The sequence below is a fragment of the Proteus sp. CD3 genome, from assembly GCF_008808075.1.
Classification (GTDB): Bacteria; Pseudomonadota; Gammaproteobacteria; order Enterobacterales; family Enterobacteriaceae; genus Proteus; species Proteus appendicitidis.
On sequence record NZ_CP019686.1, the window covers coordinates 2652890 to 2710560 of the forward strand.

Annotated in this window: 45 protein-coding genes and 1 pseudogene (2 of these 46 running past the window's edge); 25 read left to right on the forward strand and 21 right to left on the reverse strand. The window is 37.7% G+C overall.

The genetic code is table 11. The annotated features are described in order from the left end of the window. Both hcr and hcp read right to left on the reverse strand, forming a co-directional pair. On the reverse strand, window positions 1-129 hold the beginning of the coding sequence (gene hcr / locus BTA34_RS12005; protein ID WP_151435780.1) for an NADH oxidoreductase. It extends 876 nt beyond the left edge of the window; 129 of the gene's 1005 nt are visible here — the first part of the coding sequence; its start codon is at window positions 127-129; its stop codon lies beyond the left edge, outside the window. Between the two features lie 58 nt (window positions 130-187). Beyond that, the gene (gene hcp / locus BTA34_RS12010; RefSeq protein ID WP_151435781.1) at window positions 188-1840 is read right to left on the reverse strand and encodes a hydroxylamine reductase; all 1653 of its coding nucleotides are present in this window, start codon (window positions 1838-1840) and stop codon (window positions 188-190) included. A 494-nt stretch (window positions 1841-2334) separates the two neighbouring features. Between hcp and BTA34_RS12015 the strand changes: the two genes are divergently transcribed. Then, a complete protein-coding gene (locus BTA34_RS12015; RefSeq protein WP_098942157.1) occupies window positions 2335-3816 on the forward strand; it encodes an aldehyde dehydrogenase family protein in 1482 nt (493 codons plus the stop codon). Window positions 3817-4003: 187 nt separating this feature from the next. Here the strand turns inward: BTA34_RS12015 and BTA34_RS12020 are convergent. Continuing rightward, window positions 4004-5403: pseudogene (locus BTA34_RS12020) on the reverse strand (alanine/glycine:cation symporter family protein). A 194-nt stretch (window positions 5404-5597) separates the two neighbouring features. On the opposite strand from BTA34_RS12020, the gene clcA reads away from it, so the two are divergent. Beyond that, window positions 5598-7019: a H(+)/Cl(-) exchange transporter ClcA gene (clcA, locus tag BTA34_RS12025; protein WP_151435782.1), complete on the forward strand. Its 1422-nt coding sequence runs from the start codon at window positions 5598-5600 to the stop codon at window positions 7017-7019. 69 nt (window positions 7020-7088) lie between these two features. Here clcA and tehB read toward each other — a convergent pair whose 3' ends face one another. From tehB to BTA34_RS12050, 5 genes are all read right to left on the reverse strand, one after another. Further along, window positions 7089-7943, reverse strand: coding sequence for an SAM-dependent methyltransferase TehB (tehB, locus tag BTA34_RS12030; RefSeq protein WP_151435783.1), 855 nt, complete (start codon window positions 7941-7943; stop codon window positions 7089-7091). A gap of 78 nt (window positions 7944-8021) precedes the next feature. Next, window positions 8022-9137, reverse strand: a complete 1116-nt coding sequence (locus BTA34_RS12035) for an NAD-binding protein (RefSeq protein WP_265576080.1) — start codon at window positions 9135-9137, stop codon at window positions 8022-8024. Window positions 9138-9216: 79 nt separating this feature from the next. After that, a complete protein-coding gene (locus BTA34_RS12040; RefSeq protein WP_151435785.1) occupies window positions 9217-10302 on the reverse strand; it encodes a linear amide C-N hydrolase in 1086 nt (361 codons plus the stop codon). Window positions 10303-10532: 230 nt separating this feature from the next. Further along, window positions 10533-11111 (reverse strand): YceI family protein, encoded by a 579-nt coding sequence (locus tag BTA34_RS12045; RefSeq protein ID WP_088494888.1) that lies wholly within the window; start codon window positions 11109-11111, stop codon window positions 10533-10535. Between the two features lie 33 nt (window positions 11112-11144). After that, window positions 11145-11699 (reverse strand): cytochrome b, encoded by a 555-nt coding sequence (locus BTA34_RS12050; RefSeq protein WP_151435786.1) that lies wholly within the window; start codon window positions 11697-11699, stop codon window positions 11145-11147. A 1019-nt stretch (window positions 11700-12718) separates the two neighbouring features. Here BTA34_RS12050 and BTA34_RS12060 point away from each other — a divergent pair. From BTA34_RS12060 to BTA34_RS12095, 8 genes are all read left to right on the forward strand, one after another. Further along, the gene (locus BTA34_RS12060; RefSeq protein ID WP_069367652.1) at window positions 12719-13546 is read left to right on the forward strand and encodes a MurR/RpiR family transcriptional regulator; all 828 of its coding nucleotides are present in this window, start codon (window positions 12719-12721) and stop codon (window positions 13544-13546) included. Window positions 13547-13771: 225 nt separating this feature from the next. Further along, window positions 13772-14521 (forward strand): YadA-like family protein, encoded by a 750-nt coding sequence (locus BTA34_RS12065; RefSeq protein WP_151435788.1) that lies wholly within the window; start codon window positions 13772-13774, stop codon window positions 14519-14521. 234 nt (window positions 14522-14755) lie between these two features. Then, complete coding sequence (locus tag BTA34_RS12070) at window positions 14756-15244, forward strand: N-acetyltransferase (protein ID WP_151435789.1); 489 nt, start codon at window positions 14756-14758, stop codon at window positions 15242-15244. 329 nt (window positions 15245-15573) lie between these two features. Next, on the forward strand, window positions 15574-17133 hold the full coding sequence (locus tag BTA34_RS12075) for a sulfatase-like hydrolase/transferase (RefSeq protein ID WP_151435790.1): 1560 nt from the start codon (window positions 15574-15576) through the stop codon (window positions 17131-17133). Between the two features lie 146 nt (window positions 17134-17279). Next, a complete protein-coding gene (locus tag BTA34_RS12080) occupies window positions 17280-18164 on the forward strand; it encodes an OmpG porin family protein (protein ID WP_151435791.1) in 885 nt (294 codons plus the stop codon). 36 nt (window positions 18165-18200) lie between these two features. Next, complete coding sequence (locus BTA34_RS12085) at window positions 18201-20366, forward strand: autotransporter outer membrane beta-barrel domain-containing protein (RefSeq protein WP_151435792.1); 2166 nt, start codon at window positions 18201-18203, stop codon at window positions 20364-20366. Window positions 20367-20378: 12 nt separating this feature from the next. Beyond that, complete coding sequence (locus BTA34_RS12090; RefSeq protein WP_151435793.1) at window positions 20379-23444, forward strand: chondroitinase family polysaccharide lyase; 3066 nt, start codon at window positions 20379-20381, stop codon at window positions 23442-23444. 56 nt (window positions 23445-23500) lie between these two features. Further along, window positions 23501-26542 carry a chondroitinase family polysaccharide lyase gene (locus BTA34_RS12095; protein WP_151435794.1) on the forward strand — a complete coding sequence of 1014 codons (3042 nt, stop codon included), beginning with the start codon at window positions 23501-23503 and terminating at the stop codon, window positions 26540-26542. A 1995-nt stretch (window positions 26543-28537) separates the two neighbouring features. Here the strand turns inward: BTA34_RS12095 and BTA34_RS12110 are convergent. The 11 genes from BTA34_RS12110 to agaR form a co-directional block, all read right to left on the reverse strand. Next, window positions 28538-29599, reverse strand: a complete 1062-nt coding sequence (locus BTA34_RS12110; RefSeq protein ID WP_151435796.1) for a glycoside hydrolase family 88/105 protein — start codon at window positions 29597-29599, stop codon at window positions 28538-28540. A 17-nt stretch (window positions 29600-29616) separates the two neighbouring features. Beyond that, window positions 29617-30372: a 2-dehydro-3-deoxy-D-gluconate 5-dehydrogenase KduD gene (kduD, locus tag BTA34_RS12115; RefSeq protein ID WP_151435797.1), complete on the reverse strand. Its 756-nt coding sequence runs from the start codon at window positions 30370-30372 to the stop codon at window positions 29617-29619. A gap of 108 nt (window positions 30373-30480) precedes the next feature. After that, window positions 30481-31311 (reverse strand): 5-dehydro-4-deoxy-D-glucuronate isomerase, encoded by an 831-nt coding sequence (gene kduI, locus BTA34_RS12120; RefSeq protein ID WP_151435798.1) that lies wholly within the window; start codon window positions 31309-31311, stop codon window positions 30481-30483. Window positions 31312-31354: 43 nt separating this feature from the next. Further along, window positions 31355-32524, reverse strand: coding sequence for an N-acetylglucosamine-6-phosphate deacetylase (gene nagA / locus BTA34_RS12125; protein ID WP_151435799.1), 1170 nt, complete (start codon window positions 32522-32524; stop codon window positions 31355-31357). Continuing rightward, a complete protein-coding gene (agaF, locus tag BTA34_RS12130) occupies window positions 32521-32955 on the reverse strand; it encodes a PTS galactosamine/N-acetylgalactosamine transporter subunit IIA (RefSeq protein WP_151435800.1) in 435 nt (144 codons plus the stop codon). The genes nagA and agaF overlap by 4 nt, the downstream gene beginning before the upstream one ends. Window positions 32956-33054: 99 nt before the next feature. Then, on the reverse strand, window positions 33055-33945 hold the full coding sequence (locus BTA34_RS12135; RefSeq protein WP_109371240.1) for a PTS system mannose/fructose/sorbose family transporter subunit IID: 891 nt from the start codon (window positions 33943-33945) through the stop codon (window positions 33055-33057). Further along, complete coding sequence (gene agaW / locus BTA34_RS12140) at window positions 33935-34702, reverse strand: PTS N-acetylgalactosamine transporter subunit IIC (RefSeq protein ID WP_023581441.1); 768 nt, start codon at window positions 34700-34702, stop codon at window positions 33935-33937. The genes BTA34_RS12135 and agaW overlap by 11 nt, the downstream gene beginning before the upstream one ends. Before the next feature lie 47 nt (window positions 34703-34749). After that, complete coding sequence (gene agaV, locus BTA34_RS12145) at window positions 34750-35244, reverse strand: PTS N-acetylgalactosamine transporter subunit IIB (RefSeq protein WP_151435801.1); 495 nt, start codon at window positions 35242-35244, stop codon at window positions 34750-34752. A gap of 24 nt (window positions 35245-35268) precedes the next feature. Next, window positions 35269-36459 (reverse strand): SIS domain-containing protein, encoded by a 1191-nt coding sequence (locus tag BTA34_RS12150; RefSeq protein WP_151435802.1) that lies wholly within the window; start codon window positions 36457-36459, stop codon window positions 35269-35271. A 12-nt stretch (window positions 36460-36471) separates the two neighbouring features. Then, complete coding sequence (gene kbaZ, locus BTA34_RS12155; protein WP_151435803.1) at window positions 36472-37752, reverse strand: tagatose-bisphosphate aldolase subunit KbaZ; 1281 nt, start codon at window positions 37750-37752, stop codon at window positions 36472-36474. 53 nt (window positions 37753-37805) lie between these two features. After that, complete coding sequence (gene agaR / locus BTA34_RS12160; RefSeq protein WP_075673686.1) at window positions 37806-38585, reverse strand: transcriptional repressor AgaR; 780 nt, start codon at window positions 38583-38585, stop codon at window positions 37806-37808. A gap of 535 nt (window positions 38586-39120) precedes the next feature. On the opposite strand from agaR, the gene BTA34_RS12165 reads away from it, so the two are divergent. The 7 genes from BTA34_RS12165 (at window position 39121) to BTA34_RS12195 (ending at window position 46685) form a co-directional block, all read left to right on the forward strand. Then, on the forward strand, window positions 39121-40356 hold the full coding sequence (locus BTA34_RS12165) for an anaerobic sulfatase maturase (protein WP_151435804.1): 1236 nt from the start codon (window positions 39121-39123) through the stop codon (window positions 40354-40356). A 41-nt stretch (window positions 40357-40397) separates the two neighbouring features. Beyond that, a complete protein-coding gene (locus BTA34_RS12170; protein ID WP_151435805.1) occupies window positions 40398-42008 on the forward strand; it encodes a sulfatase in 1611 nt (536 codons plus the stop codon). Window positions 42009-42063: 55 nt separating this feature from the next. Beyond that, window positions 42064-43539 carry a DUF2264 domain-containing protein gene (locus BTA34_RS12175; protein WP_151435806.1) on the forward strand — a complete coding sequence of 492 codons (1476 nt, stop codon included), beginning with the start codon at window positions 42064-42066 and terminating at the stop codon, window positions 43537-43539. Window positions 43540-43653: 114 nt separating this feature from the next. Next, on the forward strand, window positions 43654-44508 hold the full coding sequence (locus tag BTA34_RS12180) for a tagatose bisphosphate family class II aldolase (protein WP_109371254.1): 855 nt from the start codon (window positions 43654-43656) through the stop codon (window positions 44506-44508). Continuing rightward, window positions 44505-45476 (forward strand): sugar kinase, encoded by a 972-nt coding sequence (locus BTA34_RS12185; RefSeq protein ID WP_151435807.1) that lies wholly within the window; start codon window positions 44505-44507, stop codon window positions 45474-45476. The genes BTA34_RS12180 and BTA34_RS12185 overlap by 4 nt, the downstream gene beginning before the upstream one ends. Next, entirely contained in the window at window positions 45457-46098 is a 642-nt protein-coding gene (locus BTA34_RS12190; protein ID WP_151435808.1) for a bifunctional 4-hydroxy-2-oxoglutarate aldolase/2-dehydro-3-deoxy-phosphogluconate aldolase, read from the forward strand. The genes BTA34_RS12185 and BTA34_RS12190 overlap by 20 nt, the downstream gene beginning before the upstream one ends. A 5-nt stretch (window positions 46099-46103) precedes the next feature. After that, window positions 46104-46685: a DJ-1/PfpI family protein gene (locus tag BTA34_RS12195; protein WP_151435809.1), complete on the forward strand. Its 582-nt coding sequence runs from the start codon at window positions 46104-46106 to the stop codon at window positions 46683-46685. Between the two features lie 86 nt (window positions 46686-46771). On the opposite strand, the gene BTA34_RS18415 is transcribed toward BTA34_RS12195, so the two are convergent. Then, window positions 46772-47533, reverse strand: coding sequence for a hypothetical protein (locus BTA34_RS18415; protein ID WP_265576081.1), 762 nt, complete (start codon window positions 47531-47533; stop codon window positions 46772-46774). 125 nt (window positions 47534-47658) lie between these two features. Further along, complete coding sequence (locus BTA34_RS18420; protein WP_265576082.1) at window positions 47659-48477, reverse strand: hypothetical protein; 819 nt, start codon at window positions 48475-48477, stop codon at window positions 47659-47661. A gap of 541 nt (window positions 48478-49018) precedes the next feature. Between BTA34_RS18420 and BTA34_RS12205 the strand changes: the two genes are divergently transcribed. From BTA34_RS12205 to tssH, 8 genes are all read left to right on the forward strand, one after another. Next, the gene (locus tag BTA34_RS12205) at window positions 49019-49156 is read left to right on the forward strand and encodes a hypothetical protein (RefSeq protein ID WP_322618348.1); all 138 of its coding nucleotides are present in this window, start codon (window positions 49019-49021) and stop codon (window positions 49154-49156) included. Window positions 49157-49777: 621 nt separating this feature from the next. Beyond that, complete coding sequence (gene tssB / locus BTA34_RS12210; protein ID WP_151435810.1) at window positions 49778-50275, forward strand: type VI secretion system contractile sheath small subunit; 498 nt, start codon at window positions 49778-49780, stop codon at window positions 50273-50275. A gap of 23 nt (window positions 50276-50298) precedes the next feature. Next, window positions 50299-51846: a type VI secretion system contractile sheath large subunit gene (gene tssC, locus BTA34_RS12215; RefSeq protein WP_151435811.1), complete on the forward strand. Its 1548-nt coding sequence runs from the start codon at window positions 50299-50301 to the stop codon at window positions 51844-51846. 12 nt (window positions 51847-51858) lie between these two features. Further along, the gene (tssK, locus tag BTA34_RS12220; RefSeq protein WP_151435812.1) at window positions 51859-53196 is read left to right on the forward strand and encodes a type VI secretion system baseplate subunit TssK; all 1338 of its coding nucleotides are present in this window, start codon (window positions 51859-51861) and stop codon (window positions 53194-53196) included. Next, on the forward strand, window positions 53193-53861 hold the full coding sequence (gene tssL, locus BTA34_RS12225; protein WP_151435813.1) for a type VI secretion system protein TssL, short form: 669 nt from the start codon (window positions 53193-53195) through the stop codon (window positions 53859-53861). The genes tssK and tssL overlap by 4 nt, the downstream gene beginning before the upstream one ends. Beyond that, window positions 53861-55579, forward strand: a complete 1719-nt coding sequence (locus BTA34_RS12230) for an OmpA family protein (RefSeq protein WP_265576083.1) — start codon at window positions 53861-53863, stop codon at window positions 55577-55579. Before tssL ends, BTA34_RS12230 begins: the two co-directional genes overlap by 1 nt. Before the next feature lie 22 nt (window positions 55580-55601). Beyond that, complete coding sequence (locus tag BTA34_RS12235) at window positions 55602-56093, forward strand: Hcp family type VI secretion system effector (RefSeq protein WP_023583757.1); 492 nt, start codon at window positions 55602-55604, stop codon at window positions 56091-56093. 649 nt (window positions 56094-56742) lie between these two features. Further along, window positions 56743-57671, forward strand: partial view of a type VI secretion system ATPase TssH gene (gene tssH / locus BTA34_RS12240; protein ID WP_151435815.1) — the start only. 1786 nt of this gene lie beyond the right edge of the window; the window shows 929 of its 2715 coding nt (coding positions 1-929); the start codon lies at window positions 56743-56745; its stop codon lies beyond the right edge, outside the window.

The window sequence follows — 57671 nt, forward strand, 5'->3', positions numbered from 1 at the left end:
TGCAAACTGACCTGGTTTATAAGAATAAAAATCATGATTAATTAAATTTAGCGTCCACACTTCAGGCGTTTCCTGATTAATAGAGTGAACTTGCATACGATTAGGACAAAGAGAAGTAGGCATCGTCATGGATATTGATCCTTCACCGAAGCCCGCAGGCTTCGGTAATGATAATGAATTTAAAACATTAAGCAGAAAGAATATCTTTAAGATCTTGTTCTGGTGTAGTAATAGAGCGCATACCAAATTTCTCATTTAGTACCGCCAGCAGATTGTCAGTTAAGAACGCAGGTGCTGTAGGGCCGGTATAAATGTTTTTCACGCCTAATGAAAGCAGAGTCAATAAGATAACAATCGCTTTTTGCTCAAACCAAGAGAGAATTAAAGACAGTGGTAAGTCATTCACACCACAACCTAATTTTTCAGCAAGGTTAACGGCTAGCATAATCGCTGAGTAAGCATCGTTACACTGACCCACATCAAGTAAGCGTGGTAAGCCTTCTAAAGTACCGAAATCCAGTTTATTGAAACGGTATTTACCACACGCCAAGGTCATAATTAAACAGTCTTGTGGAATTTCTCTTGCAAGATCGGTGTAGTAACTGCGTTCACCACGGCTACCATCACAACCACCCACTAAGAAAACATGACGTAATTTTTTCTGTGAAACTAAATCAATCACAGTATCAGCGGCATTTAATAGTGTTTCTCGACCGAAACCAACTGTAATTAAATGCTCAATTTCATTGTATGGGAAACCTTCTAATGATTGTGCTTGTTCAATCATTTCAGAGAAGTCATCACCAGTAATATGTTTTACACCCGGCCAGCCGACAATACTGCGAGTCCAAATACGGTCACCGTAATTACCAACATTAGGATCGATAATACAGTTTGACGTCATTAATACAGGTCCTGGGAATTTTGCAAACTCAATTTGCTGATTCTGCCAACCGCTTCCGTAGTTACCCACTAAATGTTTATATTTTTTAAGTTCTGGATAACCATGAGCAGGTAACATTTCACCATGAGTATAAATGTTAATTCCTTTGCCTTCAGTTTGTTCAAGTAGCATTTGCAGATCTTTTAGGTCATGACCTGAAATTAAAATCGCTTTACCTGCAACAGGACGCACATTAACAGTAACCGGTGTGGGGTTGCCGTAAGCTTGAGTTTCGCCTTTATCAAGAATAGCCATAATGCGGAAGTTCATTTGACCAATGCCCATCGCATTTTCTAACAACTCATTCATATCAGAAGGATCAGTACCTAACCACGCCATATAATGGTGATATTCTGCATAAATTTCATTGTCATACTGACCTAAAACATGCGCGTGCTCCATATAAGCCGCCGCCCCTTTTAAGCCATACAGGCACAGCATACGTAATCCATGAAGATCATCACCGATTTGCGCTTTATCTGCATTTAAAGCAAAAAGCTGAGCTTGTTTTTGTAAGCTGTCTAAATCGTTACCCGCTAATTGAATTTCAGCTCTTGGATTAGTGACTTGAATTGCTGCATTTTTCGCTAAAGTACGAGATTTCAAACTTTCGCGGAAATAGATAGCTTCTTTCGCATAACCAACAATGCGGTCAGAATCAAAGTTGACATTAGTTAACGTAGAGAAAAAAGCACGAGGAGCAAAGCTATCTACATCATGATCAATAATACCAACGCTACGCGCGGCTAAAGCCCACGCGGAAAGCCCTTCTAATACCGCAACGAGTAAATCTTGAAGATCAGAAGTTTCTGCTGTTTTACCACACATACCTTGCGCATAGGCACAACCATTACCTACAGGCGTTTTCATTGTTTGTTCACATTGCACACAATACATATTGTATTCCTTCTAATAAAAGATAACGCTTTATTTTTATAAGTTGCATTCCAGATGCAACATAAGAATACGCCATTTTTATAAGAGCGAAAGTGCAACATTGAACAATTTAAATGTTGTTTGATCTAACGCAATTTCTAGCAAATCTTTTAATATCCCTTTTTTTATCCTTTGATTTCGCTTAAGCCGCAAAAAAAATTTTCTAAAAAAGAGAGTTTTATTGCATTACATCGATGATGACTAAATAAGAAGGAATATTTAAGGATTATTGATGGTTGTTTTTTGTTTAATCATATAAAGACTGAGAGATGAAACGATTAAGTTCATCAATTTTTGTTAAGTCAGTAATATTCATTACTATTTTTTATAGTTAATATCACCTATTGCATCAATAGCTAATCAAATTATTTCAATTGATATATGTTATTAGCACGAGTATTACGAAATGAAACTATACATTTGAAAGGTGCTCCCCCCTACATTGGAGATTAAAAATGATTAAACTAAATAATGTTCCATCAGAATTTCGCCCTCTAGAAAGCTACAAAATGTTAATTGGAGGAGAATGGGTATCTAGCACATCACAAAAAACGACCAAAACCTATAGCCCAGCTACTGGTGAATTATTAAGTGAATACCAATCGGGTAGTGCGGAAGATGTTGAACGCGCAGTGAGCGCTGCACGTAATGCATTCAAAACATGGAGTAAAACGTCACCAGCTGAGCGTCAAGCCCTCTTATTAAAAATCGCAGATCGCTTAGAGCAAGAACAAGAACGCTTTGCTTGGATTGAATCACTCGATAACGGTAAACCACTCAATGAGTCGAAAAACATAGATTTACCTGCCTCTATTGACCATTTTCGATATTTTGCAGGCGTGATACGCTCTCATACCGATGAAAGTGCCGTCCTAGACGAAAATACCATTAGCCTTGTTATTCGCGAACCTATTGGTGTTGTGGGCCAAATTATTCCATGGAACTTCCCATTGTTAATGGCAGCATGGAAATTAGCACCCGCGATTGCGGCTGGTGATACCGTGGTTATTAATCCAGCAACACTGACTTCCCTTTCATTATTAGAGCTAGGTCGTATTTTAAATGAAATATTACCAGCGGGTGTGATTAATATTGTTACGGGACGCGGATCTGTTGTAGGACAAGCTATTTTAGAGCACGAAGATATTGATAAACTTGCTTTTACAGGTTCAACCAATGTGGGTTATACCGTAGCAGAAGCAGCCGCGAAAAAAATGGTTCCAGCAACATTGGAATTAGGCGGTAAATCAGCCAATATCGTGTTCCCTGATGCAAATATGAAAAAAGCAGTCAAATATTCAGCATTAGCAATTTTGATGAACCAAGGACAAGCTTGTGAATCAGGTTCACGTTTGTTCTTACATAAAGATATTCATGATGAATTTTTGAAAGCATTAAAAACTGAATTTGAGAGTATTCGTGTCGGTGACCCACTTGATCCGAATACGCAAATGGGTACACAAGTTAGTCAAGATCAAATGGATACCATCTTAGGCTATGTTGAACTCGCTAAAAAAGAAGGTGCAACAGTATTAACAGGTGGTGAACGTATCACGGGTGAAGGTTATGATGATGGTTTCTTTGTTCGCCCTACTATCATTATCAATGCCACAAACCAAATGCGTGTTGCGCGTGAAGAAATTTTTGGACCTGTATTGTGTGTTATTCCATTCGATAATGAAGATGAAGTGATCGAAATGGCGAATGACTCTGAATATGGTCTTGGTGGTGGTGTTTGGACTCAAGATATTAACCGTGCCTTACGTGTTGCAAAAGCAGTAAGAACCGGTCGTATGTGGGTTAACACTTATCACGAACTCCCAGCTCACGCTCCATTTGGGGGTTACAAGAAATCAGGTTTAGGACGTGAAACACATAAAATGATGTTAGATGCTTATAGCCAAGTAAAAAATATCTTCATCAGCATGAAAGAATAAGATTTTCTCTCTTTTCTAAATTCTTATAAATATAATATCTATACTCATCTCTTCGCCTTCTCCCCAGAAGGCTTTTTATTATCTATCATTTCTCACACCTCAATTTATTGCCATAAAAAAACCGCATCCTTATCACGATAAAGCATGCGGTTTTATGTTGTGTTATTAGCCAATAAGTAAGAACGAGTTACTCTGCTTCGGCTTCTTTTTTGCTCACTGAGTGAGTTTCTTTATCTAATTCAATATCATCAGCGTTAACATCTTTTATATGATCTCGTGTTAAGCGATAAACAACAGGGCTTAATAAAGCTAGTGCAATTAAGTTAGGGATCGCCATCATTGCATTGAGTGTATCGGCCAATAACCACACAAATTCTAATGATTGTGTTGCCCCAACCGGTAACGCAATCAGCCAAGCAATACGAAATGGCATAATAGCTTTAGGTCCAAACAGGTATTGCACACATTTTTCTCCGTAAAAACTCCAACCTAAAATCGTGGTAAATGCAAAAATAGCTAATGCAATTGCCACAATATAGTTACCCCGGGAATAGCGACAGAGAATGATGCAGCGGTTAATGTTGCGCCACTTTGCCCAGTTAACCATTGCCCTGTGATAACAATAGTTAATCCTGTAACAGAGCAGACAATGATGGTATCAATAAAAGTTCCCAACATCGCAATTAAACCTTGGCGAACAGGATTTTGTGTTTTTGCCGTCGCATGGGCTATAGGCGCACTACCCAATCCCGCTTCATTGGAGAAAACACCTCGCGCAACACCAAAGCGGATTGCAGCCCAAACAGCGGCACCAGCAAAACCACCTTGCGCAGCAACGGGTGTAAATGCAGATTTAACAATAAGGATAATCGCATCAGGGATCGCCGTTACATTCAGCGCTAAAACAACAACACCTGCACCAAAATAGCCAACGGTCATAATAGGAACTAATTTACCGGCAACATCAGCAATACGCTTAATGCCGCCAATGAGTACAGCACCGACTAAAACAACCAGAACAATAGCGGTTATTGTCGTCGAAACACCAAAGTTACTTTCTAGTACATCAGCTACAGAGTTTGCTTGTACTGTATTACCAATACCAAAACCCGCGAAACTACCAAAAATAGCAAAAACAGTACCTAACCAAACCCAATTTTTACCTAAGCCATTTTTGATGTAATACATGGGTCCACCGACATAGTTTCCATATTTATCAACTTCACGGAAACGTACAGCAAGCACCGCTTCTGAATATTTGGTTGCCATTCCCACTAATGCGGTCATCCACATCCAGAACAATGCACCGGGTCCTCCTAAGACGACAGCCGTTGCAACACCCGCAATATTACCGGTTCCGATAGTGGCAGATAGTGCAGTCATTAACGCATTGAAGGGTGATATCTGACCTTCGCCTCTTTGATCATTTTTTTCAAATAAAAGCTTAAACCCTGTACCTAATTTCCTAATAGGTAAAAAACCAAGTCGAAACTGCATAAAAAGACCGATACCGAGAATACCGACAAGCATCGGAACTCCCCATACCACGCCATTTATAGCGCTTAATATATTTGTGATGAAATCCATAATTTACCCTTTCTTGTCCCAATGTTATTCAAATGTGTATTTTTTGTTATCAATTACACTAAAGATGAAAAAGGGAAAATATGCTAGAAAAAAAACGACGAATTTTAAAATTGACTGAGTTATGTGAGAAATATCACTTCATTATTAAATTAAGCTATCATTAGGTTCATCGTTACAATACTTCAATCAAAGTTATGCATAATCATAAATCAGCACAAAACATCCAAAATGAACGACGTTTTAATCTGTTCAGAAAAGCGCAAGAAACCAACCTTGCACCACTAAAAATCCTACTACTATCCGCTATAGTCGGCTCTCTAGCTGGATTAGTGGGTGTTTTATTTGAAAAAAGTGTTAGTTGGGTGATTCATTTTCGACAAGAAGAACTTATTAAAATCTTTACTAACCCTTATATTCTAGCGATCACCACATTACTTTTTTCCTCTATTCTGGCAATGCTGGGATATTATTTAGTCAAAAAATTCTCACCCGAGTCGGGGGGATCTGGAATACCTGAAATTGAAGGTGCCATGATAGATATTCGCCCTGTTCGTTGGTGGCGAGTATTACCCGTAAAATTTATTGCCAGTATTGGCACTTTAGGCTCTGGTATGGTGTTAGGGCGAGAAGGCCCCACGGTTCAATTGGGCGCCAATATAGGTCAGCTCGTAAATGATATTTCTCGGGTAAAAGATAAAGAGTCACGCCATACTCTATTAGCTACAGGAGCCGCAGCAGGCTTAACCGCTGCTTTTAATGCACCTCTGGCGGGTATTTTATTTATTATTGAGGAGATGCGACCTCAATTTAAATACAGTCTTATTTCAATTAAAGCCGTCTTTATTGGCGTTATTATGTCTTGCATTGTTTTTCGCCTATTTAATGGTGAAAGCGGTATTATTCATATTGGTAAATTTTCATCCGCACCGCTCAATACGCTCTGGTTATATTTAGTGTTGGGTATGTTATTTGGTATTATTGGCGTTATATTCAGTAAATTACTGTTCTATGTCCAAATTCAATTTCAGCATTTCTATCAAGATAAAACATCACGCTTTGTTTTAACTGGTGGCATCATCGGTGGGCTTTGTGGCTTATTAGCATTAATTATTCCTGAAATAACTGGCGGTGGATTTAGTATTATTCCTGCGCTTAGCACAGGACAATATTCTCTGATTGCGCTACTACTTTTCTTTGTTTTACGAACCATCACATCCATTATCAGTTTTGCCTCTGGTGCTCCTGGCGGTATATTTGCCCCCACTCTAGCACTAGGTACTCTATTTGGTAGTGCATTCGGATTAACTGCAACATTACTTTTCCCTGATTATCAAATTCAAATTGGTACATTTGCTATTGCGGGAATGGGCGCTTTATTTGCGGCAACGGTAAGAGCGCCTCTAACAGGGATCGTCCTCGTATTAGAAATGACCGATAATTATCAACTTATCCTGCCGATGATTATTACCTGTTTAGGTGCAACGATGTTGGCACAGCTATTAGGTGGTCGCCCAATTTATACAGTTTTATTAGAACGCATATTACAAAAGTCTGAAGAAAAGGAACCAACAGACCATGCCCTCGATATTAAGGGTGATAAATCACCACAACAATAAAACTCACTTAAACAGATAAAAAAATACCCCAATTATTTGGGGTATTTAAAAAGAGAGGATAGTTCTTAACTATTTTTTGCGTGCGATTAAAGTAGCAAAATTTAAGGCGATACGATTGCCATTTGCATCTGTTTTATGTAGATGCCCTGGGTTCTCATTATATTTAATAATTTCCCAGTCTTTATAATAATCAGCTAATTCGTTTGGATGTAAAAAAGTTTTAAATGGAATTTCAGCAGGATCACTATTTGGCGTTTCAACAGGGCAAACAATCACATTAATACCGTTAGGGTTGGTACATTCCTGCATATTTTTAATAATACTTTCAATACGTTCCCGTTGGCAGAACATCAATACAACGGTTGAAAGAATGATATCGTATTTCTCAGTAAGTGAAGCTTTATTAATATCATATAAGCCACTTTTTACCGCTAATCCTGTTTTGGCTTTAACTGTTTCAATGGCATCAATATGTGAAGCATTTATATCTAACGCTGTCACATCATAACCTTGAGACGCTAAATAGAAACTATTTCGACCACGACCAGCACCTAAATCTAACACCTTACAAGGCTGAGTAAACGTTGCCATATAGCGTACTTCAGAATGCGGTAATGATAAGTCGTTTTCTTTAAATAACTTATCTTCTGGGGCGCATAAAAAAGAGAGCTGACAACGTACATCATCACTTGCTTTATCTATTTTATGCCACTGTTGAGGTTGAATTAAAGGTGGCTGCTCCTCTGTATTACACTCAACTGAAATTTGTGAGCCATCATCATTAAAAACAACAAATGTCATATTACCTTGTAGTATCCGCATTTGGGCATAAGTGCCTTCCTTTGTATTGTGGCGTTCTAAGAACGCCAAAGGAATGGATGTACGAGTCCACTCTGGCATTTTTTTATAACTTACAAGTTCCATAATTCAACCTCGCTTAAGATGCATTTTAAATACATCTTATGGCAATCATTATCATTCGTAAAGAAGGTTTTATCAAAACTATGATTTTAAATATTTGTTTAAAAGCAAATCAGTCACATCTGAAGAGGAAATAGATTCACCACATAAAACTTTCATCATAATTTCTTTGCCTAACGATGCTAAAGAAAGCAACATATCTGGACGTAACCGACTTATTTTATCTCTGTTTTCATCTTGATTAATGATAGTGATCAGCTTGGCATCAACATCAGAGCATTCTTGGATAGTCAGCAAAATAAAGGTATTTTCTGCATCACTTTCAGATAAAGTCACAACCCAACTCGCTTTCGCAATATTGGCAGATAGCAATGTTTTAAGATTAGTTGGATCACCTTCAATAATATTGGCTTGCGTATCATAAGAGGCTTTACTTTTATCGGCACAAATCGCAATAACGGCTTTACCTTGTTCTCTTAATCCTTTTTCTAATTGAGAAGCTAATGCCGATGAACCAATAATAATAAAATGATTATGCATTTTAGCGATCCTTTTCTTAACAATATCGCGAGTACCGCGCGCAAGAAATCCCATGACATACACAATGGAAGTAGTAAAAACGGTTATTCCCAAGATAACAACAGTGAGAGTAAAAATACGTGCATTCGTGCTAATTGGTACAATATCGCCAAATCCTAGTGTCGTCATGCAGACAATAGAAAAATAGAATGCATCCATCAATGTTGTAATATGTGGCTTAAATTCATCACCAATATACAGACTTCCCAGCATTGAGAATAACAGCAAAGAAAGGATACAGATAAAAGCCACAAAGCCAGCACTAGTTAAACTATGATGTGGAAATGCACGCCAACTGATCAACAATCCAATAGCTAAAATAAAAGAAAAATAGGATTGAAAGTCCATTTGCTGATAAACAGCGATATCAAGAAAAACAATGGTGGCTAATAAAATCAAAGAGACACACCACGCAATTCTAGCGCCAAGATACATAAATATTGAAAGCAAAATTAATGCACAAGCTAACATCACTTTAGGTATATCGAGGAGCTTTAATACACCCAATGATTTAAGCCATGCAGAAAAGCCATGAATTTCCCAATCCAGATAAACACCGCGGGACAACAAAATGGAGTAAATGATAAAAATACCATTTAAGATAAGTAATAAAGACATCATTTTTCTTGTCACTTTAGATGTCTCTATCACATTTAGTATTGCGGATAATTTCATATTAGATATTGTAAATACTCAGTTAGTTATTTAAAGGAATATTATCTAATCCTTGAAATTTAAAAGGTTCTGCAGGTTTAAAATGACTAGTAGCATTAGCTGAATAGATTATCGACTGCTCTTCACCTAATGGTAATGTCATCACTTTTCCACTCTCTTTTGAAAAATCAATTTCCTTTAAATTAACCCAAAAAGTATTCGGCGATAATGCTGATTCGAAAAAATATAATTGGTTTTTATGATCAGCTACAGTTCTCCAGCGTGTGGATGAAATTTCGGGTGATTCCACCGTACTTAACCCATAAGGTACAGATACATTTCTGATCACGCCAAATACGCTAGCGAGAGATTTTTGACTTGATTGAGCTTTAGGAATGGCATTCACATAAAAAGAAGCTCGGGCAAAACGATCTGAAGCACGATTCGTCCCCGGTAACATCACGGTTCCGCCGATTTGTTGCCAATAACTATTCAGCGCTAATTGTTCTGAAAAAATAGGCGAATTCGTCATCACTTGATACTCTTTGCTGTGATGAATCACTTGCTTACCATTTATATATTCAATAATGGCGCTATCTCCCGTTGCATCTGAAAGTGAAAGATGCAATGTTGCCATTCTATCTTGTCCGGGCACTTTATCCGTCAATACAATAAAAGGCTCACTGTCTAATGCATTCACAGCTTCTTCGACTGAAGCAAAATTATCTAACACATACTGCGCCCATGCAGAAATTGAAATCGCCGGTTTTTCCTTGGTATATGCGGGATAATCAGATTCTGCCAGCCACAATAAATTAGCCACTAAACCTTTTTCATTCATACCGTCTGTCGTAGAAATATCATAACCAGATGCAATCACACTTCCATATTTAGATGTCCATTTTATCGAGTTATCACCAGCTTCTCCTGAACGTTGCATCCCTTGTGGAAATATCCATAAATTTGTTCCTATGTCATATTTCCAGTCCATTGAACGAGCCGTAATAATTTGTTTATTGTCGCCTAAATAAACAAGCCGAGTACATGCATCAACACTTGTAATACCTACTGTAAAAAAGCCAGCTATAAGTAGAGTACCCAAAAAAGTATGACGTAGTTTTTTCATTATTAACTCTTTCCTGTTAAATAAATGGATGGCTTCTTTATTATGAGCTTGCTTTTCTCTTACTTAAAATCGATAAAGCCTCAAATAAACATTAGCCCTATTAAAAATAGAATTAGTGTTTAAGTATAGGATCATTCAGCATAATTGTGCATAAAAAAACCGATACGCTAAGGTATCGGTTTATAAATCATCTAGGTAATAAGAGGCTTTATTGCCTTATAAAAAGCATTTAATTACGCTTTTTTTACGCCTTCAACAGAGATAATTAACTCTGCTTCTTGTGATTTTGGCCCTAAGTCTGATTTAAAATTAAACTCTTTCAGATTCACTTTACCTGTTGCTTCAAAACCAGCACGGTAACCTTTCCAAGGATCAGTACCTTCACCAATTAATTTTGCATTTAATGAAACAGGTTTAGTCACACCATTTAATGTTAAATCACCTGTAACTACATAGTTTTCGCCATCACGAGTCACTTGGGTTGAGACAAATCGAGCTTCAGGATATTTGCTTGCATTAAAGAAATCAGCGCTACGTAAATGCTTATCACGTTCTGCGTGATTAGTGTCTAAGCTACCTGTTTTAATCACGACATCAACTTTATCTTTTGATGGATCTTCTTTATCGTAACTAAATGTACCATCAAAATCTTTAAAAGTGCCGTATAACCAGCTATAGCCTAAATGTTGGATACGAAACTGTACAAATGCGTGCTGACCTTGTTTATCAATAGCATAATCTGCTGCTAAAGCAGTACTTGCATTAAATAACAACGCACCTGCTGTTAAACCTAATAAAGCTTTCTTAAACATTGTTATCTCCATAATTTCATTTTATAAGTTTAATTATTTAGTCCGCATTCCTAGCATGCGTTTTAACGTGACATCTTTATCAATAAAGTGATGTTTTAAAGCACCAGCAGCATGTAATAGCGATAACAAAACTACTGTCCAAGCTAAATAAAGATGAATATCACCAGCTAAATCCGCTTGTTCGGCTTCCCCTGTAAAAATGGCAGGCACAGAAAACCAATCAAATACAGATATAGCTTGTCCATCAGCGGTCGAAATTAAATAACCACTAATCAGAATAGAAAATAAGATTAAATATAAAAGCATATGTGCAATATGAGCACTAATACGTGTCAGTTTACTGTAACTTGATAAAGCTTTAGGAGGTGGAGAAATCCAACGCCATATCACACGCACTATCAAAATAATAAATAAAAGAATACCAATACTCTTATGTATTTCAGGTGCAGAATGATACCAGCTATCATAATACCCTAGCGTCACCATCCACAGCCCTAAAGCAAACATACCATAGACAGTAAGCGCCACCCCCCAGTGTAAAAGGAGTGACAAGTGCCCATAGCGAGACGCATTATTTCGCCATTGCATAATAAAAACCCAATAGTTTCTAATTCATTAAAATAATGTTATCTAGTTTAGTGTATTGAGAATAAATTGTTAGCCCATAGTTCAACAAATAATTTGCTTATCATTATCAATAATAATCAATAAGTCATAAGCTCTTATTAGTCACTCTGTTGATTGTCTAATCAATGACATTGTTGGATCAGTTTTTTTCAAAATAAGGTCAAAATAAGATAGGTATATTGGCAGGTGTTTATATACATAATAAAAAGCATAAAAAAGGAAATAATAAGCAAAATAAGATCAATACAACAATTGTCTAACTATAAAAACAATTGTATCCTTTACTTATCCTAAATTAGAACTGATTAAGCAAAATACAATAATAATTAGAGGAACCGTAAAAAAAACGGATAACCAGCGCATTTCGCGAACAACACCAAAAATAATTCCAATAATACAAACAAAAAATATAACAGGCATCATTTCTGAGTAATGATCATGACAATAGTGCATTAATAAATTAATCCACGAGTGATCGTTTTGCATATAAAAATTTCAACCAATAAAAATAAATTTTAATTAAGATAGTGATAAATTACTATCATTAACAAATAAAACAAGCATCGTATTATAAATATCAAGCATCGCGCACAAAGATATTAAAATACTTAACATTTCAAATAGAGACAATATTGATAATTAAAAATAACAATCTAAGTTAAATTTTCAACAATATAAGTCAGTTAAGGTCAAATAAAATAAAAGAATCAAAATGAATTTAGTATTATTATTAATATCACCTTAGCCAAATGAAATAATAATTTCATTTAACTTTAAATAAAGAAAATTAATTTCGCAAGGTTATAATAAAATTAATAAAGAATAAATAAAATAGAGTTTTAAACATCGAATAATTACCTTTAGGTCATTCATTTACTTGGAATTAACTCTATATTTCATTTTAATTACTATTAGCTAAAAACATTCAAATGCCACGCAAAAAACACTACAATTACAATAGTATTTTTATTGAGGGCACTATGTCTACTGCAACAAATCTGAATGAACTACAGGAACAAGTTCGCTCCCGCTATAATGGATTAAGTAAAAGGCTACAGCAGGTTGCACATTATCTACTTGATAATAAAAACAGTGTGGCATTTGATACAATTGCGATCCTTGCAGATAAAGCAAATGTTCCTCCATCGACATTAATTCGTTTTGCCAACGCATTTCATTTCAATGGTTTCAATGAAATGAAACAATTATTTCAAAATCACTTGATGAATGAAATGGTAAATGAAAATGAAAATTTAACTTATAAACAAAAATATAAAGAGGAGCCTCCTAATCTGAATGAGCCGGCCTATATTTTGCAAGAATTTGCACAAGCAAATAGCCATTCATTGCAACAATTGGCAAATCAGACTCACAGAGAAATGTTAAATAAAACATTACAATTACTCGAACACGCTGACACAATTTATATTTGTGGCTTTCATCACTCATTCAGTGCTGCAAGTTACTTTTTTCATGCTCTCTCGCATATCCCTTGTGAGACTGTTTTTGTCAACAGCCTAGGAGGAATGTACAAAGAGCAATTAAGAAATATCACACATCGTGATGTGCTTTTTGGTATTCATTTCCATCCATATTCAGATGAAATGCAAAAAATGTGTGAAATGGCAACTTACAAAGAAGCAAAACAGATTATTGTTACTGATAGTCCAATTAGCCCATTAGCGAGTTTAAGCGATGTTTGTTTAACTGTTAAAGAAGCTCAAATAAAAACCTTTCGTTCTCAAACTTCAACAATGTGTTTGCTACAAGCAATCTCAGTCGCTTTTGCTTTTAGAAAAAAACATTAATCACTTTTTTATCCTAAACTGCATCTTAAGTAAGATGCAGTTTTTTATAAAATAATTATTTAGATACTATTTAATAATTTATAACCGGTGACAAAATATTAAATAGCTTAGTATTTTATTTAAAACTATTTTTAAGAGTAAATACAGAATATTTTATTTGTGATAAGAAAAGTAATCATTTAGCATTAATTTACACCACTAAAGATCATTAAGGGATTAAATTAAATGTTATTTAAAAAATTATTTTTAATTGTTTTCTTATTTCCAAGTTTCTCCTATTCAAATACAAATTTAATAAAAGAAAATAAAGAAGATCCAATAATCGTTAATATTCCTAGTATTTCATTAGGTGATCAAAGTAATGCATCAGGTAACGGTTCAATTGCAATAGGAACAAATAGCCAAGCTAAAAATACATACTCAGTTGCTATTGGTACTAATTCATTAGCAACGGAAGAAAATACAGTATCATTTGGTAATATTGAAAATAAACACACTTCTAGATTAGTTAATGTTAGTGAAGGAAAAAATAATACTGATGCCGTTAACTTTGCTCAAGCTAAAAAGCTGGTTGATAAAAGTAAAATAGTCACAAATAATACCATCAATCAGCTAAAGAGAAGCCTTAGTACAGATATCAATAATCTAAAAACCAATATGAATGATTTTGATAATTATTATAAAAAAAGACAGTCCGAAATCACAGACTCAATTGCAAATTTAGATAAAGAAATTATCGCGTTAGAAAAAAAAGTATTTGCTGGCATAGCTTCATCAGTTGCAATGACAAGCATTCCTTACCTTTCTCATCACACTTTAAGTGGCGGAATTGGCATCAGTAATTATCGAACAGGCACAGCATTTGCTGGAGGTGTTCAATATAAACCCAATAACGATATTGCATTTCGATTAAATTCATCCATTAATAGTGAAAAAGAAATCATTATTGGTGGTGGATTAGCTTATGGTTGGTAAACAATTCTCTTTTCTAGAATCAAATTATTAATAAATAACTTTATAATTAAAGCAGTAATAATTTGATTAATATTACTGCTTCTTTATAAGAAATAATTTTAATTGGCAATAAATAGAAATAAATTACCTAAAGAAAATTGATAAATTTAACTTTAGTATTTTTAATATTTTTTTGTAAAACACATTCTTTTTTATATACTAAGATTATAAACTAGAGCAAAAAGGAATAAGAAAATGAATTATATATTTCAAAAAATGACCGCTAAAGATATAAGTGCAGTAGCACTATTATTACAGGCAAATTCTGAATCTCAACAAGGTGGATTACATGGTGAATATCCTCTAAATAAAGTTGAGGCGATGTATCAAAATAGTACTAACGCCATTGTTGCACTTTACCAAGAAAATATTATCGCGGTTGTTTTTAGCTTTCCTGTTACCTCTTTTTCGATCCCTCCAATTGCTCAAGCTATTCATCAACGCTTTCCTGAAATAACACAAGATAATTGGCTTTACGGTCCTGTTTGTATTGATAAATCGCACCGAGGAAAGTCACTATTAAAAGATCTCTACCAAAAGATCTGTTCTTTACATGGTGGACACCCTATCGCATTTATTAATTGCGAAAATATTCGATCATTAAAAGCACATCAAAAATTAGGCATGGAGGTCGTTAAAAATTTTGAGTTTGATGGCACATCTTGGTGGATAGTTAAAGGATAATGAAAACAAACGAAAGAAAAATACTTACACTTTCTGTTATCCGACTTTCTAGCTAAAAATAGAGGCTTTTAGATATTTTTGCCACCGCCATCACAAAACAAACAATATACATACAAATCAATACTATACATAAAACAATAAAAAGTTAATCTATTCTTAACAATATTCCAACTCCTATTTTAGCTGTCAAATTGCTTACAATTTGACACCATTCTGTGATCTCCCTTTCAATTCTTGATCTTTCGTTAACTTACTTTTTGATCTTATACAAAAGTATAAATAAGATAAAAGACACCAATTCGAAAGTAAACGTAAAATAGGAGGAAGCAATGACTGTTTCCCGCAGAACTTTTATCAAAGGACTCGCAGCCAGCGGTGCAGCAATGACTGTTTCTACCCCTGTTATTGCTAATTCAGGGAGTTCAACTTCTAACACGCGATCGCGTCCAGAGGATGCCCCTAACCTATTAATTGTTTTCCCAGATGAAATGCGCGCTCATGCATTACAGTTTATGGGGGAAGATCCTTCAATTACACCTAATTTGAATAAATTTGCGAAGCAAGCCAAAGTAATGACGCAGATGGCTTCCAACTATCCTCTTTGTTCTCCATTTCGTGGCATGTTTATGACAGGTCAATACCCAGTTCGTAATGGGATCACGGGAAATGCACATGACTATGGCGGCAAAGTCGGTATTGACTTATCGCCTTATGCAAAATGTTGGTCAGACGTTTTAAAATCTCTCGATTACAGCACAGGCTATATTGGTAAATGGCACCTTGACGCCCCTTACGAACCGTTTATTGAAAGTTACAACAATCCAATGGAAGGTCGCTATTGGAATGAATGGGCGGCACCAGATAGACGCCATGGTTTTGATTTTTGGTATTCTTATGGCACTTATGATTTACATTTAAAACCAATGTATTGGGCAAACGATACCCCTCGAGATAAACCTATTTACATTGATCAATGGGGACCTGAGCACGAAGCTGATATGGCAATCAAGTTCCTCAAAAATGAAAACAATCAATTTAGAGATAATTCAAAACCATTTGCATTAGTGGTTTCAATGAACCCTCCTCATTCACCTTATGATCAAGTACCGAAAAAGTACCTCGATGCTTATCAAGGTAAAACGTCAAAAGAGCTAAATACACGCCCTAATGTACAATGGGATACTGAATATCAAGAAGGTTATGGACCTCAATATTTCAAAGAATATATGGCAATGGTCAACGGTGTTGATGAACAATTTGGTCGCATCGTAGATGAATTAGAAAAACAAGGTCTTGCAGATAATACTCTTGTCGTTTTCTTCTCTGATCATGGCAGTTGCTTAGGGGCAAATGGGCAAGCAACAAAAAATAATCCTTATGAAGAATCTATGCGAGTTCCTATGATGTTTCGTTTACCGGGTAAAATTAAACCAGGCTCTGACGATGCATTAATGTCAGCACCTGATATTTACCCAACTATCTTAGGGCTACTTGGTTTATCAGAATGGATCCCAGATTCTGTAGAAGGTACTGATCTTGCAGATAGGGTAATCACTGGCAAAGGTGACACAGCAAACTCTCAGCTTTACCTCTTTATTCCTTATGGTGAACCTTCATTCGGTAAACGAGGTGTCAGAACCAAAACTCATACTTTGGTGATAGATAGACAAGATGGACAACCATTAAAATATACTTTATATGACAATGTGAACGATCCATATCAAATGAGAAATATTGCCAAAGATAATATGCCTTTAATTGAGAAATTAATTAAAGAAGAATTAACCCCTTGGTTGGAAAAAACAGGAGATTCTTGGCGCGCCACTGAATTTATTACGGCTACAACCAATAAATTAAATAAAACAATATCGACATGTAAAGAAAAATAATAAAAATATCTGCGCCATAATATTGTGGCGCTATATATAAACCCAATTCGCTGATATAAAAAATCCTTTTAATAAAATAAAGGGAAAGATGTCCTACACCTAAAAATTGGCACAAATAAAAGCGAATAAAGAATTGGATATATACCATGAACAAACTTCGTATTGCTCTTTTTTTACCTCTTCTTGGCTTAGGTTTAACTTCTTTTCATTCTCAGGCAGCTAATGTCAATGCTATGTTTTCTTGGGAAACAGCCGATTACGACACACCAAATAACTATGCTGGTTATCGTGTAGATTTTAATATTAATCCAGATAAGTCTAACTGGTATTTCGATGTTGGTTTTCGTCAACGTGAGCATGACAATAAAAACCGTTATCAGCGTTATGATTTACAGGGTAGCTATCGTTTTAAATTAAATAATGGTTGGATCCAACCTGGTTTAAAAGTACGTCAAGATCTCACTAACTATGATAATGGAAGTCGATTAACTATTGATTTTTATGAATCAAAAACCAATTACCAATTTCCAATTAACAAAGATTGGGTTTTAACGGGTAGCGTTTTATTTGGCTTACAAAAGAAAGAAGACAAACGTAGTAATGGCGTCACAAATACAGATTACTTAGGCTGGGAAATTGAACCAGGCCTACGTTATTTTATCACTCCTAATATTAATACAACCGTTGCTTATTTTGATGGTGGTAAGCAGGCAATACGACATGAAGAATACGACACAAAAGAAACAAACCATAATCAACAATTGCGTATGTATGTAAACTGGACAACCCCAATAGGATTAATTGTTTCTCCATCAATGCGTAAATCTATTTTTGGAAAAATAGAAGATAGAACAAATAAAGGGGATTATATCGAAAAAGATATGACCCGTTATACCCTACAAATGGCTTATCAAATATCACCTCAATGGCGAGTCATGACGGAATATTATAATGAGCGAGTTGAAAATAAAAATGATGGTAGTAAATCAACTCAGGATTATTTCAAAGTTTCATTCCGAGCAACATTCTAATAATTAAAATCATATAATTGTTCATGGAGTTATATTGTGAAAAATAAAAAATTGTTATTTTTGAGCGCTGCTATTTTATCAGCTATTTATGGTTCAGCATGGGCAACAGAATGTGATCCCACTTTAAATATCTGTGAAACCGTTAATGTTAATGATGGTAATAACGCTCAAATAAGTAAAGATGTCACAGTTGCCCAAGGTGATGGTGTTGTATTTAATGGTTCATCAACAGAATATAAAGCCCAAGCAATTACAAAAAATATTACTGTTACTGGTGATAGTGCCAGTGCAATTAAAATAAATCAGGGTGCCTCTTTTAGCAGTAATATCAACTTAAATGGTGCTAACGTGACCAGTGAAAATGGTACAGCCATCTTAGTTGAAGGTGATTTTCCTAAACGAGGTACTGGCGTTTATGTAAGAGACGGCGCCATTATTCGAGGAAAAACAGCGGCTATTGATTTTAGAACGCTCCAAACTGGATTTAGAAGTGATGTAAATGGCGAGATCCACGGTGATATTTTAGGAAATGGTCACGCTGACACTAAAATAAACTTTGCTTATCAAGGTGGCGCTCAAAATGCTTTATTTGATGGATACCAAATCACAGGTGTTCCATTAATTGAAAATCATGGCAATTTAACCATCCAAGGAAAAGATAAAACAATTCATTGGGAAGGTAATTTCCTGAATAAGGAAAATAGTCAGCTTATTTTCCGCCTCGATGATAATACCAATACTGATGACGCTATTCTCCATGTTGATGGTGATGTCACCTTTAAAAAAGGTAGCCAAGCCAAATTAGATTTTAAAGGAACCAGTGTCGATAATATCATTAACAAGGATATCGTATTAATTTCTTCAAATTCAGACATTAAAGACGAAGCGGGTATTACCGTTACTGATGCTAATGCCATTGCACCAGATGTTTCTCCTTTATTAGAAAAAACAGATTCATGGTTAGAAACCACACCGCCAAATATTAGTGGTGGCGTTAGTGGTAATCAATTGGTTGCACGTTATGGCATTAGCTACGAAGGGGGAAATAATTTTATTAGCGCTGCTGAACGCGGCAATGTAAGTGAAAATGGATTAGCAGCAGCAAACTTTGTTATCCCAACCGTATTAAATGAATTTAATAATACGCGTAGTCAAGTTTCAGATGAAGCACTGAGTCTATTAGTTGCGGCTGGAAATGACGATAATAATATTGCCGCATTATCGAATGATTTAGCCCCTATCGCTGACGGTAGTGATATTCAAGCGGGGTTAATTATGGTTGAAGATATGCGCAATAATATTGCTCATCGCTATTTACGTTATGACAACCAATTACCAATTGAGGAAAGAGAAGCTGGCTGGAATAGCTGGGCTAATCTACTGTACGGTTACGGTACACAAAGCAATCAAGGTGGCATTAACGGTTACAACACTTACCGTACAGGTATTCAAATAGGTACTGATTACGAAATTAATCAAGATGCTCTTATCGGTGTTTCTTTTGCTTATAACTACGCCAAAGCAGATGCCAAACAGCGTAACGCAAGTAAAGAAATTAACCATTTTGAATTTATGCCTTATACCGGTTGGTATAGTGACACATTATTCCTAAACGGTAATTTAAATATTGGTTATTACACGGTTGATAGCGAGCGAGATATCGGTGGTAATACCGGATGGCAAGGAAATACCAAAGCAAAAGGTGATTATTCTGGCGTGCAATTAGGCTACCAGATTAATGCTGGAAGCTATTTTGATTTTGATTTCATCCATATAAAACCGATGCTGACTTACCAATATCAATGGCTCAATATTGATTCATGGGAAGAAACGGGTTCAGCGTTATCAATGCGTACTTATGGTCAACGCTATGCTGTCAATCAACTCGGTGGTTCAGTGGCGTTTTGGAATACCTATCAGACCGCTTATGGCAAATTAACACCTACTCTTAATCTGCGTTATATCAAAGATATAGCCGGCGATAATCATGTTGATCAACGTCATAGCCTCACTTATTTTAATACTGGAGGAAGTACCTTTGATATTAAAGGAAACACCGTTGGTGGTGACATTATTAGTGCAGAATTAGGTGCCAATCTCGATATTACTCAATCATTAAATTTAGGCACAACGATGGGATATCAGCGTTATGACAAATTCAATGAAGGACGCATTGGTTTTACTGTTAGCCAGCGTTTCTAAGGAGAATAAATAATGCCGATATTTCGCTTTACTGCACTTGCCATGACATTGGGGCTACTATCAGCCCCTTATAATGCAATGGCTGCAACAAACAATCCTGCATTTGATCCTAATAATCTGATGCAATCTGAAATATATCATTTTGCCCAAAATAATCCGTTAGCTGATTTCACAACAGATAAAAACTCAACACTGACGTTATCTGACAAGCGTAGCATTATGGGAAGCCAATCCCTTTTGTGGAAATGGAAAGGTGGAAGTAGCTTTACTTTGCATAAAAAGCTGATTGTTCCGACAGACAAAGAAGCCTCTAAAGCATGGGGACGTGCATCTACACCTGTTTTATCATTTTGGCTTTATAATGAAAAACCTATTGATGGCTATCTCACTGTTGATTTTGGTGAAAAACTCAACGCCACCAGCGAAGCGCAAGCAGGCTTTAAAGTAAAACTGAATTTTACGGGTTGGCGTGCTGTAGGGCTTTCTCTAAATAACGATCTTGAAAATAGAGAAATGACCTTAAATGCAATGAATACTTCCTCTGATGGCGCTCAAGACAGTATTGGTCGAGCGTTAGGCGCGAATGTTGATAGCATTCGATTTAAAGCCCCGTCTAATGTAGGTCAAGGTGAAATATATATCGATCGTATTATGTTTTCTATCGATGATGCTCGCTATCAATGGTCTGATTATCAAGTGAAAACACGTTTATCAGAGCCTGAGATCCAGTTTCATAACGTACAACCTCAATTGCCGGTAACGCCCGAAAACTTAGCTGCGATTGATCTTATTCGCCAACGTCTGATTAATGAATTTGTTGGTGGTGAAAAAGAGACAAATCTCGCACTAGAAGAAAACATTAGTAAATTAAAAAGTGATTTTGATGCACTCAATATTCGCATTTTAGCGGATGGTGGAATACAAGGGCGACATCTGATCACAGATAAACAAACTATTATTTATCAGCCAGAGAACCTTAATTCTCAAGATAAGTCGCTTTTTGATAATTACGTTATTTTAGGTAATTACACGACATTAATGTTTAATATCAGCCGTGCCTATGTTCTTGAAAAAGATCCGACACAAAAAGCCCAGTTAAAACAGATGTACTTATTAATGACAAAGCATTTATTAGACCAAGGCTTTGTTAAAGGGAGTGCATTAGTCACAACTCATCACTGGGGATATAGTTCTCGTTGGTGGTATATATCTACATTATTAATGTCTGATGCCTTAAAAGAAGCCAATCTACAAACTCAAGTTTATGATTCATTGCTGTGGTATTCACGAGAGTTTAAAAGTAGTTTTGATATGAAGGTAGGAGCAGATAGTTCAGATTTAGACTATTTCAACACCTTATCCCGTCAGCACTTAGCTTTATTACTGCTAGAGCCAGATGATCAAAAGCGCATCAACTTAGTTAATACGTTCAGTCATTACATTACGGGTGCATTAACTCAAGTACCACCAGGCGGTAAAGATGGTTTACGTCCTGATGGTACCGCGTGGCGACATGAAGGTAACTATCCAGGTTACTCTTTCCCAGCCTTTAAAAATGCCTCTCAGCTTATTTATTTACTGCGTGGTACACCTTTTGCTGTCGGTGAAAATGGTTGGAATAACCTGAAAAAAGCCATGGTTTCAGCATGGATCTACAGTAATCCAGAAGTAGGATTACCTTTAGCTGGGCGACACCCGTTTAATTCACCGTCATTAAAATCGGTTGCTCAAGGCTACTACTGGCTTGCGATGTCTGCAAAACCATCACCAGATAAGAAGCTCGCTTCTATTTATCTTGCAATTAGCGATAAAACTCAAAATGAGTCGAGTGCTATTTTTGGAGAAACTATTGCACCCGCGACCTTACCTCAAGGCTTCTATGCCTTTAATGGCGGTGCTTTTGGTATTCATCGCTGGCAAGATAAAATGGTGACACTAAAAGCGTATAACACCAATGTTTGGTCATCTGAAATTTATAACAAAGATAACCGCTATGGTCGTTATCAAAGCCATGGTGTTGCTCAGATAGTCAGCCATGGCTCTCAGCTTTCACAAGGCTATCAACAAGAAGGTTGGGATTGGAATAGAATGCCGGGAGCAACCACTATTCATCTTCCTCTTAAAGAGTTAGACAGCCCTAAACCTCATACATTAATGCAACGTGGAGAGCGTGGATTTAGTGGAACATCTGCCCTTGATGGTAAATATGGCATGATGGCATTTGATCTTATTTACCCTGCTAATCTTGAGCGTTTTGATCCTAACTTTACGGCGAAAAAAACCGTATTAGCGGCGGATAATCATTTAATTTTTGTCGGTAGCAATATTAATAGCAGCGATAAAAATAAAAATGTTGAAACCACCCTATTCCAACATGCGATTACAGCTGAATTAAACGCCATTTGGATTAATGGACAAAAGATAGAAAGTTTTCCTTATCAGACTACGCTAAAACAAGGGGATTGGATAATTGATAGCAATGGTAATGGTTATCTCATTACTCAAGCAGAAAAAGTCAATATTAGCCGCCAACACCAGATCTCAGCTGAAAATAAAAATCGCCAACCAACGGAAGGAAACTTCAGTTCAGCGTGGATTGATCACAGCCTTCAACCTAAAGACTCCAGCTATGAGTATATGGTCTTTTTAGATGCAACGCCTGAAAAAATGGGAGAGATGGCAGAGAAGTTCCGTGAAAATAATGGGTTATATCAGGTTCTTCGTAAAGATAAAGATGTTCATATTATTTACGATAAACTCAGCAATGTGACGGGATATGCCTTTTATCAATCGGCATCAATTAAAGATAAATGGATCAACAAAGTTGATAAACCTGCAATTGTGATGACTCATCATCAAGGAAATATACTTACTGTCAGTGCCGTTACACCAGATTTAAATATGACACGCCAGAAAGCCGCAACACCTGTCACAATTAATGTCACCGTTAATGGAAAATGGCAGTCTGTGGATAAAAGCGGTGAGGTAAAACATCGCATTTCTGGTGAGAATACCGAACTCACTTTCACCAGTTATTTTGGTATTCCACAAGAAATTAAACTCTCACCTCTCCCTTGATTTAACCTTTAAAGGAACGCGCTTGCGTTCCTTTTTTATTTGCAGGAAATCTGATTATGCTAATAAAACATCCTTTAGCACATGCCATGGCATTAAGCTTATGTTTATCATTGCCCTCACAGGCATTCCCTTCTCTTTCTCATGAAACTTTCGGTGATATTTATCTCTTTGAAAGTGAAATGCCAAATACATTAGTCACTTCAAATAACAATCAATTATCGTTAAGTAAAGAACATGCCAAAGATGGCGTTCAGTCACTCAAGTGGCAATATCAACCACAAGCAACACTAACACTTAATAATCACGTAAATTATCAGGATGATAAAGATACCGCGACACCACTCACTTTTATGATGTGGATTTATAATGAAAAACCACAATCATCGCCCCTCACATTACAATTCAAACAAAATGATCAAGTGGCATTAAGTTTTGATACTCAACTTAATTTTACTGGATGGCGAGGTATTGCGGTTCCTTTTCGTGATATGCAAGGCACTGCAACAGGGAAATTGGATCAATTAGTCATTACAGCACCAAATCAGGCAGGAACGCTCTTTTTCGACCAAATTATTATGAGTGTACCTTTAGACAATCGCTGGGCAGTTCCTGACTATCAAGTACCGTATGTAAATAATGCAGTAAACACCATGGTCAGTAAAAACTGGAGTGCATTACTGATGTACGATCAGAAGTTTAAAGCTCATTATCCTACTCTAAATTTCGATACTGATTTTCATGATGATCAAGTTGAAATGGCATCAATTTATCAGCGTTTTGAGTATTATCAGGGAATTAACAGCGATAAAAAAATCACCTCAGACATGCTAGATAAAAATCTAGCGCTCTGGGAAAAGTTAAAACTAACACAACACCCTGATGGCTCAATAACAGGAAAAGCACTGGATCACCCTAATCGGCAAAACTTTATGAAAGTTGAAGGCGTGTTTAGTGAAGAAACGAAAAAAGCATTACTTGATGCCAATATGCTAAGAGATGTAGGTAAAACACTTCTTCAAACTGCCATTTACTTGCGTAGTAATTCCTTGTCAGAGACCGATAGAAAAAAATTAGAAGATCTCTATTTATTAGGAACGCGTTACGTCCTTGAACAAGGTTTTGCACGAGGTAGTGGTTATCAAATTATTACTCATGTTGGATATCAAACCAGAGAACTTTTTGATGCATGGTTTATTGGTCGTCATATTCTTGCAAAAAATAAACTTTTAGCACCGACTCAACAAGCGATGATGTGGTACAACGCCACCGGACGAATTTTTGAAAAAGACAATGAGATAGTTGATGCAAACGTTGATATTCTCAACACACAATTACAGTGGATGATAAAAAGCTTACTGATGTTGCCAGATTATCAACAACGCCAACAAGCCTTAGCACATCTGCAAAACTGGCTAAATAAAACCATATTAAGTTCAAAAGGTGTTGCAGGTGGTTTCAAACCTGATGGTTCTATTTTCCACCATTCACAGCATTATCCAGCGTATGCGAAAGATGCTTTTGGTGGTTTAGCCCCTAGTGTTTATGCGCTAAGTGATTCCCCTTTCCGTCTTTCACCTTCAGCTCATGAGCGTTTAAAAGATGTGTTATTAAAAATGCGCATCTACACTAAAGAGACACAAATTCCCGTGGTATTAAGTGGTCGCCACCCTACTGGATTACATAAAATAGGGGTCGCACCATTTAAATGGATGGCATTAGCCGGTACACCTGATGGCAAACAAAAATTGGATACCACGCTGGCTGCGGCCTATGCAAAATTAGATAACAAAGACAGTTTTGAAGGAATTAAAGCTGAAAACGAACCCACAGGTGCATGGGCGATGAACTATGCTTCGATGGCGATACAGCGTAGAGCCTCTATTCAAGCACCACAACAAAGCTGGCTTGCTATCGCTCGCGGCTTTAGTCGTTATCTTGTTGGTAATGAAAGTTATGAAAATAACAATCGTTATGGGCGCTATTTACAGTATGGTCAGTTGGAAATCGTACCTACAAACTTAGCACAATCTGGATTTAGCCATGCCGGATGGGATTGGAACCGATATCCAGGTACCACAACAATTCATCTTCCTTATGATGAACTTGAAGCAAAATTAAACCAATTACCAAGTGCAGGTATTGAAGAAATGTTGCTTTCGACTGAAAGTTACTCTGGTGCAAATACATTAAATAATAACAGTATGTTTGCCATGAAATTACATGGCCACAGTAAATATCAACAACAAAGCTTAAGAGCTAATAAATCCTATTTCTTATTTGATAACAGAGTAATTGCGTTAGGATCTGGTATTGAAAATGATGATAAACAACATAGGACAGAAACAACACTATTCCAGTTTGCTGTTCCTAAATTAAAATCAGTGATAATTAATGGCAAAGAGGTTAATCAATTAGGTACTCAATTAACTTTAAATAATGCAGATACTTTAATTGATCCTGCTGGTAATTTATATAAGCTCACTAAAGGACAAACCGTAGAATTTAGTTATCAAAAACAGCATTCTCTTGATGATAGAAATTCAAAACCAACAGAACAACTATTTGCAACAGCAGTGATCTCTCATGGTAACGCACCTAGTAATGCAACTTATGAGTATGCAATAGCGATTGAATCACAAGATAATAAAGCCCCCGAATACACTGTATTGCAACATAATAATCAATTGCATGCGGTAAAAGATAAAATCACCCACGAAGAAGGATATGCTTTTTTTGAATCGACACAATTAAACTCACCTCAAGCAATATTATTATCAAGTGACTCTCCTGTTATGGTCATGGCTAAAGCTCAAAAACAACAATTAACATTAAGTATTGTTAATCCTGATTTAAATTTATATCAGGGGGTTGAAGCAGACCAAGTTGATAACAAAGGAAATCAGATTGAGGTGAGCGTGTATTCTCGTCAATGGCTTAATTCCGACTCTCAACCAATAAGTAGCACAATTACTGTAAAAGGAATATGGAAATTAATAGCACCACAGTCTGGTGTTATTATTAAACATCAAGATAATAATACATTGATTACTACAACAACAATACAGGCAACGCCTGTTGTTATTAATCTAATTAAGTAGAATCCACAGTATTTAAATTAAAGAGTCTCGATATAAAATATTGAGACTCTTTTTTATTATTCACACCCATTAGCGAATCAATTATTTATTTAAAATAACAAAAACAAATCGAATAATTTATTATTGATAATAAATGTGTTGTCTCAACTAAATATTTTGCTATTCTCTGTGCGGGTGCTTGGATCAATCTGGTTCAAGCATTTTGTAAGTACCAGAAAGAGAAAAGCCCCGATTATGTTATTTAACATTAACCGAGGCCGACTCAAATACACACAATTTGATTCTGCCTCCATTTTTATCGGAGTGCAAGAGGAAATGAAGAAATATTCTTTATTACTCACACCCGTTAGCGAATCAATTATTTATTTAAAATAACAAAAACAAATCGAATAATTTATTATTGATAATAAATGTGTTGTCTCAACTAAATATTTTGCTATTCTCTGTGCGGGTGCTTGGATCAATCTGGTTCAAGCATTTTGCAAGTACCAGAAAGAGAAAAGCCCCGATTATGTTATTTAACATTAACCGAGGCCGACTCAAAAACCTACAATTTGATTCTGCCTCCATTTTTATCGGAGTGCAAGAGGAAATGAAGAAATATTCTTTAATCGGGCTAATGATCGTCACTATGATAATCCCCAGTAACGTATTATTGGAGAGTACACTTTTTGTTTATTCATACCCAATAATGGATATTTAATGATTCAGGTTAATATATCTTTTAGTTTATATTAATCTTGTGGGGGATAATTCCCCCACAGTTTCCTTTTTCAATGATTGTGTGTTTATCTAAGCACCCTAATTTACAATAAGAGGTAACAGATTACTGTTACCTCTTATTTTATTATTTACACCCATTAGCGAATCAATTATTTATTTAAAATAACAAAAACAAATCGAATAATTTATTATTGATAATAAATGTGTTGTCTCAATTAAATATTTTGCTATTCTCTGTGTGGGTGCTTGGATCAATCTGGTTCAAGCATTTTGCAAGCACCAGAAAGAGAAAAGCCCCGATTATGTTATTTAACATTAACCGAGGCCGACTCAAACACGACAATTTGATTCTGCCTCCATTTTTATCGGAGTGCAAGAGGAAATGAAGAAATATTCTTTAATCGGGCTAATGATCGTCACTATGATAATCCCCAGTAACGTATTATTGGAGAGTACATTTTTTGTTTATTCATACCCAATAATGGACATTTAATGATTCAGATTAATATATCTTTTAATTTATATTAATCTTGTGGGGGATAATTCCCCCACAGTTTCCTTTTTCAATGATTGTATGTTTATCTAAGCACCCTAATTTACAATAAGAGGTAACAGATTGCTGTTACCTCTTATTTTATTGAGAACTCAAATTAACGAATCAATTATTTATTTAAAATAACAAAAACAAATCGAATAATTTATTATTGATAATAAATGTGTTGTCTCAACTAAATATTTTGCTATTCTCTGTGCGGGTGCTTGGATCAATCTGGTTCAAGCATTTTGCAAGCATCAGAAAGAGAAAAGCCCCGATTATGTTATTTAACATTAACCGAGGCCGAATCTTACCCAACAATTTGATTCTGCCTCCATTTTTATCGGAGTGCAAGAGGAAATGAAGAAATATTCTTTAATCGGGCTAATGATCGTCACTATGATAATCCCCAGTAACGTATTATTGGAGAATACACTTTTTGTTTATTCATACCCAATAATGGATATTTAATGATTCAGGTTAATATATCTTTTAATTTATATTAATCTTGTGGGGGATAATTCCCCCACAGTTTCCTTTTTCAATGATTGTGTGTTTATCTAAGCACCCTAATTTACAATAAGAGGTAACAGATTGCTGTTACCTCTTATTATTATATTAAATATAAAAAAGCCGACCCCTATTTTAGTCGGCATCCTAGATAGGAAAATATTGCGCGAAAGGCATATAAAGCGTAAGCAAAATAACAAAGCGTCAATATCAAAGCTCTAGCAATTTTATAAAAGATTTAAAACTTCACTTCCTGCTAATAAATAAGCACCCGCACCATAATCCATATTATGTTCGAACTTCACTTCACGAGGGTTAAATGCTGGAAGTTGAACCCAACCTATCATGCCATTATTATGAATACAGGTTTGTAATGCTGACCATGCTCTGTTTAATGCAGGGAAATACACCTCTTTCTCTAATATTCCCTGATTAATTCCCCATGCAAGCCCATAACAGAATAGCGCTGTTGCTGAACTTTCTGGTGCAGGAAAATTATTAGGATCGAGTAAACTGGTTCGCCAAAAGCCATCTTTATGTTGATAATCTAATATGGATGTCGCTAATTCTTTAAACAGTGCAATATAACGTTCACGTCCATGATAATCATCAGGCATATATTGAAGAATACGAGGAACAGAAGCTAAAACCCAACCAATACCACGGCTCCAGAATACTTTTTCACCGTTAGCTTCACGCATTTCATTTCCTTGACCATCAGGAATATAACGGTGATCGCGGTAAATTAACTTAGTTTCAGGATCACGCAAATGATCAATCGCATCCCAATAAGCCGTATGCATGTAATCCAAATAACGCCGTTCATTGGTAATTTCAGCCAAAGCAGCAAAACCAGGCGGTGCCATAAAGAGAGCATCACACCACCACCAGTCCTCACGACCCGGCTTAGGATCATCAAGCATAATGTCAAATGCTTTAATGGTTGGCTCAAGAATTTCAGATTGTTCAAAAAGCGGGCTTACTGCAAGGTAAGCTTGTACACAAACATGATCGTCCGCAAAACGAGCATTAGGCCCAGTTCTAAACCCTGTATGCAACGTATAATTCAACACACCATTAAGATACTCTTCGTCTTGCGTTGCCTGCCATGCAGCACTTACGCAACTCCATAAAACACCGCGCTCCCAATCCGTATCCTTTATAAAACGGGTTTTACCACTACGGCGGAGAACACTGCGAACTTGGTTAGCCGCTTGGTAACGATACACTCGCTTCATATTTTGCAATACGATATCTTTTTGCAAAGCCTCTGCATTAGCATGTTCCATCCTATTTCTCCATGAAATTAACGAGCTAACCAACCACCATCAACTGCAATTGTGTATCCATTAACATAATCACTGGCTTTAGAGGCTAAGAAAATCGCAGGACCTGCAACATCTTCAGGGGTTCCCCAACGTCCAGCAGGAATACGTTCTAAAATAGCGGCATTACGTGCATCATCAGCACGTAAAGCAGCCGTGTTATCTGTTGCCATATAGCCTGGAGCAATCGCATTTACATTAATATTATATTGAGATAATTCAGTCGCTAACGCACGAGTTAACCCCATCACCGCAGATTTACTTGCTGTGTAAGAAGGCACACGAATACCACCTTGATAAGAGAGCATAGAGGCAATATTAATGATTTTGCCGCCCTCTCCTTGTTTCACAAATTGGCGAGCAACTTTTTGTGATAAGAAAAACAGTGTTTTCTGGTTAATATCGATAACATCATCCCAATCTTTTTCACTAAATTCCAAAAGATCTTCTCGACGAATAATACCTGCATTATTCACTAAAATATCAATACGCCCCATAACAGAAACGGCTTCATCCACCAGCGCTTGTAATCCATCTTGTTTCATTAAATTTTGCGTAATGTAATGAAAACGACGCCCCAAGGCTTCGACTTGCTGACGTGTTTCGGGTGCATCTTGAATACCGACGCCTACAATATCAGCCCCAGCTTGCGCTAAACCCACTGCCATCCCTTGACCTAGCCCTGTATTACAACCCGTCACAATGGCAACTTTGCCACTTAAATCAAATAAATTCATATCAGTAACCTCTCAGATGTGACCTTATGGCCACATCTTTTTTATCTGTAGGGTAAGAAAAAATGTGACTATTCGTAGTTATTTCAGTAATAGTTACTTCAGTAGTAGCTATTTCAGATCTTTCATTGCGACATGATCCATATCGTGGAACACCTGATTTTCACCGACCATTCCCCAAATAAAGGTATAAGATGCAGACCCCACACCCGAATGGATTGACCAACTAGGGCTAATCACCGCTTGTTCATTACGGACCACTAAATGGCGGGTTTCTGTTGGTTCTCCCATATAATGGAAAACAACATTGTCATCTTTCATATCAAAATAGAGATAAACTTCCATACGGCGTTCATGGGTATGGCATGGCATGGTATTCCATAAACTACCTGGCTCCAGAACGGTCATACCCATTGATAATTGACATGTTGGTAGAACTGAAGGGTGTAAGAATTTATAGATAGTACGAACGTTGCAGTTTTCTACATTACCAATTTTTTCTGGCGAAGCTTGTTGTTGCGTAATTTTACGCGTTGGATAAGTATGATGAGCAGGCGCACAATTCATATAAAAACGCGCTGGCGTTTCTACAGAATCACTGGTGAACTCAACAGATTTAGCGCCCATTCCGATATAAATGGCTTCACGAGGAGCAATCTCAAACACTTCTCCATCAACGATTACTTTACCTGCACCACCAATATTAATGGCACCTAATTCACGTCTTTCCAAAAAGAAATCAACGCCTAATGCTTTACCCGCCATTAATGCTAAAGGTTGTGTTGTAGGAACAATACCGCCAACAATAATACGATCTATATGGCTATAAGTGAGATTCATTTCCCCTTCACAGAATAGGTTCTCAATCAGGAACTCCTTACGAAGCCCTTCTGTATCAAGCCTTTTAGCGTGTTCACTATGAATTGGCTGACGAATTTCCATTATAAATACCTCATTTTTACTGATGGGAGCATAAGCCCAAAGGCTATGCATTTTCCCTGGATACAGAGTAAATATGATTTCCTCTGATGAATGTATCGGTGAGATGAAAACGCTCATCCACCACAGCAAAGCTGGCTTGTCGCCCCGCTTTGATATAACCCAATTGATCGCCGATACCGAGATATTCGGCAGGAATTGCACTCGCCATTTGTACCGCTTCCCATTCAGGTACATGCGCTAGTTGCACCATATTTCGCAATGCGCTATCTAGGCTACAAGTGCTTCCCGCCAAAGAGCCGTCTGCGGTTTTTGCCTGCCCCTGAATCACACTGACTGTTTGTGCGCCCAGTGTGTAATCACCATCAGGCAAACCGCCTGCACGCATACAATCAGTAATTAAGGCGAGCTGTTGATATCCTTTCATGCGATACGCCAATTGCATCATGACTGGATGTACATGAATGCCATCAGCAATAAGTTCAGCCAATACATTGTGATACAGCACTGCACCACAACATCCTGGCTCTCGATGGTGAAGCCCTGTCATTCCGTTATATAAATGCACGCCACAATCAGCACCATGCAAAAATGCATCTGAAGTTTGCTCATAAGTCGCCGCGGTATGCGCCACACTTGGCTTAATACCTCGCTTGACCAACCAATCAATCGCCTCCATAGAGCCTTCTGCTTCAGGAGCAACAGCAACACGCAATAGGGTATCTCCCGCACTTTCGAGTAATGTTTCTAGCTCTGAAATTGTTGGTGCTTTGAGATATTTCACGGGGTGAGAGCCTCTATGGCGCTCTGTAAAATAAGGTCCCTCTAAAAAACTGCCAAGTAATGATGCCCCTGATGTTTGTGGCGTTGATAAGAACGCCCGTACTTGTGATAATGCTTGGCGAATATCATTCATAGGCGCTGTTACTGTTGTACCAACCCATGCAACTACGCCTGTTTTCACAAGTGCATCCGCAATGGTTTGTAACCCTTGTTGAGTGGCATCCATTACATCAGCGCCTTCACGTCCATGAATATGAATATCCACAAAACCGGGTAATAATGATTTCCCTTTTAGACGAATGATGGGGCAATCTGTTGGCGCTTGCGTGGTGATAGACTCAATATTTTCGCCCTCAACACAGACATAGTTGAGATAGCGAATACCTTCTGGCGTAAAAGTTCTATCTGCCAAAATAGCGTATCGTTGATTCATAAGCCGTCTTCTTCTTCAGCATCATTGCTGTCTATTTGGGCCAATTGCTCGCGAATATCTTGAATACTGTCTTGACCAATTTCACGTAGCGTTTGCACGAGTTCCGAGGTTGAACATCCTTCTCGTTCAAAAGCCGCATTCACAATCATTGGTAGATTTACACCCGCTAACACTTCAACAGCCGGATTTTGCATCATAATTGCCATTGCACGATTACAAGGGGTTCCACCAGGTAAATCCGTTAAAAAGAGATATTGCTGACATGACATTGAATCGATCGCTTCACGCATTTTTTCTTCAAGCTCATCAGGAGAGATTGACTCAACAAAATCGATAAACGCGATATCGTCTTGTTCGCCTGCAATAGCCTTTACAGCAGAAGCCATGCCTGAGGCAAAATTAAGATGTCCAGAAACAATAAGACCTATCATGAGTGACTCCTTGCGGGCAGCAGAAGGCTCTCCTGCCCGTTTATAGCAAGTTAATAATGTATTTCGACTGACAATAACGACGGTGAAAAAGGCTCTCTGTTATAAGAATCCTAATACGTGACCGATAACGCCAAAGGCTAAGGTTGAGAAAATCAATACCGGAGGCTTACCCCAAAAACCGGTGCTTTTAACCATTTTGTACATCAGGAAAACTAAGCACAGAGGCAGTAAATTCGGCATAATTTTGTCAAAGAGCGCGGTTTGCAATTCAACCACCTTACCTCCCAGCTCTAGCGAGGCGGTGGTTTGCACCTTGATAAAGGTCGCGGAGAGCGCGCCGATGACAAAGATCCCCATAATGTTGGCGGCTTTAGCCAGTTTTTCAGTGGCATCGCTCATATTGACCATTGCCGCCGTACCTGCGCGATAGCCCATAAACATCAGCCCGAAATACACTAAAAAGTGCACAATTTGGTATAAAAAGAAGAAAACAAAAGGCCCTGCAATTGATCCTTCCATTGCAATAGAAGCACCTAATGCTAATGTCAGAGGCATTAAAGTCATATGGTCGATAGCATCACCAATGCCCCCAGTCGGCCCCATGCCTGCTACTTTCATTACGTTAACTGTGGAAGGCTTCTCTTTGTTTTCTTCCATTGCAACAGCTGTTCCTAATAGGAAGGTAAACAGCTTTGGACTTGCATTAAAAAACTGCAGATGATTTTTTAATGATGTTGCATAGTCACGCTTATTATTTCCGTGGATTTTTTTCAATGCTGGAATAATTGAGAACGCAAATCCACCACCTTGCATACGTTCAAAGTTGAAGTTACCTTCCATAAACAAACCACGGAACGCACACTTCCAGAGATCGCCCTTAGTGATAACTTTTCTGACAGTGGTATCTTGGTATTCATCAATGCCATCAATCAAAGAACCCGTTTCTGGTTTATCCTGCGTTTTCAATGCGGTGCTGTTATCAGATACCATCTTCGAAATCCTCATTCTGCTGACTTGAATTTTTGTTATTACCACTAAAGAAGAAGTAAAGTGCTGCGGCTGATGCGCCTAAAATAGCAACCGCCATAATTGGAAGTTTTAGATAAGTCGTCATCACGAAGCCAATAAAGAACACACCCGCCACTTCTTTTGACCACATGATTTTTAGCAACATGGCGAAACCAATTGCAGGAACCATTTTCGCGCCAATTCCTAAGCCTTCGAGTAAGACTTTTGGTGTATTTTCATCAATCCATTGAGCGGCATGTTCACCGAAATAAACCGTCACAAAAGCAACCAAAGCATAGAGTAATGAACGCACCGTAATCGTGATGATCAGTAGCCGCGAAACACCTGCTGCATCGGCTCTTTCTGCGTATCTATCTGCTTTTCCCATGGTGAAAGCGGTCACAGCAAAGAAACCAATCACGAGCATTTGCATTAACACAGCAATAGGCATCCCAATTCCCATTGCAACTTCTGGTGATTGGTTTGTCATTACCGCAAAAGCAACCGCGGCGATCGTCCCTAATGTCACATCAGGTGGTTGCGCGCCAGCATTAGGAACAAGCCCTAACCATGCAAGTTCTAATGTTGCACCTGCAATCAATCCAACCTGCATATCTCCCATAATCAGACCCACAACAGGCCCTGTGATTAATGGTCGGTGAATATTTAATGCAACGTCATACTTGTCTATACCGCAAAAGAAGGCCCATAAAGCCACTAAAGAAGCTTCAAAAATCATAAATAATCCTCAAACCTGCTAATGCAGGTTTTTTGTTCAGGAAATTATCAGGCTGATGCGAGTGCTAACACATCAACAGGTGTCTGATCGGGGGTATTTTGAATTGTGCAAGTCACACCATTTGCAACAAGCCGTTTAAACGCATCAATGTCTATTTCATTGACTGACACGGTTTTCGCGATTTGGCGTTTCCCTTCATGAAAATGCATATTGCCAACATTACAATGCGTAATAGGCACGCCCCCTTCGACTAAACGAGCAACATCTGTCGGGTTATTACACAAAACAAAAATTTTCTGACGAGGAGATGCTTTACTAATAACATCAATGGTTTTTTGAATAGAGAAGAAGCGAACAGCATATTCACCACCAGCGGATGCCTTCATTCCAGCTTGCATAAATGCGGCATTGGGGCCTTCTGCTGCGTCATCATTAGCCACTAAAATCAGGTTTGCTTCAGTATGTTTACCCCATGTAATGCGGATTTGACCATGGAGTAAACGTTCATCAATGCGGGTCCAGACAATATTCGGTGTGTTCATGATTAGCTCTCTTATTATATTTTATTAATTTAAAGCAGACTGTGTGTCTTCTGTTTTAAGTGAGAACGGATAAATTGTGACGCCTTGTACAACACGGTTGATTTCTCCTGTCGGAGACGGGTTATCAGGCGTATTCCCTAGTGCAATGGAACTGTGAAATGCGAATGATTGCGCCAACATCAAGTAAGGGAACAATAGCGCCACATCAGAACAGTTCTCTAGCGCAGGAATATAAACAAAACTCTCTTTTGAGAAAGCGTTATCATTTCGTGCGGTGATCGCGATCACCTTGCCTGATGCATTATCGTGAATAACCTCTCGTAATAAGTCAGTCTCATATTGACGCGTATAAGGATCATTAGAGAAAAACATCACCACTAAAGTTTCTTTATTTACGATAGACTTAGGGCCATGTCGAAAACCTAATGGCGTATCAAAATTAGCAACAACCTTACCCGCAGTTAGCTCTAACATTTTTAAAGCTGCTTCTTGCGCTAATCCTTGTAATCCACCACTTCCTAAGTAAATAACCCGTTTAAATTTACCGGCATATTTTTCGCGGATAATTTGATTTGCTTTATCAAACTGCGCTTTATAATTACTAAAGAATGGCGCGATGGAGTCACTAAAAACGTTATCACCTAAAAAAATGGTCACAGCGGCCATCATCATGGATGAAAAGCTAGAGGTCATCGCTAAAGAGCGGTCGTTTGATTCTTCTGGCATCAATAATGCCAATGCACTATGGTTGTTTTGGCAATATTCATAAAGCTTGCCATTCGGATTACACGTCAGTACTAAGTGGTAACACTGTGATAGGCATTCAGTCGCAACATCTAACGCCGCCACACTTTCTGGGCTGTTACCTGAACGAGCGAAAGAGATTAATAACGTAGGAATGTCTTCCGCTAAATATTCTTGTGGATCAGCCACCAAATCAGTTGTTGCAATCGCATCTACTCGACGTTTTGTATGCCCACTTAAAATAGGGGCCAATGCTTTTCCTGCAAATGCAGAGGTGCCCGCGCCAGTTAAAATAATTCGCGCATGAGGTACTGCGAGTGCTTTATTTAAAAAAGCGCTAATATCAGCACGTTTCTCTTTCACTGACTGCCATGTTTTTTTCCAACATTCTGGTTGTTGCTCAATTTCTTTCGCAGTCCAAAATGCATTCAGTTGCTCTAATTGAGCGGTCTGATAACTTAAATATTCCATGGTTTCCCTCAATTAATAGACATAGCAAGCATCGGCATAAACCGATAACACATCACGAATTTTCGCAATAACAAAAGATTCAGGCGATCCGTCAATCATGCCTTCTCTAAATTGGGTAAATTGATAAGGCAGATATTGGCTTAATAAAGGTAATGGAATAGGTTTAACGGATAAGTTATCCATTAGTGTGTCGATGGCGGCATTAATTTCAGCATTAGGCCAGTAATAACGAATGCGATCACTAAAACTATAGACTCGAGCAAAGGCCTGTTGGCGTTCATCACCGTGATAGTATTTTTGCCAAAATCCTGGCTCTCGGCACATCAACTCTTCCATTTTTTCACGCAATTTAGAGCACTGCTCTTGAGGGAATAATGTTTCTTCAATCGAGCAGAGAGCGTATAAACCTTCACGCATAGCAAAAGTTAAGGCAGGTCCGACTTTTAAAATGGCAAAATGGTCATGAACTAATTGTTTATAAGCCTCTTTGGTTTGGTAATCCGTAGAGTGCGCTTCAAAAACAACATGAGAATAATCGTTCACCACTTGGCTTAATGCCTGTGCTTTTTCAGGTTGGTAATCAATGATACCTGTGTGATCAAACTCAACACCGGGTTGAACCACTAAACCAATCACGCGATCCCAACAGTCAGAAACGCCCGCTTTTTGAAAAGCTTGGCGGTGGCACTCTAATGTTTTACGCGCTGCGTCTGGTGAAGTGACTTCAACGGTATCAAGTTCTTCGGCAGCACCGCCCGGAACGGGCACTTCTGTACCAACAACATAAACAATATCGCTAGAACCAAATGTTTCTTTTGCTGTGTTTTCTGCAATCACCGCAAGACGTGCTGCGCGAGAGGCCACAATTTCATCCGTTAAAGGAATGGGATCATCAGCACAAGACATACTGCAATCAAGATGGATTTTCTTAAAGCCTGCGGCAACATAATGTGCAATCAACACATCTGCATTTGCCATCGCTTCTTCAGCGTTAAGATGCTGCCAACGATTAGGCCCTAAATGGTCGCCACCAAGAATAAGTTTCTCGATTGGAAAACCTACATTTTCAGCCTGTTCAATAACATATTGGTAGAAGTCAGCGGGGGTCATTCCCGTATAACCACCAAACTGATCAACCTGATTAGAGGTGGCTTCAATTAGCAGAAAGGAATCATTATCCAGCGCTTGTAATAGAGCTGCTTCTATTACTAAAGGATGGGCAGAACAAACAGAATAAATACCATTCTGTTTGCCTGATTTGTGTTGCTGAACAATCTTTTCTAAAGGATGCATTAAATACTAACTCCATAATCAACACCGGCGGTGTTGCTAATGGAGTTAGCAAATTACGATGCCTTATCGTCAACGATAATCACTTCGATTTTATGCTCTTTCAGTTCCTGAATATACTCCTCAGGAATACCTGAATCGGTCACTAGTATATCAATATCACCAAATTCTCTGATCATATGACAGCTGCGTTTACTGAATTTCGTAGAATCTGCAACCGCAATAATCGTTTCTGAGATATCACACATTAAACGGTTAAGACTGGCTTCCTGTTCATTGTGTGTGGTGATGCCAACACGTAAATCGAATCCGTCAACACCTAGAAACACCTTATCAAACCGATAATTTCTAAGGCTATTTTCAGCTTGTGAGCCTGAAAAAGACAACGCACTTTTGCGCAATACACCACCGGTCATTAATACTTCCACACCTGAGGTATTTGCTAACTCCATTGCGACATCCAGACCGTTAGTCATGACCACTACATTTTCGCGCGACTTTAAATGTGTCGCGATTTCGCGAGTAGTTGTCCCCGAGTCAAGAATGACGGTGTCTCCATCCTTTATCAGCGTTGCGGCAGCTTTCCCGATTAATGTTTTAATGCCCGCGTTTTGCCCACGTTTTTCGTGGATACTCAATTCGGCAATAAATCCTGTATTAGGAATTGCTGCACCATGAGAGCGAACGATATAACCATTTTTCTCAAGAAAGCTTAGATCGCTGCGGATAGTGACACTTGAGACTTTAAATAATTCAGCGAGATCTTCGACTCTGGCTTTACCTTGTTGGTTTACCATATCGAGGATTTCCATACGCCTCTCAACTGCCGCTTTCACTTTCGTCTCCTTACGAAACCAAAAGACTTTCTTTCGATTGGTTTCGAATGTAGTTTACTACGCCAATTTTTACCGACAATGCAAAAAAACAAAACTTTTGATCTCTTTCACAAAGTTTCGAATCACTATCGATTGCTTACGATTATTTTCGTGTAGCTTCAATCATAGCCTTGAGGCCACCAGTTTCCAATAAATAAAATGATATAACGCAACGTTATACTTATGATTACACCATATATAACTAGATCAAACCCAATAATATTGATTTAATCTTATACAAACCCACAAAAAACAGCTTAAAACTCCACATCATGCATTTCTTTTCGAAAAACAAATCAAAATAAATAGCTCAAATAGTCAATAAAATATGAAATAGTATCGAATCGAAAGTATTTTAATCGAAAATTTAGGTTCTCATCTTTCGAAAATAACTTTCATTTACTTTCGATATTTCGTATTTGTGATTTTAATCTCTTTTGTTTTGATAAATTTTACGTAATGTAACAGGATAAAAAAGAAACTCAGGAAATGACGAATGGCATTAAATCAACCTGCTTATTTTCATATGATGGCAAAACCCACAAGCTACCACTGTAATATTAAGTGTGAATACTGCTTTTATCTGGAAAAAGAAAATATTTTTCCAGATGAAGAAAAAAAGACAGGTCATACCGTCATGCCTGATGGTGTCCTTCGTCGTTATATTAAAGACTATATTCAATCACACAGTAGCGATCAGGTTGATTTTTCTTGGCAAGGTGGCGAGCCAACACTTGCAGGATTAGCCTTCTTTGAGCAAGTCGTCAAATATCAAAAGCAATTTGCTAACGGCAAGACAATTACAAATAGCGTACAAACCAATGCAATCGCTATTAATCGCCAATGGGCGCAATTTTTTGCTGATAACCACTTTCTATTAGGCGTTTCAATTGATGGTATTGAAGCGGTTCACGATAAATATCGTATTTCAGTCAATGGCAGCCCTACTTTTGAACGAGTAAAGCGCGCGATTAAGCTACTCAATGAATATGGTGTTGAATTTAATACACTCACTGTCGTTAATGACCAAAACTGGAATAAAGGAAAAGAAACCTACCAAGCTTTAAAAGAATTAGGTTCAACCTTCTTTCAATTTATTCCCATTGTCGAAGTCGATAGACGCTTTCCTCATACTCATGGGGGACATTATGCTCCGGGTCCCAATGCACAATTAGCGCCATTTTCTGTTCCGGCTGAAGGCTACGGACAATTTATGACCGAAGTATTTAATGAATGGATACACCAAGGTGATATTGGAAAGGTATATATCCGTTTATTTGATAGCTTATTAGGTACATGGATGGGATATCCCGCATCAACATGTATTCAATCAAAAACCTGTGGTCAGGCGTTAATTATCGAAGCAAATGGTGACGTTTATTCTTGTGATCACTATGTTTATCCCGCCAATAATTTAGGCAATATCCATCAAAATAGCCTTGCTCACTTAGTAACATCAAAACAGCAACAGCGATTTGGTCAAAATAAATACGATAAACAAACAAGTCTTTGTAAACAGTGTGAAGTACAAAGCTTATGTTATGGCGGTTGCCCTAAACATCGCATTATTGCTATTGAAGGCGAAAAACATCGTCATAACTACTTGTGTCGCTCTTATAAACAAATATTTCATCATACAGCGATAGGTATGCAGTTGATGCAGCAAGCTATTTCACGAGGAGGTCTCGCCAGCGATGCACTTCCTGCAATGAAAAAAAACTACATAAAGTAGCCCTATTTTTTATTTTATCTTGTTTATTCTGGAGACAATTCGTGACCTTACTTTCTGTTAGAAAAAGCTTACTCGCTGGGCTAATTGCCACATCATGTTTAAGCGCTCCAATATCTGTCAATGCCGGTGGAACACCTGAAAAACCGAATATTTTACTGATAGTGATGGATGATTTAGGCACAGGACAACTCGATTTTGTGCTTGATACTTTAGATGTTGATGCATTAGCACAAAGACCGACACCTCCTCGTTATGAAGGTGATATCAATAAAATGGTCGAAGCGGCTCGCATTGCCATGCCTAATGTCAGCAATATGGCGGCAAATGGCGCAAAAATGACTAATGCATTTGTTGCGCACCCTGTTTGTGGTCCTTCTCGAGCGGGTATCTTTACTGGGCGCTCTCCAGCAAGCTTTGGTACTTACAGTAATGACGATGCTATTTTAGGTATTCCACAAGATATCAAACTATTACCCTCACTTTTCCAAGAAAATGGCTATGCCACCGCCAGTATCGGTAAATGGCATAATGCAAAAGTGATCCGCAAACCGAAAATTAATGAAAGTAAGCAAACCCGCGATTACCACGATAATATGATCTCAACGCCGGAAGCGGGTTATGCCCCTCATGAACGAGGTTTCGATTATGACTTTAGCTATTACGCATCAGGTGTGGCTTTATGGAACTCACCTGCATTCTGGCGTAATGGTGTCAATGTTCCTGCACCAGGCTATACCACACATCTTTTAACCGATGAGACATTAAAATTTATTGATGAGCATAAAGATAAACCTTTTTTTATTAATCTTTCTTACAGCGTTCCTCATATCCCGCTAGAACAAGCTTCGCCCGCTAAATATATGGAGAAATTCGATACCGGTAATGTTGAAGCAAATAAATATTTTGCGGCATTAAATGCTGCCGATGAAGGCATCGGTCAAATTATTGCGAAATTAAAAGAAAACGGCGAGTTAGAAAATACACTGATCTTTTTCTTATCGGATAATGGCGCTGTTAATGAGTCACCAATGCCAATGAATGCGATGGATAGAGGTTTTAAAGGGCAAATGTTTAATGGTGGCGTTAGAGTACCTTTTATTGCTTATCAACCCGGCACTATTCCAGCCGGAACAAAAAGTGATGAGATGATCTCCGCACTTGATATTTTACCGACCGCACTACAAACAGCAGGTATTGCGATCCCTGACAATCTAAATGTTGAAGGGAAAAACATCATGCCTTTACTTAAAGGTGAAACAACAAAATCCCCTCACAACTATCTTTATTGGGCAGGACCCGGCACTAAACATTACAGTGAAGAAAACCAAGAGTTTTGGCATGGATATCACCAATGGATAACCTATCAACGTAAAACACCGCCTACAAATCCTAATTTAGAAAAACTCTCTAAAGGAGCTTGGGCTGTACGTGACGGAGAATGGGCGCTCTATTTTTATGATGATGGAAAAAATCAGCCTCAACTTTTTAACGATAAAAAAGATCCGGCTGAATCAATCGATCTTGCTAAACAAAATCCACAAAAAGTGACAGAGCTAAAAAATGCGTATTACCAGTGGATCAAAGATAAGCCAAAGCCCGTTATTTGGGGACAAGATCACTATCAAATACTCGTAGATTCTGCAAAACCTTAATATTCAACTTCCGTTTTGTTTCGCAAGGATGCGTCTTTTTTTCTGAGATACGAAAATGGCTATTGAAATTGCATCTTCAGCACGTCCAAAACTCCCTTATGAGCACCCAAACGTAGAAATCTACCAACGCTTATTTAAGGAAAATATCATTCGACGATTAGTCAGAAAATCCGCTTATCGTCGCTATGATAAAACGATCACTGACTTTTTTAATGATGAAAGTCAGTCGCTTTTCTCTTTATGTGAAATGCTGACACAGTATGTCACACAGGCTTTTCATCATTACCAAGTCTGGGGTTACTCTCATGCTTATTATCCCGGAAGCCCGGGACAACAAACGGCAAGAACGGATGCTCTTGAAGGTGTTAGCAGGGTACTTCCTCTACTTGCAACATGGATAGTGAGTAGCAAAAAAAGTACGTTGATGGGATTAAATCATCAAGCTTTCAACTTACCTTTAATCATCAAGCAAAGCTTTATTCATGGCACTGATCCACTGCATAAAGGATATTGGGGGAAACTTGAAGATTACGATCAACGAATTTGTGAAGCATCTGATTTAGCACTCACGCTTTGGATAAGCCGTAAATGGGTGTGGGATACATTAACGCCCGCAATACAACAACAAATTATGACTTGGTTCGAACAAGTTAATCACTGTGAAATTGTTGATAATAACTGGCACTTTTTCCCACTTACCGTCCAATTTGTCATTAAAGCACTCACAGGAAAAGATACGATTGCCCATTGGCGCTATGAACGATTAAAAGAGTTTTATGTGGGTGATGGATGGTTTCGAGATGGAGCAAAAGGTAATTATGATTACTACAATGCGTGGGGTTTTTACTATTCATTGTATTGGTTAACGCAAATTGATCCTCAATTTGATACAACATTTATTACTCAATCACTTAATACCTTTAATCAACATTACCTTTATTTTATGACGCCAAAAGGTATTCCTTTCTTTGGTCGAAGTGCCTGTTATCGTCTTGCGGTTTCTGCTCCATTATTAGCAGGTGTCGATTTACATTGTCCTTCAGTAAAAGTCGGCGAGGCAAAACGCGCTTTTGAAAGCAGTTTACGTTATTTTATTTCTCAAGGTGCATTAAAAAATGGCGCTCCCACTCAAGGTTTATTTACTCACGATCCTCGTTTGGTTGATAACTACAGTGGACCTGCCAGTAGCTTTTGGTCATTACGTGCCGTGATTATCGCGCTTTATTGTGCTGATCGTATCAATTTATGGCAAACCCCTTCACTTCCATTACCAATCGAAAAAGATAACTTTCGTTTCGAAATTCCTGCTATTCAAGCCTCAGTGACTGGAGTGAAAGCAACACAAGAGGTAAACGTTATTTTTTGCGAAGATTATACCACTCAGCAAACACCATTAACCCGCCGTTTAGAAAAACAGACCTTAGCACAAAAAATCGCTGAAACCGTGATAGGACAGTCTAGGCGACCGAAAAATAATTTATTACGCAAAGGGATCACCAGTTATAGCTCTAAAATGTCACATTTTTTCTAATCACCTTTCATTTGCTTTCAGTGCGAAGGCAATAAAAATGTGATTTAGATCTTTTACCTTTCTATTTCTTTCGTTTATTATGATTCGTAATCAAACGAAAGATGAGAGGCAAACATGTATCTGGTTTCTACTCGTAATATGCTCAATAAAGCACAGCGTGAAAATTATGCTGTGCCTGCTTTTAATATTCATAACTTGGAAACCATTCAAGTTGTGATGGAAACAGCCGCTGAGATGGCATCTCCTGTGATCTTAGCGGGTACACCAAGCACGTTTGCTTATGCAGGTAGTGATTATTTGATCTCTATTTGCCAGCAGGCCGCAGAACAATATCGTATCCCTGTAGCCCTACATTTAGATCACCATGAAGATATTCCTGATATTTGTCATAAAGTCATTTCTGGTGTGCGATCTGCCATGATTGATGCCTCTCATTTTCATTTTGAAGAAAACATTCGCATCGTCAAAGAAGTTGTTAATTTCTGCCATCATTGGGATTGCACTGTTGAAGCTGAATTAGGTCGTTTAGGTGGGCAAGAAGATGACTTAGTCGTAGATGCTAAAGATGCGCTTTTCACCGATCCTGATTCAGCGGTACAATTTATCAAAGCAACGGGTATTGATTCATTAGCGGTTGCAATTGGTACCGCGCATGGCATGTACAAACATGAACCTCATCTTGATTTTGATCGTTTAGCTATTATTCGTCAAAAGACTGACATTCCTTTAGTTCTTCATGGCGCATCGGGTATTCCTGATGCCGATGTACGCCGTTGTATTGATTTAGGTATTTGCAAAGTTAACGTTGCAACCGAACTGAAAATTGCTTTCTCTAACGCTATCAAACAATACTTTTTAGATAACCCTGATGCAAGTGATCCTCGTCATTACCTTGTACCAGGCAAAGCCGCAATGAAAGCTGTGGTTGCAGATAAAATTCGTGTCTGTAAAAGTGATGGAAAACTGTGAAAACCAATAAAACTGTCGCCATTATTGGCGAATGTATGATAGAGCTGAGTGGTCAACCTTTCTTACCACAACAACAACGTTTTGGTGGCGATACACTAAATACCGCACTCTATTTATCGCGACTCTCGCCTTCATTACATCCGCTTTATATGACAGGATTAGGCACTGATACTTACAGTGCCTTAATGCAGAAAGCATGGGAAAACGAGGGGATCGACTGCCAATCTGTTATTACTATTCCCGAAAAACTTCCCGGTTTATATGCTATTGAAATTGATGCTCATGGTGAGCGCAGTTTCCATTATTGGCGAAGTGATGCTGCCGCTCGTTATATTGCGACCGATAAGCGTTTTTTAGACAGTTTCGATGCGCTTCCTGATGATAGCGTCATTTATCTAAGCGGCATTTCTCTTGCTATTTTAACCCATAAAGGAAAAATCGCTTTACTCACCTTATTAGCGCAGCTTAAACAGCGTGGAATGACGCTCATTGTCGATTCTAATTATCGACCACGTTTATGGGATTCAATACCTCATGCACAAGAGTGGTTCGAGAAACTGTATCACATTAGCGATATTGCTTTAGTCACAGGTGATGATGAGCAAATACTTTGGCAACAGCCCGCGTTGACAGAACAAAGTATTGCACAACGCCTTCATCAATGGGGTAATCAGAACGTCATTGTCAAATTGGGCGCTAAAGGCGCTTACTGGTCTGACGGCAACAATACAGGCTATGTTTCTCCCAAACCTATTGATTCTGTTATTGATACTACCGCCGCAGGTGACTCTTTTAATGCCGCTTTTATTGCAGCTTGGCTGCAAAATCAAAGCCTATCGACTTGCTGTTTATGGGGAAATACCTTAGCTGGGCTTATCATTCAACACCATGGCGCCATCATTCCTCATGAAATTACTGATTCATTCTACACACTAATCAAGGATAACCATGACACAGTCAATTGTTGATACTCTTTCATCACTGAAAGTGATCCCCGTGATCCAAATTAATCGCGCTGAAGATGCAATCTGGCTGGGTGAAATTCTAACCCAAAATCAACTACCTGTTGCTGAAATTACCTTTCGTACACCAGCAGCAGCCAAAGCCATAAAACTAATGCATGAACACTTTCCTGAACTTATTTTATGTGCAGGAACAGTATTAACTGCGCAACAAGCAGATATGGCAAAAGAAGCTGGAGCAAGCTTTGTTATTTCTCCGGGTTATAACCCAAGTACCGTTGATTACTGCCTTAATAACGGCATTGATATTGTGCCGGGCATTAACAATCCAAGCCAAATCGAGGTCGCACTTGAAAAAGGCTTAACCTTACTTAAATTCTTCCCTGCAGAAGCCTCTGGCGGTGTAAAAATGCTAAAAGCATTAGCGTCACCTTACGCCCAAGTACAATTTATGCCTACAGGTGGCATTAGTTTAAATAACGTGAGTGATTATCTTGCTATTCCACAAGTTGTTGCTTGTGGAGGAAGCTGGATTGCTACAGCAGATACCATCGATAAACAAGATAAAGAAACCATTGTTAATCATATTCAAAGTATCCACTCATTATTAAAAACATATAAGGGATAAATAAAATGAAACAAGTTGCCGTTTTATTAGCTGATGGATTTGAAGAAGGTGAAGCCGTTATTTTTATTGATATCATGCGCCGTCTTGATATTCATGTCGATGTACTTTCTTGCATGGATAGCTTGGTATTAAATACTTATTTTGAAACTAAAATCAGCGCTGATTTTCTATTAACTGAAAAGCTAACACATAGCTATGACGCAATCATGATGCCGGGTGGTCCTAAAGGCACAGATCGTTTATGCGCTAACGAGCAAGTTATTCAATTTATTAAACGCCATATTACTGAAGATAAGTATATTTGTGCACTGTGCTCTTCTGGAGCAAAAGTATTAGCAGCACATCATCTTCTTGAAGGTCGTAATTACAGTACTGGCGATAAATTAGCAGATAAATACGATGATGGTCATTATCTTGATCAAGATGTTGTTGTTGATGGAAAGTTTATCAGTGCAAAAGGGTTAGGTGTGAGTTTTGAATTTGCCTTTACAGTAGCTCGCCATTTATTAAGCGACAATACAGAAAAAGTAGACTGGCAAGCTAATCATATTTATTTCAAACACTGGCCGTTAGATTACCTAAAATAGCTAAATTAATTATTATTAACGATATAAAGGGGATTAACTCCCCTTTATATTTTCACTTTGAATAACGATAAATTAATATACAGAAATTATTTTTGTTTAAATGCATGAGGCTCGGAGTAGTGCCACAATTTATCCCAATATTCTTTAATAAAGGTGCTAACGGCTTCTTCACCTTCAACAAGATAGTTAAATTCTGACAAATATCCTGGGTACATATTATCTGAACCAACAATATACAATTCATCATCAATAATAGTCACTTTTGCATGGTTCCCCGGTGCAGGAGCAACTTTAGGATAAATACCACTCGCATTAACCAATGACCAGAATGGGTGCCCAATATCACCTTGTTTTGGTGGATCTTCGCTCAATGGTGCTTCTTTTAATGTAGCGGTATAAGATGATTCATCTGCATCTGGCCATTTATATGTTTTACCTTCCGTTTGCAGTGCTTTTGGTACTTTATCGGTAAAAAAGAATGGCGCAATTTTAATACGACGCAACGCTGATTCACGAATTTTATCAGGAGCAGGAATAACGGCATCTGTATCAACATCATGAGTCAGATAATATTTAAATAATTCAAAGGTTCTTTGCGCACCTGAGCCAAATGAATATTGGTCACCATTGGCACCAGCAGCAGCATCTAATGGTGAAACTACAATTTCAACTTCTAGCTCTGGATTTTTTAATAACGCATCAATAATCCAATGACAGACGGGGTGATCTTTCCATTTTTTCTTCCATGCACTCACAACATCTTGTTGAGACATACGAATTTTTTTCTTAGCATTTTTTATAAGATATTCCTTCATTTTCTCGGAACCTTTCTTATAATCAACTCGCATATCAGCCCCTTGCCAATATTTTCCTACTGATAAAATACGGTCTGTTTTAAAAAAGCCTTCATCAGGTAATTTAGCTAAGTTTTCTTCGTTTATTTTTTTAATTTCTTTTAGAATACTTTTCTTCGTTAACGGGTCGGCAATACGATAACTTGCTTTTTTAGCAACCCACTCATTTTTTTACTATCAAAGTATTCTTTTGAAATTAAGTCATCACCTACATCCCACATATTATTTAAAAATAGCTGTGAATGAAGTGCAGACTCACCAATAACTTTAACTGAAACATCATGAACTGGCGGATAGCTTTTAAATAGATCCATATTTAAATTATGACCACCAACAAAAGCTTCACTGCCATCAACAGCAATAATTTTTGTATGGTTCCATGTCATTCGAGTATCTAATTCAGAAATAAAATCTTCTGGTAGTACTTTTTTTTCTAAAGAGACTTTTAAGCCATCAATAATACGGTAAAAGCGACCAATCCAAATATCTGGAATACATTCCCAATATTTCCCGCGCTCTTTAATCAATTCAATAAGATCTTTTTTCAATGCCAGATATTCAGGCGTTCCACTAAAATAGTATTTAATACCGTTTAATAAAACGGTTGGTGTTTGTGCAAATAAAAATCGAATTTGCGTACGTTCTTTACGCCCTTTCTTTTCAGAAAAAGATTTATCAATTGCAGCAAGAATAATTTTACGCCACTCTTCATCAGGGGCATTAAGAGATGAAATATCACAGCGATACAGCATGTTATCTAAGATAGATGTAATGGCTTGTTCAAATTCAGCTTCACGCTCTATCGCTTTTGGCATAATTTCTTTACCAAATGGCATTCCCCATACATGGGGTGTATCAAAAATCTTCACATAGTTATTTTCAGAGGTTTCATTGAAGAAACCTTTTAATTCTGTTTTTAATCCATCAATAAGTTTCATAATATTCCTTTATTTTACAGACAGGGCGTCCATATTATTTAAATAAACATTTAAATAATTAGCGCTTAAATTAATATAGATAAAATGTTTTCATTCCTATAAAAACATTACTTACCAGACATATGATAATTTGATACAAATCTAATGATTTCCATATAACATTCAACACCTCCTTGCGCTTAAAAAGATCAAACCAGAATTTTATATTTTAGGTATCATTAATAATAAAACTATTCTTATTTAAAATAGACCACTAACAATAAAAAATAGTTATTATTAATCTACAAAACTAGTCACATCGATATTTATTAGCCTATAAATGACCCCTTATAAATTATCATTTATTGATTTGATCTTTTTTATATAAATTATTTAACAGGTATAGCTGTATTAAATAACAGGTTTATCTGTATTATTTTTAATAGGAGGAAACATGAATCTTGCACATAGAGTTAAAACCAGAAGAGATGCCTTGGGGCTTACTCAGACTGAAGTAGCTGAAAAGCGGGTATCAGACAACAATCTTGGGCTTCAATAGAAGATGGCTCCACAAATTATTAGCATTGCAAGAGCTTTAGATTTTGAACTTGTGACATTAAATAGTGATTATCCAACACTTAGCAGTGAAAACACGCCATTAATGATCATTGGTACGATGATTGAGCATCGTAAACGATAACGATTATTCCCCCAAAATAACCCCAATAATAAAGCTATATTATTGGGGTTTATCTCAAAACAGTTTTATCTGTTTTTCTTCTGATTTAATCAAAATATTCATAAAATCACACCATTTATTAACCCAAAAAAGAATGAAAGAAAGTTAAATAGCTCTTAATTCACTTAATAATTAATACTTAGAAATGAAGATATTAAAACCTAAGGTTTAAAGAGAGTTATTACTTTGTTTCTATTCTCTCATCATCCGATACGCCAATTAATAACACGCACTGATTGTAACTCAAAATATCAATAAGAATAATTACTATGTATATATACTGAACAAATAAATAAAAACAACTAAAAATAGAAAAACACCATTCGCAAACAATATAATATGTAAAATAAACATCAAATTATGGTATTTATTTGGAATATACCTCTAATTACCCCTGAAATTTTTTCTTTCCATTTTCTTTTAATTTTAGAGATATCTCTTAAAAATATTAAGATAAATTGATTTATTTAATTTTATTCAATATAAGGAGGTGTGACTTAAGGTAAATTTCTTGGTGGTGAAATTCATTATTATTTCCACTTTCAAGAGATCCTTTATTCGTTTTAATACAAGGATTTTATTATGTCAGATAGTTTTCAAAATGAAGTGCCTAAAGCTCGGGTAAATATAAAGCTCGACTTACATACAGGTGGCGCACAGAAAAAAGTAGAATTGCCTTTAAAACTATTGGCTATTGGTGACTACAGCAACGGAAAAGATAAACGTATTCTTTCAGAAAGAGAAAAGGTCAATATCAATAAAAATAACTTCAATAGTGTTCTCACTGAATTTTCTCCGTCAGTCAATCTTACCGTAAAAAATACATTAGCAAACGATGGTAGCGAAGAGAGTATTAATCTGACATTTAAAGAAATGGCTGATTTTGAACCAGAGCAAGTTGCTCGCCAAATACCACAACTTCGCGCCATGTTAGCAATGCGTAATCTCTTACGTGACTTGAAATCTAACCTTCTTGATAACATCACTTTTCGCCGTGAACTCGAAAATATCCTTAAAGATCCTGCATTAAGTGATGAACTACGCGAAGAGCTATCTCAACTCGCACCGAAAAAAGACTAATTGGATTTTATCATTACAGGATTATGCTTATGTCAGTGAATAGCGAAAATATTTCAAAAAGTACAACAACTGTACTTGATGAACCAGCCAATAGTGGTGTTTACGCCTCATTATTTGAAAAAATTAACCTCACTCCTGTTTCTCAGATAAGTGATATTAATATCTTCCAAGACAATAGCGCTCTTGCAGATACAACAGCAAATGAACGCGTTACTGTTGCTGTTCAAGTTTTTCTCGATCGCTTGAAATTTTCGGGTCAAAAAGTTGAACGTTTAGATAGAAATCTGCTTGACCATCATATTGCTGATTTAGATAAACAAATTAGTGAACAGCTTGATGAAGTCATGCATCACGCAGAGTTCCAAAAAATTGAATCAGCATGGCGTGGATTAAAATTCTTAGTTGATCGCACAGATTTTCGCCAAAACGTAAAAATTGAACTTCTGGATATTGCAAAAAACGATTTACGACAAGATTTCGAAGATTGCCCAGAAACTATTCAAAGTGGTCTTTATCACCACACTTATATTGAAGAATATGACACCCCAGGTGGCGAACCTATTGCAGCTATTATCTCTAACTATGAGTTTGATCGTAGTCCTCAAGATATCGCACTTTTACGAAATATCGCAAAAATATCAGCATCAGCCCACATGCCATTTGTTGGCTCGGTTGGTCCTGCATTTTTTGGTAAAGACTCGATGGAAGAAGTGGCGGCTATTAAGGACATCAGCAACTACTTTGACCGCGCTGAATATATCAAATGGAAATCTTTCCGCGATTCTGACGATGCCCGTTATATTGGTTTAACGATGCCTCGCGTTTTAGGCCGCCTTCCTTATGGTCCAGACACCATTCCTGTGCGTAGTTTTAATTATATTGAAGAAGTCAAAGGTCCAGACCATGAGAAATATTTGTGGACAAATGCAACCTTTGCTTTTGCTGCCAATATGGTTAAAAGCTTTATTAACAATGGCTGGTGTGTACAAATTCGAGGTCCTCAAGCTGGCGGTGCTGTAAAAGATTTGCCGATTCACCTTTATGATTTAGGCATAGGAAGTCAGGTCAAAATTCCATCTGAAGTGATGATCCCTGAAACACGAGAATTTGAATTTGCCAATCTCGGTTTTATTCCGTTGTCTTACTATAAAAACCGCGATTACTCTTGTTTCTTCTCTGCAAATTCGGCACAAAAACCAGCTATTTATGAAACGGCAGATGCAACAGCTAATAGCCGTATCAATGCGCGTTTACCTTATATTTTCCTCCTTTCGCGAATTGCTCATTATCTGAAATTAATTCAGCGTGAAAATATTGGTACCACAAAAGATCGCCGCTTATTAGAGCTTGAGTTAAATAATTGGGTTCGTAGTTTAGTGACCGAAATGACCGATCCAAGTGATGATTTACAAGCTTCTCATCCACTTCGTGATGCAAAAGTGGTAGTGGAAGATATTGAAGATAATCCGGGCTTTTTCAGAGTAAAACTGTATGCCGTTCCACACTTCCAAGTGGAAGGAATGGATGTGGATCTCTCATTAGTATCTCAAATGCCAAAAGCGAAAGCATAAGGTGAATCACGGATGAAAATATACCGCCCCCTCTGGAGTGATGGGGCCTTTTTGGCTCCTCAGCAATTCCAACAACAAGCAAGATGGGACAGCTATCTCATTAGTACCATCGCCAATATGACGATTGCATCAACATGGGGCGTAATTTGTGCTGAATTTGATGAAAGTGCCTTAACGATTTCACGTCTTAGCGCACAAAAATTAATTGTGCGTTTTCCTGATGGAACCCTGATCGATACAACACTGGCTGATAATCTACCGCCTGTTAATGAACTCAGCCATTATTCCCAACATCAAACACTTGATATCGTATTAGCTCTACCTTTATTGCAAGCCAATGGTGGCAATCTAATGCAAGAAGGTCGTTCTGATAGACCACAACAGTTCTATCAAGAGTGGATGAAAGTACAAGATTTAATTGGTCAAGAACAAACGGATATCGCTGTGTTAAGACACAGTATTACTTTGCGTTATGCCCATGAAGAAAACAGCGCCTATATGACTTGCCCTGTTGCTAGATTAATTCGTAACACTCAAGGCGCATGGGAGCTAGATAAACACTTTATTCCACCATTACTCAGCTGTAATGCAAGCGCTGAATTAACGACATTATTCTCAGAATTCATGCATCGCTTAGTCGCAAAACGTCGCCGCTTAATGACGATGCGCCGCGAAAATAATGAGCAAATGGCTGATTTTGCTGTTGCTGATGTCTCGCTCTTTTGGCTACTAAATGCAATTAACAGTGCGGAACCTGTATTAAGTGAATTACTATCATCAATGGGGCGTCACCCGGAGCTTCTTTATCGTGAATTAGTGCGTTTAGCGGGGGCGCTACTAACATTTTCACTTGATCATGAAAATGGCGATATTCCACTTTATCAACATTCATCCCCTGAACAGGTTTTTCCACCTTTATTTGGCTTACTTAATACCCTGTTAGAAGCGAGTTTACCTTCACGCGTAATTAGCATTGCTCTCGATAAAGAAGGGCCGTTCTGGCGTGGTGAGTTGCATGATCCTCGCCTACGCGAAGATGCTGATTTCTATCTTTCAGTGCGTTCTGCATTACCAGCACATTTGTTGATCACTCAATTTCCATTACTTTGTAAAGCAGGTAGTAATGACGATGTTGCAAGTGTCGTTAATGTCGCACTTAACGGTATTCCATTACAACCTTTAACACATGTTCCTGCCGCTATCCCTCTGCGTTTAGAAAATCACTATTTTGCTCTTGAACTCAATAATCCTGCTGCTCAAGCCATGCTCTCTTCAGGTCACTGTGCTTTTTATGTGCCCGGAACATTAGGTGAAATTCAACTCGAACTTTTTGCGGTACTTCGCTCATGATAACGAATACAAGAACAGCTAAAAATAACATGATTGATATGCTTTTTGCTGATACTTGGTTAATGGTATGTCAGCTACGCCAAGGTGCTGAAATTACTGATGGAAAAGCCTTCTATAAGCGTGTCTGTGAACATATTGATAAGACACACCAACACCTCACAGAAAAAGGTTATTCCCAATCAGCCATCGAAAACATGCTTTATGCACAATGCGCTTTAATTGATGAGAGCGTGATGAATCGTACTGAGCGTGATGATGGTTACTTACAGTGGATACAATCCCCGTTACAAGCCAAGTATTTCAATACATTAGAAGCCGGCGACAAACTATGGGATAGGTTGCGAAATCTATTAAATGAACCAGCACCCAACCACGATGTACTTATTTGTTTTCATCGTGTGATCACACTAGGCTTTGTTGGTAAATATCGCCACATCAATGCGCCTGAACGTGAACAAATTATTGAGTTACTCAATACTCAACTTCCCGCCTATGCACTATCAAGTGATTTACCTTTAGTGATGAAACCCAAGCATCGAATGAATCGCCGTCATATTTATTGGCTAGGCTGGTTTGGGGGAATTGTGGTGATTGCAATGCTGTGGTGGGGTTTTTCTGTGTCATTAGAAAATTTACTTCAACAATGGGTAATTCAAGGAAAGTGATGCAAAAAAACAGGATAAAACAGTGTATTACATTGTTTTCAGCATGCTTATTATTGTGGTTGCTTTGGGGGTTTTGGTCTTTTGGTAAAGAGATCTCCATTTTTCTGACGGCCTTTATTTGTCTGGTCACTCTCACTTTATGTGTCTGGTTTTTCCGTCAACAAAAAACTGCGCCCTACCTTCAGAATGCACTTACAAACCAGCTCCCTCCTAATAACTATCAAGGCGCTGTTATTATTGTTTGTGGTCAATCAAAAGTGCTTTTTCATGAAAATCAGACCTATCGAGAAACAGCTAAAGGTTGGTATATTTACGCCTCTTCTCCTATTGATTTGATCAACATCACTCAACATATCGTTGATATCGCCCCCTTGCAATTACGCCGATTATCACTGTTATACGCCTTATTGCCTGAACAACTATTACAACAAGAAGAAGCTGCTCAAGAAACACTTAATTGGCGTCGCGCTATTCATGAAAGCAATAAAAAAACAGGTAAAACATTACCTTTTTGGGTGACGCTTTATCTTAATTCCCCAGTTAATTATCTCAATTCACATTTTGATGACACAACACCATGGATAACCTATTTAAATGGTCAGCCAGAGTTACTTGTTGTCTCTGATAATTTGGCAACTCATTCTATTTCAACATGGTTATCACAAAATAGAGAGCAAACCGAAAACCAACTCACCATAGCACTCTGGCTTGATCAATTACTTGCTTGGTTAAAAAGTGAATTTATTCCTCTGATTACTGTTGCTCAATCCGGTGCTCCAAGTCTTATTCCTGCTGCTTGGGCAATTCAACTTACCACTGTTCCTACTATTTCAGATAACAGTTGGGCTAAATTTATTCACCATAAAACCACGTTATCTCCGTCTATTATCAAAACATCAAATAATAACGACGAATTACCGTTACCAGATATTGTGATTGATAAACTCACTCACGATGTCAATTTACTAAAAATAGAAACTACCTTTGGTATTGTTGGCATGATTTGTGGATTGTTTCTTATTGGTGCGCTCTCAGGTAGCTATCACCATAACAAGCAATTAATCTACGATAATAGTAATGATATCAATCACTTTAAAAGCATTAACGACGAAAATTTAGAACCTAAAAAAGTGGCTTATCAACAGTTACTTTCAGATGCAACGTTTCTCTCTCATTGGCAACGAGAAGGTACTCCTGCTCGCTATTCTTTAGCGTTATATCAAGGAAATAACATCTTACCTTATTTGCATGCCTTGCTTAGTTCATGGGCGCCCCCACTACCACCAGCGCCTATCATCGTACAAGAAGTTCCTGAAATGGTGACGTTAGATAGCCTTGCCCTCTTCGCTTCTGGTCAATACGAATTAAAAAATGAGGCCACCAAAGTGCTTGTTGATGCACTTATCAATATAAAAGCCAAGCCGGGTTGGTTAATTGTTATTTCAGGGTACACCGACAACACCGGCAATCCTGATTTAAACCAAAAACTTTCTCTTAAACGAGCTGAAGCGGTACGTGATTGGATGATCAAAACCAGTGATATCGCACCCTCTTGCTTTGCCGTGCAAGGATATGGTCAGCATCAGCCTATTGCAGATAACTCAACACTCGATGGTCGAGCGAGTAATCGTCGAGTCGAAATTCGCCTAATACCTCAAGCCGATGCTTGTCAGGTATTAGCTGATGACCTTACGCCACTGAAGGATGGTGGCAACTAAACCTTAGAAAGGAGATGTAATTATGGCTATTCCTGTATACCTCTGGTTAAAAGATGACGGTAATGCAGACATCAAAGGTTCTGTAAATGTTCAAGATCGTGAAGGCAGTATCGAAGTCGTCGCTCAAGATCACAACTTATACATTCCAACAGATAACAATACTGGCAAATTAACTGGTACACGTATCCATACTCCATTTATTTTCGTAAAAGAAATTGATGCTTCTAGCCCGTATTTATACAAGGCAGTGACTACTGGGCAAACGTTGAAAAAAGCAGAATTTAAGTGGTATCGCATCGATGATGCAGGTCAAGAAGTTGAATATTTCAACACTACGCTTGAAAACGTCAAGGTAGTCAAAGTGGCTCCTAAGATGCACAACATCAAAGATCCGACGAAAGAAAAACACAATCACCTTGAAGAAGTTGAATTGCGTTATGAAAAAATAACTTGGACTTACAAAGACGGAAATATCATTCATTCAGATTCATGGAATGAACGAGCCACTGCGTAAAACCGAAACAAACAGGCGGATAACCGCCTGTTTTTAAAACATTTAAATTAAAACCCTATTACCTATTTACACCCTAAATAATCAAGATATAGCCAAGCTACAAATAAACGAATCACTAGGAGCATATATCAGCATGTGACTAGTGCGAGTGAGTGCAGTCAACAACGCTACAACTTAAAACTCGACGAGTAAATACTCTAAATAGTTCAAGGTGTAGCTAGGCGACAAGTGAATGAGTCACTAGGAGCATACATCAGTATATGACTAGTGCGAGTGAGTGCAGTCAACAACGCTACAACTTAAAACTCGACGAGTAAATACTCTAAATAGTTCAAGGTGTAGCTAGGCGACAAGTGAATGAGTCACTAGGAGCATACATTAGTATGTGACTAGTGCGAGTGAGTGCAGTCAACAACGCTACAACTTAAAACTCGACGAGTAAATACTCTAAATAGTTCAAGGTGTAGCTAGGCGACAAGTGAATGAGTCACTAGGAGCATACATCAGTATGTGACTAGTGCGAGTGAGTGCAGTCAACAACGCTACAACTTGAAATATGACGAGTATGACCTTATGAGCCTCGGTCTATGGCTAAGGGCGGTAGCGTACCTAAATCCCCTCAATAGGGACTTCATTACTGGGAGAAAACATGGAAAATCAATCTGTCATGCTATTGCGTCGGTTAAATCCTTATTGTGCAAAAGCACTAGAAGCTGCTGCCTCATTATGCCAAACCCGTGCCCATGCAGAAGTGACTATTGAACACTGGTTATTAAAAATTCTAGAGCTTGGTGAAAGTGATATCACTGTATTGGCACGCCGCTATGAATGGGATTTAACTGCACTTTGGCAAGGCTTACTTGACGCAATTGATAAATTACCTCGCTCTGTACGTAGCAGACCTCAATTATCCAAACCCTTATTAGAACTAATTAAAAATGCATGGGTAATTGCTTCTCTTGATGAAGATATAGAACAAATCCGCAGTGTACATCTCTTACACACCATGACAAAACAACCAGCATTAGTCCAACTTGATGCACTCTGGCCTTTAATGACATTGGGTGAGGCACAACTCCAACGATTAAGACCTCTACTTGATGCGCAATCCGATGAAAGACCTGAAATTCAGCAACTTGCTTCTTATAACCATTTACCTGAAAAAACAGCGCTTGCTCAAAACCATGAAGCTAACACTGCATCTTCAGCGACAGACAACGCCATTATTGGTAATACGCTAAGTGATGCCCTTCTTGCTGTATTAAATAAATTCACGCTTGATGTAACAGAAAAAGCGCGCCTTGGCGAAATTGATCCTGTATTTGGTCGAGATGACGAAATTCGCCAAATGGTCGATATACTCTCTCGTCGTCGTAAAAATAATCCTATTCTTGTTGGGGAGCCTGGTGTAGGTAAAACCGCACTTGTTGAAGGATTAGCGCTGCGTATTGCTGAAAAAAATGTTCCTCTTAGTTTACAAACTACCTCATTACGCACTCTCGATTTAGGTCTATTACAAGCAGGCGCGGGTGTAAAAGGTGAATTTGAGCAACGACTAAAAAATGTTATTGATGCTGT

What these genes read in the sequence shown, in the direction of transcription:
- nagA (WP_151435799.1), bottom strand. Translation starts at nt 32,524, where the DNA reads ATGAATCAACGATACGCTATTTTGGCAGATAGAACTTTTACGCCAGAA.
- BTA34_RS12135 (WP_109371240.1), bottom strand. Translation starts at nt 33,945, where the DNA reads ATGGTATCTGATAACAGCACCGCATTGAAAACGCAGGATAAACCAGAA.
- tehB (WP_151435783.1), bottom strand. Translation starts at nt 7,943, where the DNA reads ATGGAACTTGTAAGTTATAAAAAAATGCCAGAGTGGACTCGTACATCC.
- BTA34_RS12150 (WP_151435802.1), bottom strand. Translation starts at nt 36,459, where the DNA reads ATGGAATATTTAAGTTATCAGACCGCTCAATTAGAGCAACTGAATGCA.
- agaW (WP_023581441.1), bottom strand. Translation starts at nt 34,702, where the DNA reads ATGATTTTTGAAGCTTCTTTAGTGGCTTTATGGGCCTTCTTTTGCGGT.
- BTA34_RS12205 (WP_322618348.1), top strand. Translation starts at nt 49,019, where the DNA reads ATGGCTCCACAAATTATTAGCATTGCAAGAGCTTTAGATTTTGAACTT.
- BTA34_RS12230 (WP_265576083.1), top strand. Translation starts at nt 53,861, where the DNA reads ATGCAAAAAAACAGGATAAAACAGTGTATTACATTGTTTTCAGCATGC.
- BTA34_RS18420 (WP_265576082.1), bottom strand. Translation starts at nt 48,477, where the DNA reads ATGAAACTTATTGATGGATTAAAAACAGAATTAAAAGGTTTCTTCAAT.
- BTA34_RS12165 (WP_151435804.1), top strand. Translation starts at nt 39,121, where the DNA reads ATGGCATTAAATCAACCTGCTTATTTTCATATGATGGCAAAACCCACA.
- BTA34_RS12180 (WP_109371254.1), top strand. Translation starts at nt 43,654, where the DNA reads ATGTATCTGGTTTCTACTCGTAATATGCTCAATAAAGCACAGCGTGAA.
- hcp (WP_151435781.1), bottom strand. Translation starts at nt 1,840, where the DNA reads ATGTATTGTGTGCAATGTGAACAAACAATGAAAACGCCTGTAGGTAAT.
- kduI (WP_151435798.1), bottom strand. Translation starts at nt 31,311, where the DNA reads ATGGAAATTCGTCAGCCAATTCATAGTGAACACGCTAAAAGGCTTGAT.
- kbaZ (WP_151435803.1), bottom strand. Translation starts at nt 37,752, where the DNA reads ATGCATCCTTTAGAAAAGATTGTTCAGCAACACAAATCAGGCAAACAG.
- BTA34_RS12050 (WP_151435786.1), bottom strand. Translation starts at nt 11,699, where the DNA reads ATGCAATGGCGAAATAATGCGTCTCGCTATGGGCACTTGTCACTCCTT.
- BTA34_RS12195 (WP_151435809.1), top strand. Translation starts at nt 46,104, where the DNA reads ATGAAACAAGTTGCCGTTTTATTAGCTGATGGATTTGAAGAAGGTGAA.
- tssC (WP_151435811.1), top strand. Translation starts at nt 50,299, where the DNA reads ATGCTTATGTCAGTGAATAGCGAAAATATTTCAAAAAGTACAACAACT.
- BTA34_RS12090 (WP_151435793.1), top strand. Translation starts at nt 20,379, where the DNA reads ATGCCGATATTTCGCTTTACTGCACTTGCCATGACATTGGGGCTACTA.
- BTA34_RS12060 (WP_069367652.1), top strand. Translation starts at nt 12,719, where the DNA reads ATGTCTACTGCAACAAATCTGAATGAACTACAGGAACAAGTTCGCTCC.
- BTA34_RS18415 (WP_265576081.1), bottom strand. Translation starts at nt 47,533, where the DNA reads ATGCGAGTTGATTATAAGAAAGGTTCCGAGAAAATGAAGGAATATCTT.
- tssB (WP_151435810.1), top strand. Translation starts at nt 49,778, where the DNA reads ATGTCAGATAGTTTTCAAAATGAAGTGCCTAAAGCTCGGGTAAATATA.
- BTA34_RS12065 (WP_151435788.1), top strand. Translation starts at nt 13,772, where the DNA reads ATGTTATTTAAAAAATTATTTTTAATTGTTTTCTTATTTCCAAGTTTC.
- BTA34_RS12235 (WP_023583757.1), top strand. Translation starts at nt 55,602, where the DNA reads ATGGCTATTCCTGTATACCTCTGGTTAAAAGATGACGGTAATGCAGAC.
- BTA34_RS12190 (WP_151435808.1), top strand. Translation starts at nt 45,457, where the DNA reads ATGACACAGTCAATTGTTGATACTCTTTCATCACTGAAAGTGATCCCC.
- BTA34_RS12035 (WP_265576080.1), bottom strand. Translation starts at nt 9,137, where the DNA reads ATGTCTTTATTACTTATCTTAAATGGTATTTTTATCATTTACTCCATT.
- agaF (WP_151435800.1), bottom strand. Translation starts at nt 32,955, where the DNA reads ATGATAGGTCTTATTGTTTCTGGACATCTTAATTTTGCCTCAGGCATG.
- kduD (WP_151435797.1), bottom strand. Translation starts at nt 30,372, where the DNA reads ATGAATTTATTTGATTTAAGTGGCAAAGTTGCCATTGTGACGGGTTGT.
- BTA34_RS12175 (WP_151435806.1), top strand. Translation starts at nt 42,064, where the DNA reads ATGGCTATTGAAATTGCATCTTCAGCACGTCCAAAACTCCCTTATGAG.
- tssL (WP_151435813.1), top strand. Translation starts at nt 53,193, where the DNA reads ATGATAACGAATACAAGAACAGCTAAAAATAACATGATTGATATGCTT.
- BTA34_RS12075 (WP_151435790.1), top strand. Translation starts at nt 15,574, where the DNA reads ATGACTGTTTCCCGCAGAACTTTTATCAAAGGACTCGCAGCCAGCGGT.
- BTA34_RS12110 (WP_151435796.1), bottom strand. Translation starts at nt 29,599, where the DNA reads ATGGAACATGCTAATGCAGAGGCTTTGCAAAAAGATATCGTATTGCAA.
- clcA (WP_151435782.1), top strand. Translation starts at nt 5,598, where the DNA reads ATGCATAATCATAAATCAGCACAAAACATCCAAAATGAACGACGTTTT.
- BTA34_RS12015 (WP_098942157.1), top strand. Translation starts at nt 2,335, where the DNA reads ATGATTAAACTAAATAATGTTCCATCAGAATTTCGCCCTCTAGAAAGC.
- BTA34_RS12045 (WP_088494888.1), bottom strand. Translation starts at nt 11,111, where the DNA reads ATGTTTAAGAAAGCTTTATTAGGTTTAACAGCAGGTGCGTTGTTATTT.
- BTA34_RS12070 (WP_151435789.1), top strand. Translation starts at nt 14,756, where the DNA reads ATGAATTATATATTTCAAAAAATGACCGCTAAAGATATAAGTGCAGTA.
- agaV (WP_151435801.1), bottom strand. Translation starts at nt 35,244, where the DNA reads ATGAACACACCGAATATTGTCTGGACCCGCATTGATGAACGTTTACTC.
- BTA34_RS12095 (WP_151435794.1), top strand. Translation starts at nt 23,501, where the DNA reads ATGCTAATAAAACATCCTTTAGCACATGCCATGGCATTAAGCTTATGT.
- BTA34_RS12080 (WP_151435791.1), top strand. Translation starts at nt 17,280, where the DNA reads ATGAACAAACTTCGTATTGCTCTTTTTTTACCTCTTCTTGGCTTAGGT.
- tssK (WP_151435812.1), top strand. Translation starts at nt 51,859, where the DNA reads ATGAAAATATACCGCCCCCTCTGGAGTGATGGGGCCTTTTTGGCTCCT.